This window comes from Thioalkalivibrio sp. ALJ3 (assembly GCF_000377205.1).
In the GTDB taxonomy this organism is placed as follows: Bacteria; Pseudomonadota; Gammaproteobacteria; order Ectothiorhodospirales; family Ectothiorhodospiraceae; genus Thioalkalivibrio.
The window spans coordinates 244,586-299,538 of sequence record NZ_KB897905.1; the positions used below are offsets into that span (position 1 = coordinate 244,586).

General features: G+C 66.5%; 59 protein-coding genes and 1 pseudogene (2 of these 60 running past the window's edge). 20 read left to right on the forward strand and 40 right to left on the reverse strand.

Annotation, left to right across the window (positions count from 1 at the left end; genetic code table 11):
• Positions 1-167, reverse strand: partial view of a tyrosine--tRNA ligase gene (gene tyrS / locus C935_RS0101200; protein ID WP_026278571.1) — the 5' portion only. The gene continues 1,042 nt to the left of window position 1, outside the view; 167 of the gene's 1,209 nt are visible here — the first part of the coding sequence; the start codon lies at positions 165-167; its stop codon lies beyond the left edge, outside the window.
• A 178-nt stretch (positions 168-345) separates the two neighbouring features.
• On the opposite strand from tyrS, the gene C935_RS0101205 reads away from it, so the two are divergent.
• Entirely contained in the window at positions 346-1,476 is a 1,131-nt protein-coding gene (locus C935_RS0101205) for an anhydro-N-acetylmuramic acid kinase (RefSeq protein WP_026278572.1), read from the forward strand.
• A gap of 66 nt (positions 1,477-1,542) precedes the next feature.
• On the opposite strand, the gene erpA is transcribed toward C935_RS0101205, so the two are convergent.
• From erpA to argC, 4 genes are all read right to left on the reverse strand, one after another.
• Positions 1,543-1,923 (reverse strand): iron-sulfur cluster insertion protein ErpA, encoded by a 381-nt coding sequence (gene erpA / locus C935_RS0101210; RefSeq protein WP_018860691.1) that lies wholly within the window; start codon positions 1,921-1,923, stop codon positions 1,543-1,545.
• Between the two features lie 121 nt (positions 1,924-2,044).
• Positions 2,045-2,479, reverse strand: coding sequence for a polymer-forming cytoskeletal protein (locus C935_RS0101215; protein WP_018860692.1), 435 nt, complete (start codon positions 2,477-2,479; stop codon positions 2,045-2,047).
• Positions 2,476-3,237 (reverse strand): DUF6776 family protein, encoded by a 762-nt coding sequence (locus C935_RS0101220; protein WP_018860693.1) that lies wholly within the window; start codon positions 3,235-3,237, stop codon positions 2,476-2,478. Before C935_RS0101220 ends, C935_RS0101215 begins: the two co-directional genes overlap by 4 nt.
• 14 nt (positions 3,238-3,251) lie before the next feature.
• A complete protein-coding gene (argC, locus tag C935_RS0101225) occupies positions 3,252-4,307 on the reverse strand; it encodes an N-acetyl-gamma-glutamyl-phosphate reductase (RefSeq protein ID WP_018860694.1) in 1,056 nt (351 codons plus the stop codon).
• A gap of 98 nt (positions 4,308-4,405) precedes the next feature.
• On the opposite strand from argC, the gene C935_RS0101230 reads away from it, so the two are divergent.
• Complete coding sequence (locus tag C935_RS0101230) at positions 4,406-4,921, forward strand: peroxiredoxin (protein WP_018860695.1); 516 nt, start codon at positions 4,406-4,408, stop codon at positions 4,919-4,921.
• Between the two features lie 35 nt (positions 4,922-4,956).
• Positions 4,957-5,475: a CopD family protein gene (locus C935_RS0101235; protein WP_018860696.1), complete on the forward strand. Its 519-nt coding sequence runs from the start codon at positions 4,957-4,959 to the stop codon at positions 5,473-5,475.
• Positions 5,476-5,486: 11 nt separating this feature from the next.
• On the opposite strand, the gene ptsP is transcribed toward C935_RS0101235, so the two are convergent.
• Positions 5,487-7,754: a phosphoenolpyruvate--protein phosphotransferase gene (gene ptsP, locus C935_RS0101240; protein WP_018860697.1), complete on the reverse strand. Its 2,268-nt coding sequence runs from the start codon at positions 7,752-7,754 to the stop codon at positions 5,487-5,489.
• A 20-nt stretch (positions 7,755-7,774) separates the two neighbouring features.
• Complete coding sequence (locus tag C935_RS0101245; RefSeq protein WP_026278574.1) at positions 7,775-8,341, reverse strand: RNA pyrophosphohydrolase; 567 nt, start codon at positions 8,339-8,341, stop codon at positions 7,775-7,777.
• A 447-nt stretch (positions 8,342-8,788) separates the two neighbouring features.
• On the opposite strand from C935_RS0101245, the gene C935_RS0101250 reads away from it, so the two are divergent.
• The gene (locus tag C935_RS0101250; protein ID WP_018860699.1) at positions 8,789-9,475 is read left to right on the forward strand and encodes an HAD family phosphatase; all 687 of its coding nucleotides are present in this window, start codon (positions 8,789-8,791) and stop codon (positions 9,473-9,475) included.
• Here the strand turns inward: C935_RS0101250 and C935_RS0101255 are convergent.
• A complete protein-coding gene (locus tag C935_RS0101255; protein ID WP_018860700.1) occupies positions 9,468-9,914 on the reverse strand; it encodes a hypothetical protein in 447 nt (148 codons plus the stop codon). The two genes, C935_RS0101250 and C935_RS0101255, sit on opposite strands and share 8 nt — an antisense overlap.
• A gap of 83 nt (positions 9,915-9,997) precedes the next feature.
• On the opposite strand from C935_RS0101255, the gene thiD reads away from it, so the two are divergent.
• The 4 genes from thiD (at position 9,998) to C935_RS0101275 (ending at position 13,677) form a co-directional block, all read left to right on the forward strand.
• On the forward strand, positions 9,998-10,786 hold the full coding sequence (gene thiD / locus C935_RS0101260; protein ID WP_018860701.1) for a bifunctional hydroxymethylpyrimidine kinase/phosphomethylpyrimidine kinase: 789 nt from the start codon (positions 9,998-10,000) through the stop codon (positions 10,784-10,786).
• Positions 10,776-11,420 carry a thiamine phosphate synthase gene (gene thiE / locus C935_RS0101265; RefSeq protein ID WP_018860702.1) on the forward strand — a complete coding sequence of 215 codons (645 nt, stop codon included), beginning with the start codon at positions 10,776-10,778 and terminating at the stop codon, positions 11,418-11,420. The genes thiD and thiE overlap by 11 nt, the downstream gene beginning before the upstream one ends.
• 75 nt (positions 11,421-11,495) lie before the next feature.
• Positions 11,496-12,773, forward strand: a complete 1,278-nt coding sequence (gene hemL, locus C935_RS0101270) for a glutamate-1-semialdehyde 2,1-aminomutase (RefSeq protein WP_018860703.1) — start codon at positions 11,496-11,498, stop codon at positions 12,771-12,773.
• An 85-nt stretch (positions 12,774-12,858) separates the two neighbouring features.
• Positions 12,859-13,677: a sulfite exporter TauE/SafE family protein gene (locus C935_RS0101275; RefSeq protein WP_018860704.1), complete on the forward strand. Its 819-nt coding sequence runs from the start codon at positions 12,859-12,861 to the stop codon at positions 13,675-13,677.
• Positions 13,678-14,547: 870 nt separating this feature from the next.
• Here the strand turns inward: C935_RS0101275 and C935_RS0101280 are convergent.
• Together C935_RS0101280 and C935_RS0101285 are read right to left on the reverse strand one after the other, a co-directional pair.
• Positions 14,548-15,468, reverse strand: coding sequence for an NAD-dependent epimerase/dehydratase family protein (locus C935_RS0101280; protein WP_018860705.1), 921 nt, complete (start codon positions 15,466-15,468; stop codon positions 14,548-14,550).
• 6 nt (positions 15,469-15,474) lie between these two features.
• Positions 15,475-16,572 carry an LLM class flavin-dependent oxidoreductase gene (locus C935_RS0101285; protein ID WP_018860706.1) on the reverse strand — a complete coding sequence of 366 codons (1,098 nt, stop codon included), beginning with the start codon at positions 16,570-16,572 and terminating at the stop codon, positions 15,475-15,477.
• A gap of 75 nt (positions 16,573-16,647) precedes the next feature.
• Here C935_RS0101285 and C935_RS0101290 point away from each other — a divergent pair, with 75 nt between their 5' ends.
• From C935_RS0101290 to hisC, 11 genes are all read left to right on the forward strand, one after another.
• Positions 16,648-17,289, forward strand: coding sequence for a hypothetical protein (locus tag C935_RS0101290; protein WP_018860707.1), 642 nt, complete (start codon positions 16,648-16,650; stop codon positions 17,287-17,289).
• Between the two features lie 81 nt (positions 17,290-17,370).
• Positions 17,371-18,204 carry an ABC transporter ATP-binding protein gene (locus C935_RS0101295; RefSeq protein ID WP_018860708.1) on the forward strand — a complete coding sequence of 278 codons (834 nt, stop codon included), beginning with the start codon at positions 17,371-17,373 and terminating at the stop codon, positions 18,202-18,204.
• Complete coding sequence (gene mlaE, locus C935_RS0101300; protein ID WP_018860709.1) at positions 18,197-18,979, forward strand: lipid asymmetry maintenance ABC transporter permease subunit MlaE; 783 nt, start codon at positions 18,197-18,199, stop codon at positions 18,977-18,979. Before C935_RS0101295 ends, mlaE begins: the two co-directional genes overlap by 8 nt.
• A 32-nt stretch (positions 18,980-19,011) precedes the next feature.
• Entirely contained in the window at positions 19,012-19,470 is a 459-nt protein-coding gene (gene mlaD, locus C935_RS0101305) for an outer membrane lipid asymmetry maintenance protein MlaD (protein ID WP_018860710.1), read from the forward strand.
• A 22-nt stretch (positions 19,471-19,492) separates the two neighbouring features.
• Positions 19,493-20,161 (forward strand): phospholipid-binding protein MlaC, encoded by a 669-nt coding sequence (locus tag C935_RS0101310; RefSeq protein ID WP_018860711.1) that lies wholly within the window; start codon positions 19,493-19,495, stop codon positions 20,159-20,161.
• Positions 20,154-20,480 carry a lipid asymmetry maintenance protein MlaB gene (locus C935_RS0101315; protein WP_018860712.1) on the forward strand — a complete coding sequence of 109 codons (327 nt, stop codon included), beginning with the start codon at positions 20,154-20,156 and terminating at the stop codon, positions 20,478-20,480. Before C935_RS0101310 ends, C935_RS0101315 begins: the two co-directional genes overlap by 8 nt.
• 101 nt (positions 20,481-20,581) lie before the next feature.
• A complete protein-coding gene (gene murA / locus C935_RS0101320; protein WP_018860713.1) occupies positions 20,582-21,841 on the forward strand; it encodes a UDP-N-acetylglucosamine 1-carboxyvinyltransferase in 1,260 nt (419 codons plus the stop codon).
• A gap of 27 nt (positions 21,842-21,868) precedes the next feature.
• A complete protein-coding gene (gene hisG / locus C935_RS0101325; RefSeq protein ID WP_018860714.1) occupies positions 21,869-22,519 on the forward strand; it encodes an ATP phosphoribosyltransferase in 651 nt (216 codons plus the stop codon).
• A gap of 10 nt (positions 22,520-22,529) precedes the next feature.
• Entirely contained in the window at positions 22,530-23,597 is a 1,068-nt protein-coding gene (locus C935_RS0101330) for a 3-deoxy-7-phosphoheptulonate synthase (RefSeq protein WP_018860715.1), read from the forward strand.
• Positions 23,598-23,620: 23 nt separating this feature from the next.
• The gene (gene hisD / locus C935_RS0101335) at positions 23,621-24,925 is read left to right on the forward strand and encodes a histidinol dehydrogenase (protein ID WP_018860716.1); all 1,305 of its coding nucleotides are present in this window, start codon (positions 23,621-23,623) and stop codon (positions 24,923-24,925) included.
• Positions 24,922-26,019 carry a histidinol-phosphate transaminase gene (gene hisC, locus C935_RS0101340; protein WP_018860717.1) on the forward strand — a complete coding sequence of 366 codons (1,098 nt, stop codon included), beginning with the start codon at positions 24,922-24,924 and terminating at the stop codon, positions 26,017-26,019. Before hisD ends, hisC begins: the two co-directional genes overlap by 4 nt.
• Positions 26,020-26,193: 174 nt before the next feature.
• On the opposite strand, the gene C935_RS0101345 is transcribed toward hisC, so the two are convergent.
• The 26 genes and pseudogenes from C935_RS0101345 to aceE all read right to left on the reverse strand — a co-directional run bounded on the left by C935_RS0101345 (position 26,194) and on the right by aceE (position 51,161).
• The gene (locus tag C935_RS0101345; RefSeq protein WP_018860718.1) at positions 26,194-26,463 is read right to left on the reverse strand and encodes an HPr family phosphocarrier protein; all 270 of its coding nucleotides are present in this window, start codon (positions 26,461-26,463) and stop codon (positions 26,194-26,196) included.
• A pseudogene (locus C935_RS12665) lies at positions 26,435-26,861 on the reverse strand (PTS sugar transporter subunit IIA). The gene C935_RS0101345 and the pseudogene C935_RS12665 overlap by 29 nt, the downstream one beginning before the upstream one ends.
• A 4-nt stretch (positions 26,862-26,865) precedes the next feature.
• Positions 26,866-27,750: an RNase adapter RapZ gene (rapZ, locus tag C935_RS0101355; RefSeq protein ID WP_018860720.1), complete on the reverse strand. Its 885-nt coding sequence runs from the start codon at positions 27,748-27,750 to the stop codon at positions 26,866-26,868.
• Positions 27,751-28,782 carry an HPr(Ser) kinase/phosphatase gene (gene hprK / locus C935_RS0101360; protein ID WP_018860721.1) on the reverse strand — a complete coding sequence of 344 codons (1,032 nt, stop codon included), beginning with the start codon at positions 28,780-28,782 and terminating at the stop codon, positions 27,751-27,753.
• A 66-nt stretch (positions 28,783-28,848) separates the two neighbouring features.
• The gene (locus C935_RS0101365) at positions 28,849-29,319 is read right to left on the reverse strand and encodes a PTS sugar transporter subunit IIA (protein WP_018860722.1); all 471 of its coding nucleotides are present in this window, start codon (positions 29,317-29,319) and stop codon (positions 28,849-28,851) included.
• Between the two features lie 4 nt (positions 29,320-29,323).
• Positions 29,324-29,662: a ribosome hibernation-promoting factor, HPF/YfiA family gene (gene hpf / locus C935_RS0101370; protein ID WP_012981784.1), complete on the reverse strand. Its 339-nt coding sequence runs from the start codon at positions 29,660-29,662 to the stop codon at positions 29,324-29,326.
• Between the two features lie 2 nt (positions 29,663-29,664).
• Entirely contained in the window at positions 29,665-31,158 is a 1,494-nt protein-coding gene (locus tag C935_RS0101375) for an RNA polymerase factor sigma-54 (RefSeq protein ID WP_018860723.1), read from the reverse strand.
• 69 nt (positions 31,159-31,227) lie between these two features.
• On the reverse strand, positions 31,228-32,010 hold the full coding sequence (lptB, locus tag C935_RS0101380; protein WP_018860724.1) for an LPS export ABC transporter ATP-binding protein: 783 nt from the start codon (positions 32,008-32,010) through the stop codon (positions 31,228-31,230).
• Positions 32,007-32,531, reverse strand: a complete 525-nt coding sequence (gene lptA, locus C935_RS0101385) for a lipopolysaccharide transport periplasmic protein LptA (RefSeq protein ID WP_018868066.1) — start codon at positions 32,529-32,531, stop codon at positions 32,007-32,009. The genes lptB and lptA overlap by 4 nt, the downstream gene beginning before the upstream one ends.
• Positions 32,524-33,045: an LPS export ABC transporter periplasmic protein LptC gene (gene lptC, locus C935_RS0101390; RefSeq protein ID WP_369771386.1), complete on the reverse strand. Its 522-nt coding sequence runs from the start codon at positions 33,043-33,045 to the stop codon at positions 32,524-32,526. Before lptC ends, lptA begins: the two co-directional genes overlap by 8 nt.
• A gap of 38 nt (positions 33,046-33,083) precedes the next feature.
• The gene (gene kdsC, locus C935_RS0101395; RefSeq protein WP_018860727.1) at positions 33,084-33,623 is read right to left on the reverse strand and encodes a 3-deoxy-manno-octulosonate-8-phosphatase KdsC; all 540 of its coding nucleotides are present in this window, start codon (positions 33,621-33,623) and stop codon (positions 33,084-33,086) included.
• The gene (locus C935_RS0101400) at positions 33,623-34,600 is read right to left on the reverse strand and encodes a KpsF/GutQ family sugar-phosphate isomerase (RefSeq protein WP_018860728.1); all 978 of its coding nucleotides are present in this window, start codon (positions 34,598-34,600) and stop codon (positions 33,623-33,625) included. The genes kdsC and C935_RS0101400 overlap by 1 nt, the downstream gene beginning before the upstream one ends.
• Entirely contained in the window at positions 34,597-35,574 is a 978-nt protein-coding gene (locus C935_RS0101405; protein ID WP_018860729.1) for a calcium/sodium antiporter, read from the reverse strand. Before C935_RS0101405 ends, C935_RS0101400 begins: the two co-directional genes overlap by 4 nt.
• Before the next feature lie 103 nt (positions 35,575-35,677).
• On the reverse strand, positions 35,678-36,625 hold the full coding sequence (locus tag C935_RS0101410) for an AEC family transporter (protein ID WP_018860730.1): 948 nt from the start codon (positions 36,623-36,625) through the stop codon (positions 35,678-35,680).
• Positions 36,626-36,668: 43 nt separating this feature from the next.
• Positions 36,669-37,052: a thioredoxin gene (trxA, locus tag C935_RS0101415; RefSeq protein ID WP_018860731.1), complete on the reverse strand. Its 384-nt coding sequence runs from the start codon at positions 37,050-37,052 to the stop codon at positions 36,669-36,671.
• Positions 37,053-37,107: 55 nt separating this feature from the next.
• Positions 37,108-37,716: an LON peptidase substrate-binding domain-containing protein gene (locus tag C935_RS0101420; protein WP_018860732.1), complete on the reverse strand. Its 609-nt coding sequence runs from the start codon at positions 37,714-37,716 to the stop codon at positions 37,108-37,110.
• The gene (locus tag C935_RS0101425; protein WP_018860733.1) at positions 37,713-38,351 is read right to left on the reverse strand and encodes a flavin prenyltransferase UbiX; all 639 of its coding nucleotides are present in this window, start codon (positions 38,349-38,351) and stop codon (positions 37,713-37,715) included. The genes C935_RS0101420 and C935_RS0101425 overlap by 4 nt, the downstream gene beginning before the upstream one ends.
• Positions 38,348-39,751 carry a UDP-N-acetylmuramate:L-alanyl-gamma-D-glutamyl-meso-diaminopimelate ligase gene (mpl, locus tag C935_RS0101430; protein WP_018860734.1) on the reverse strand — a complete coding sequence of 468 codons (1,404 nt, stop codon included), beginning with the start codon at positions 39,749-39,751 and terminating at the stop codon, positions 38,348-38,350. The genes C935_RS0101425 and mpl overlap by 4 nt, the downstream gene beginning before the upstream one ends.
• Entirely contained in the window at positions 39,751-40,260 is a 510-nt protein-coding gene (locus C935_RS0101435) for a hypothetical protein (protein WP_026278575.1), read from the reverse strand. Before C935_RS0101435 ends, mpl begins: the two co-directional genes overlap by 1 nt.
• Positions 40,257-41,042 carry a VacJ family lipoprotein gene (locus C935_RS0101440; protein ID WP_038040143.1) on the reverse strand — a complete coding sequence of 262 codons (786 nt, stop codon included), beginning with the start codon at positions 41,040-41,042 and terminating at the stop codon, positions 40,257-40,259. Before C935_RS0101440 ends, C935_RS0101435 begins: the two co-directional genes overlap by 4 nt.
• Positions 41,043-41,077: 35 nt before the next feature.
• Positions 41,078-43,084, reverse strand: a complete 2,007-nt coding sequence (locus C935_RS0101445) for a diguanylate cyclase (protein WP_026278576.1) — start codon at positions 43,082-43,084, stop codon at positions 41,078-41,080.
• Between the two features lies 1 nt (position 43,085).
• On the reverse strand, positions 43,086-44,309 hold the full coding sequence (locus C935_RS0101450; RefSeq protein ID WP_018860738.1) for an argininosuccinate synthase: 1,224 nt from the start codon (positions 44,307-44,309) through the stop codon (positions 43,086-43,088).
• Positions 44,310-44,367: 58 nt separating this feature from the next.
• Positions 44,368-45,333: an OmpA family protein gene (locus C935_RS0101455; protein ID WP_018860739.1), complete on the reverse strand. Its 966-nt coding sequence runs from the start codon at positions 45,331-45,333 to the stop codon at positions 44,368-44,370.
• A gap of 12 nt (positions 45,334-45,345) precedes the next feature.
• Complete coding sequence (gene lpdA, locus C935_RS0101460) at positions 45,346-47,127, reverse strand: dihydrolipoyl dehydrogenase (protein WP_018860740.1); 1,782 nt, start codon at positions 47,125-47,127, stop codon at positions 45,346-45,348.
• 19 nt (positions 47,128-47,146) lie between these two features.
• A complete protein-coding gene (gene aceF / locus C935_RS0101465; protein WP_081616559.1) occupies positions 47,147-48,553 on the reverse strand; it encodes a dihydrolipoyllysine-residue acetyltransferase in 1,407 nt (468 codons plus the stop codon).
• Positions 48,498-51,161 carry a pyruvate dehydrogenase (acetyl-transferring), homodimeric type gene (gene aceE, locus C935_RS0101470; RefSeq protein ID WP_018860742.1) on the reverse strand — a complete coding sequence of 888 codons (2,664 nt, stop codon included), beginning with the start codon at positions 51,159-51,161 and terminating at the stop codon, positions 48,498-48,500. Before aceE ends, aceF begins: the two co-directional genes overlap by 56 nt.
• Before the next feature lie 274 nt (positions 51,162-51,435).
• On the opposite strand from aceE, the gene rnt reads away from it, so the two are divergent.
• Positions 51,436-52,122: a ribonuclease T gene (gene rnt / locus C935_RS0101475; protein WP_018860743.1), complete on the forward strand. Its 687-nt coding sequence runs from the start codon at positions 51,436-51,438 to the stop codon at positions 52,120-52,122.
• 106 nt (positions 52,123-52,228) lie between these two features.
• Here rnt and grxD read toward each other — a convergent pair whose 3' ends face one another.
• The 4 genes from grxD to C935_RS0101495 form a co-directional block, all read right to left on the reverse strand.
• A complete protein-coding gene (grxD, locus tag C935_RS0101480) occupies positions 52,229-52,558 on the reverse strand; it encodes a Grx4 family monothiol glutaredoxin (protein WP_018860744.1) in 330 nt (109 codons plus the stop codon).
• An 82-nt stretch (positions 52,559-52,640) separates the two neighbouring features.
• Complete coding sequence (gene ychF / locus C935_RS0101485; protein ID WP_018860745.1) at positions 52,641-53,735, reverse strand: redox-regulated ATPase YchF; 1,095 nt, start codon at positions 53,733-53,735, stop codon at positions 52,641-52,643.
• Complete coding sequence (gene pth, locus C935_RS0101490; RefSeq protein WP_018860746.1) at positions 53,732-54,352, reverse strand: aminoacyl-tRNA hydrolase; 621 nt, start codon at positions 54,350-54,352, stop codon at positions 53,732-53,734. The genes ychF and pth overlap by 4 nt, the downstream gene beginning before the upstream one ends.
• 32 nt (positions 54,353-54,384) lie before the next feature.
• Positions 54,385-54,953: the 3' portion of a 50S ribosomal protein L25/general stress protein Ctc gene (locus C935_RS0101495; RefSeq protein WP_026278577.1), read on the reverse strand. 133 nt of this gene lie beyond the right edge of the window; the window shows 569 of its 702 coding nt (coding positions 134-702); its start codon lies beyond the right edge, outside the window; it ends in the stop codon at positions 54,385-54,387.

Sequence of the window (54,953 nt, forward strand, 5' to 3'; positions counted from 1 at the left end):
TTGATGAGTACGGTGTGCCCGAGATGCAGGTCCGGTGCAGTCGGGTCAAAGCCCGCCTTGATCCGCAATGGACGCCCCTCTTTCAAGCGCTCGCGCAGATCCTCCTCCACCAGGATCTCGTCCGCCCCGCGGCGGAACACCTCCAGCTGCTCTTCCAGTTCCATCATCTCTCGTGCCCTTGGCGGATCGTGTGCTGGAGGCCGGGCCTGCGACCGACACCGTTCCGCTCTAGAATGCTTGCGTTCGTGACAATCAAGCGCCGACGGGGCGCACAAAGGGCGCAAGGATACCTTGCGCCCCGCAACGAAGCGAGATGACTCCGCCACCGGAAAAGGGAATGCAGACGTGACCCAGCGGTTGATTGGATTGATGTCCGGCACGAGCCGGGACGGCGTGGATGCAGTCCTGGTCGAGATCGACGACGGGCGAACGCTGCGCACCAGGGGACATTGTCACCTGCCATACCCGGACGCGCTGGAGGAGGACCTCGCCGCCGCCGCGACTACCGAGGCGCTGCGCTTCGAGGACCTGGGCACCCTGGATGCCCGGGTCGGGCTCTTCCTCGCCCGCGCAGTCGACCGACTCCTCGAAGCCACCGGGCTACAGGCCACGGACATCGAGGCCATCGGATCGCACGGGCAGACGGTACACCACGCGCCTGGTGCCGAACCCGCTTTCACCTGGCAGATTGGAGACCCGTTCCGGATCGCTGAAGCCACCGGCATCGATGTGATCGCGCACTTTCGCCAGCGCGACCTCGCGGCGGGAGGCGAGGGGGCGCCGCTGGCCTGCGCGTTCCACGCAGACTGGCTGGGGCACCCGACCGAGACGCGCGCGATCCTGAACCTCGGCGGGATCGCCAACCTGACCTGGCTGGAACCGGGCCAGCCAGTGCGTGGATGCGACAGCGGCCCCGCCAACACCCTCCTGGACGGCTGGGCGCGCCGGCATCTTGGCCAGCCCTATGATGCCGGTGGCGCGTGGGCGCGCACGGGGCACACCGACCCGTCACTGCTGGCACAACTCCTCGAGGACCCGTACTTCCTGCGTCCCGCTCCCAAAAGCACCGGGCCCGAGCACTTCTCACCCCACTGGCTTCGCCAGGTCGGGGGCGAACAGCTCGACCGGATGAACGCAGAGGACGTTCAGGCCACCCTGGTCGAACTCACCGTGGACGGGGTACGCCTGACGCTCGAATCCCTGCGAGCAGCAGCGCCCGACCGCGTCATTGTCTGCGGCGGCGGCGCCCACAACGGCTACCTGATGGAACGGCTGCAAAGCCGGCTGGCCGGCAGCAAGGTCGAGAGTTCCGAACGCCACGGGATACCACCCCAGCAGGTGGAGGGGGCCGCCTTTGCCTGGCTGGCGTATCGGCATCTGCGCGGCGAGGCGGGCAACCTGCCGGAGGTCACGGGTGCGCGAGGGCCGCGCATCCTCGGCTGCCGGATCCCCGGCCGCGCGCCCGAATCGACATAGAAATACGCACAAAAAAGGCCCGACCGATACGGCCGGGCCCTGACAGTAGTGTAACGACTCTGTACGTCAGACCGAGAAGCTGGACCCGCAACCGCAGGTGGTCGAGGCATTCGGATTGCGAATCACGAACTGCGCACCTTCCAGACCTTCGGTGTAGTCAATTTCGGCACCGACGAGATACTGAAAACTCATCGGGTCGATCAGCAGGGTAACCCCGCCGTTCTCGACCACGGTATCGCCCTCGCCAATGGTTTCGTCAAAGGTAAAACCGTACTGGAAGCCGGAGCAGCCGCCACCGCTAACGAACACCCTCAGCTTGAGGTTGTCGTTGTTCTCCTCCTCGATCAGCCCCTTCACCTTGCTCGCGGCGGCATCAGAGAAGATCAGCGGGCTCGGGATCTCCATGTCCATATCCGCCTCGGTATTGGATGTCATGGCTTCGGACATTGGGTGCCTCCTGTAAGAATCATTTTCATTTACGCTACGGAATACTGACCGTCAGCGTCAAGAATACCCCACGAATGATGCTGGGCCACGTTCGGCAAAGTGCCGGTTGAATGGGTCTCCCTCAGGAAACCGCAGTCTGCGGCTCGGCCTCCTGCACAGGAGGCTCCTCCAGTTCGCCCTGCAGGGGCTCTTCCATGCGTTCGAGCTGGCCGTCGATACTCGCGCCCTCGGTGATCTGCAGACTCTTGTAATACAGGTGGCCATGCAAACGCGCGGTCGCACCGAGTTCGACGTACTCGCTCATGTGCATATCACCCCGCACTTCGCCATTCACAACCAGGTGCGGCACCATCACCTGCCCCTCGACAACCCCCTGAGGCGCCACCATCAGTACGGCTGAAGGATCGCTCGGCGCACGAATACTGCCCACCACGCGGCCCTCGACATAAAGCCCCCCGCTGAACTCCACTTCGCCACGCACCACGGCGTTCTCTCCAATCATGGTGTCGACCCGACGTGCCCGCTTGCTACCACGCCCCCGCTTGCGTCCGATCATGCCCCTTCTCCCGTCATTCGATCCCATTCCCCGCGCTTCATCGTCGGCTCGGGGCCATCCTCTTCGTCGGGCTCCACCCTAACGGTTACACCCTCCGGCGTGAAATCCTCCGGCAACACGACCCGCGCACGCACGTTACGCAACAGTCGGAAGCCCTCAATGCTGCGCGATTGCTCCACGCCCAACTCGTCCTGATCGAGAGTCGTGTCCTCGTCGTCCCCCTCGAAACGCCCGGTTATCTCCAGCGACCAGCTCACATCCAGCGACCGGTTCAGGCCAGCCCGGTATATCTGGAACACCACATCCCACACCCCGGACTGTCCCGTCGCCTGCAGCGCCAGGTCTCGCAACCCCAGACTCGAGTCATTATTGTTCTCTGCCAGCCGCTCGTAGAACGCCACCTCATCCCGCAACCGTGCCAGTTCAGCCTCCTGGCGCTCGACATCCTCGCGATAGGCGTCTTTTTCGGCCTCCAGGAGTGACAGCTGCCGCCTCGCGCGTTGCTGCTCGGCCTCCGCCTGCTGTCGCGCTGCAACCTCGCGCTGCAGCTCGCCCGTCAGGGCATCGATACGCACCTGGGGATCGATCACGCCCTCGTCCGGCCAGTGCATCCACAGCCAGCCGCCGATTCCGGCCACCAACAAGAAAGGAGCCAGCAACAATACACCCAGGCCCCAGCGCCGCCGACGCTGTCGCACCGGCCGTGGCGGCGGGATCCGGGGGCGGCGCCGCGGCACCGGTGTCGGGAGCTTGGACATTAACCAGTGTTCCCCTATGGGAAGACCGCCAAGTCGCGCAACCCCTCGTCCTCCGGGTAGCCGAACATGAGGTTCATGTTCTGCACGGCCTGCCCGGCCGCCCCCTTGACCAGGTTGTCAATCACCGACAGGACCACCAGACGATCGGAGTGCGGCGGCCGTGCCACCGCGATCCGGCAGTGATTGGTCCCCCGCACGCTGGCCGTCTCGGGATGCGACCCCGGGGGCAGGACATCGACGAACGGCTCATTGGCGTAACGCTGCTCGAAACAAACCTGCCAGTCGGTCTCGGCTTGTCGCGACCGCAGATAGAGGGTCGCATGGATACCGCGCGTCATTGGCACCAGATGCGGCTGAAAGATCAGCCCGACCTCGCCACCGACCACATCGCTCAGGGTCTGGTGAATCTCCGGCCAGTGGCGATGCCCGCCGGCCGCGTAGGCGCGGAAGTTCTCCTGCACCTCGGCGAACAGGCCACCAATCTGCGCCTTGCGCCCCGCCCCGCTGACCCCGCTCTTGGCATCCGCGATCACGTCGGCCGGGTCGATCAGGCCCTGTTCCAGCAGCGGCAGGACACCGAGCGTCACGGCCGTCGGGTAACAGCCCGGGACGGCGATCAGCCGCGCAGGACGGATCCGGTCACGGTGAATCTCCGGCAGACCGTATACCGCCTCGCCCAGATACTCCGGGGCCCCGTGCGCCTGGCCATACCAGCGCTCCCACAACGCCGGATCGCGTATGCGAAAGTCGGCCGACAGGTCAATCACCCGCGTCCCGCGCTCCAGCAGCGCGCCGGCCATCGCGTGGGCCACTCCATGCGGCGTGGCAAAGAAAACCGCATCGCACTCACCCAGCACGCCGGCATCCGGCTCGCGAAAGACCGCGTCCACGGCCCCGCGCAGACTGGGAAACAAATCGGCGACCGCCGTACCCGCCTCGCCGCGCGAGGTGACCACTGCCAGGTCTGCCGAAGGGTGTCGGGCCAGCAGGCGCAGCAGTTCCACGCCGGCGTACCCGGTCGCACCGACAACCCCGATGCGGATAGGTTTGCTATTGGTTGTTGCCATCATGCTGCGGCATGATACCGCCTTACCACAAAGCACGGAACGAAGTCGCACTCGCGCCAGTCGAAACCGGCGATTTACAACCAACGGGAACCCCTGAACCCATGAGCAGCTTTCGCATCGACCGCAAGACCATCATTGGCGGCATCTTCATCCTGACCCTGATCGGGGTTGCCCTGGCGATCTGGCTGGCCGATGACGGCATGCGCCCGGCGCCGGAATTCACCGCCACGACGCTCGATGGCGAAGAGGTAGCACTGTCGGACTACGAGGGGCGCCCGGTGATGATCTCCTTCTGGGCCACCAACTGCCCGTCCTGCGTGCGCGAAATCCCGAAGCTGATCTACCTGCACGAGACCTATGCCGAGAAGGGCTTCGAACTGCTCGCGGTCGCCGTGTCCTACGACCCGATCAACCGGGTGGAGGCGATGCGCGAGGACCGCGAGATGCCGTACAGGGTGATCCACGACACCGAAGACGGCATGTCGCAAGCCTTCGGCGGCGTGCGTCTGACCCCGACCACATTCGTGATCTCGCCGAGCGGGCGCATCGTCTACCAGAAGCTGGGCGACCCGGACTTCGAACAGATCGAACGCCACCTGCAACGCTGGCTGTCCTGAACGCACCACCCCCGCCCCGCTGGGAGACCTGAAGCATGGAAGCCTATAACTGGCTGGTAAGCCTGCACGTGATCTTCATGGTCACCTGGTTCGCCGGGCTGTTCTATCTGCCACGGCTGTTCGTCTATCATGCGATGACCGACGACGCCCTGGGCCACGAGCGCTTCAAGACCATGGAACGCAAGCTGTTCTACGGGATCATGACACCCGGCGGGCTGCTGACGATCGCCTTTGGCGGAGTCATGCTGGCCCTGATCCCGGGGTATCTGAACGAGCCCTGGATGCACTTCAAGCTCACGCTGGTGGCCCTGCTGGTGATCTACCACATCTGGTGCGGCTGGATCGTGCGTGACTTCCGGGATGACCTGAACCGCCGCGAACACACCTGGTTTCGCTGGTTCAACGAGTTTCCGGTGCCAATCCTGGTCGGCGTGGTGGTGCTGGTGATCAACCGCTCCATCGCGGATGCCCTGATCGCGATCGGGGTCGTGCTGGCGATCTTTGTGCTGGCCGCGCTGATCGGCTGGTGGAGACGCCGGCGCGAGGCCGCCTGACGCCGGCCGAATCAGTTCTTGCCCGCGCGCACCAGGCCGCCGAGCCCGGCCTGTACCAGGGCATTGTTCAGCAGCGAGCGGATCTGTTCCGCGTTCTCCAGCATGCGGCACTGGGCCAGTAGCGCCTCGGCACGATCCGTGGAGAAGCTTCGGATCACCCATTTCACCCGCGGAATTGCGGAGACGCTGACACTGAGGCTGTCGATCCCCATACCCAGCAGCAGGATCACCGCGGCCGGATCGGCCGCCATCTCGCCGCACACACTGACCGGCTTGCCCGCCCGGTGCGCCCCGTCGGTGATGATCTCCAATGCGCGAATGCAGGCCGGGTGCAGGGTGTCATAAAGGTTGGCCACCCGCGCGTTGTTGCGGTCCACCGCCAGCAGGTACTGAACGAGATCATTGGTCCCCACCGACAGGAAGTCCACGCGCCGGGCCAGCGTCTCCGACAGATACACCGCTGCCGGGACCTCGACCATCACCCCGACCTTGGGCATCGGGATCATGAACCCCTCGTCCAGCAGCTCCTCGCGCGCCCGGTTGAGCAGCGTCATCGCCCCCTTGAGCTCGTCCAGAGCCGAGATCATCGGGAACAGGATCTGCAGGTTGTCATGCGCGCAGCTGGCCTTGAGCATCGCGCGCAGCTGCGTCAGGAAAATCTCCGGGTGATCCAGCGAGATGCGGATGCCACGCCAGCCCAGGAACGGGTTGTCCTCCTTGACCGGAAAATACGGCAGCGCTTTGTCGCCGCCGATATCCAGCGTGCGCAACGTGACCGGCATCGGGTCAAAAGACGCCAGCACCTGCTCGTAGAGCTGGACCTGCTCCTCCTCCCCGGGGAAGCGGTCGCGGATCATGAACGGGACCTCGGTGCGATAAAGCCCCACACCCTCGGCCCCGGATTCCAGCGACGGCTTGATATCGGCCAGCAGCCCGGAATTCGCCAGTACCGGGACCGCCACACCATCGCGGGTGGCCGCCGGATCCTTGGCCAGGGAGCGCAGATCCTCGGCCAGCTCGCGCTCCTCGCGTACCAGGCGCTCGAACTCCGCGCGCAGTTCCGCGTTCGGGTTCACGAACAGGCGGCCGCGATAACCGTCGACCAGGATCTCGCGGTTTTCCAGACGGCCTACCGGCAGCTCCGAGACCCCCATCACCGCCGGGATATTGAGCGCCCGCGCCAGGATCGCGATGTGCGAGGACCCGGTGCCCTTGGCCGAAACCATCGCACCCAGGCGCTCGATCGGCACCTCGGCCAGGTGTGACGCGGTCAGGTCGTCACCGACCAGGATGCCCCCGTCCGGGAATTCCTCCTGGCTGCGCTCGGCCGGCAGCAGATGAGACAACACCCGCCGACCCAGGTCCCGCACATCGGCCGCGCGCTCGCGCAGATATGGATCTTCCATGTCCTCGAACACGCGAACGCTCTCGCGCACGGTGTCGCGCAGGGCAGCCGGAGCCCATTGACCGTTGCGAATGCGCGCCTCGGTCTTGTGCACCAGAGAGTCCGAGCCCAGCAACATCAGATAAGCGTCGAACAGGACCTGCTCGTCCGCGCCGAGCGCCTCGCCCATGCGCTGCTTGAGATCCTCGATCTCGGTGCGCGTCTCGGCCACCGCCTGTCCGAAACGCTCGAGCTCCTCGTCGACCCCTATGCCCTCGCGATCCGGGATGGAGTCGAGATCCGCCAGCCGGTAGGCCACCACGGCCCGGCCGATCGCGACCCCGGGGGAACCGGCGATCCCGGTCGCCTCGACATTGACGTGCCCGATCAGCGGGGTCTCGGAGGAGATCTCGTCGTTGAATTCCGCGTAGGCGATCGCACCGGCCAGCTGCGCAGCCAGGGTAATCAGGAAGGAGACGTGCTCGTCATCGAACTTGCGCGCCTGATGCTGCTGCACGACCAACACCCCCAGCAGGCTGCGTTGGTGGATAATCGGCACACCGAGAAAGGCCAGGAAGTGTTCCTCGCCGGTCTCGGGGAAATAACGAAAGCGCGGGTGGTCCTGGGCACTGTCCAGGTTGACCGGCTCGGCGCGCGAGGCGACCAGCCCCACTAGACCCTCGGAAGGGTCCATCTCCACATGCCCGATGGATTCCTCGCGCAGACCCTCCGACGCCATCAGCACCAGACGGCCCGACTGCGGTGACTTCAGGTAAATGGAGCAGACATCGATATCCAACGCGGCCTTCACGCGGGTCACGATGATATGCAGCGCCTCGAAAAAGTCGGCGGCGCCATTGACCTCCTGCACCACGCGGCGCAGGACCTCCAGCATCGACGGGGGGTTCGGACTCGTCAACGTGGCGACACCGTCGAAGCGTGCGACGGGACCTGATCGCTGGCGTCACGCCCCGGCGCAGGACGCGAACGCTGGCCTTCCAGCTCCGGGAACATCAGCGGCACCAGCTCGCACAGCGCGCGGCGATAGACCTGGCGCTTGAAATGCACGACCTCGCGTGCCGGGCGCCAATAGTCGATCCAGCGCCAGTCGTCGAATTCGGGGGTACCCATCGCATCCAGGATCACGTCGTTCTCGTTGCCCATCATCCGTAACAGGAACCAGCGCTGTTTCTGGCCGATGCAGACCGGGCGGCGGTGACGCCGCACCATGCGCTCCGGCAGGCGGTAGCGCAGCCAGTGCTGGGTATTGCCGAGCACCTCGACATGCTCGGGCAACAGGCCCGTTTCCTCCCGCAACTCGCGGTACATCGCCTGCTCCGGCGTCTCTTCCACGCGGATACCGCCCTGGGGAAACTGCCAGGCGTCCTGGCCCACGCGCTTGCCCCAGAAAAGCTGGCGCTCCCGATTGCACAGGATGATGCCTACGTTGGCTCTATACCCCTCACAATCAATCACTTGCATCAACCAGACGCTTTCTTCACTGATTGCATTGTTCCACAGCCCGAGGCCCCGCGGCAAAGACCTTGGGAAACGCTGATGAATGTACACGCTCGCGTTGGTACCCCAGGTTTTCCGAGGCAAGGCGCGCCGCGCAGCGGGTAGTGGTTCTACCCGCAAGTGGCACAACGCAGGATCGGGGAACCTGGGGTACCAACCCCAAGGGGCTCGGCCGCCCGTTGTTATCGAAAACGGGCGTCGGAACGGCGTTGCGGCTCCCTTGTGCAGAATGACTGCACGGCAGTCACCGCGCCTTGTTCGCACGCAAAAGCGACTCGAGCGCGAGCGTGTACATCCATCAGCGTTTCCCACGCATCCCCCGTGGCAGGACAGGCAAAGCTGCGTGCGAAGTCATGCCCCGGTAAACTCCCGCCGTCTTCCCAGCGCGACCCCTAATCCGCGGAGCGATCCATGAACCTGGCCCTGTTCGACCTCGACAATACCCTGCTCGCCGGCGACAGCGATCACGCCTGGAACCAGTTCCTGGCCGAGGTCGGTGCCGTACACCCGACCTGTCACGCCGAGACCAATGACCGCTTCTATCAGGAGTATGTCGCGGGGACCCTCGACATCCACGAGTTCTGCCGCTTCGCGTTCAGCCCGCTGGCCGAGCACCCGCGCGCGCAGCTGGAACAGTGGCGGGAGCAGTTCATCGAGACGCTGATACGCCCGATGATCGCCCCCGGCGCCCAGCGTCTGCTGGCCCGGCACCGGGAAGCCGGCGACGAGCTGGTAATCATCACCGCGACCAACCAGTTCGTGACCCAGCCGATCGCCGATATCCTCGGCGTGGATCACCTGATCGCCACCCTGGCGGAGGAGCGCGAGGACGGGGAGTTTACGGGCGAGCTAACGGGCGTACCCTGCTTTCAGGAGGGCAAGATCGAGCGCCTGCGCCAGCACCTCGCGGATCACCCGGACCCCGACAGCACGATCACGCGGGCCAGCTTCTACAGCGACTCGCGGAACGACATCCCACTACTGGAACAGGTCGGTCGCCCGGTGGCCGTGGATCCCGACCCGGCCTTGGCCGCACATGCCCGCGAACGGGGCTGGCCGGTGATTTCGCTGCGCGAGCCGGAAGGTTCGATCAGCTAAACAGCCCGGCCATCTGGTTCAGACGCTGGCCGGCCTGGGTATCGCCCTTGCCGGCGGCCACGACCGCATCGCGGTAGCCCGTCACGAGCTCCGGCACCACGGCCGTCACCTGCTTGCGGCGCAGACGGCCGGCGCCGGTGACCGGCCAGGTCGCGCGGAAGTCGCAGTTATCGAGCGCATCGCAAACCCACAGGCTCCATTCGTGCCGCGTCACGTCGATCTCGTGCTGGCGGATGACCAGGCGATAGACATGCTCGGCATTCATGTCCGCCATACCCACCCCGGGGCCCACGTGCTCCACCTGCAGCTCGGCGGCGATCCGGTTGATCTCCTGTTCCAGTGCGGCCAGGGCCTGGTCGACCTCCGCATTCAGCGTACCGCCGGCCTTCGCGGCGGCGACCAGGGGACGGATGGACTCGACTTCGAACTCGTGGCTCATGCTGCGTACACTCCCGGGATTCGGAACAAGAACGCCCCGGGGGTGCCGGGGCGCGCGCAACCTTAGCACGGGAGCCCCCATTCATGAATCATCCCCCGATCGCGCTGACCATTGCCGGCTCCGACCCCGGCGGCGGTGCGGGTCTGCAGGCCGACCTGACCACCTTCACCCGCCTCGGCGTACACGGGGCCACGGCCGTGACCGCGATCACCGTCCAGGACACCCGCAATGTGGTGGACTTCACCGTGCTCCCGCCGGAGCAGCTGCGCGCCCAGATCGAGGTCACCCTCGCGGATCTCGAGGTCGCAGCGATCAAGATCGGCATGCTCGGCTCCGTGGAGAATGTCACCGTCGTCTCCGCGCTGCTGAGCGCTCACCCGCACATCCCGGTGGTGCTAGACCCGGTAATGGTCGCCGGCGGCGGCGGGGCACTGGCTACCGAGGCGGTGGTCGACGCCACGCGCGAGGCCCTGCTGCCGCGAGCCACGCTGATCACCCCGAACGGGCCCGAGGCCGCCCGTCTGGCCCGCAGCGAAGACCCCGCGCAGTGGGGCCACCAGCTTCGCCAGCTGGGCGCGCGCAACGTGCTGGTCACCGGCGGGCACGAGGGCACCGAGAAGGACCCGATCATCAATCGTCTCTACCGCGAGGACGACCACGTGCGCCCGTTCGAGCTGCCACGCCATCCGGCCGGCTTCCACGGCTCCGGCTGCACCCTGGCCGCAGCGATCGCCGCCTTCCTCGCCCGTGGCCGCGACATCGAACCGGCCGTGATCGAGGCCCAGGCCTTCATGAACGATGCCATCGCCCGCGGCTATGCGCCCGGCCACGGCCAGCACATCCCCAACCGCCTGTGCCCGCATGACGACTGACAGCCGAGCGCCCCTGCGCGGGCTCTACTTCATCACCCCCGCGGTGCCGGAGGGCGCGGACCCGCGCGCCACCCACCTCGCCCATACCACCGCCGCACTGCGTGGCGGCGCCAGCCTGATCCAGTTCCGCGACAAGGAGCTTCAAGGAGACGCTCGCGAGGCGATCGCCCGCGAGCTGGTCACCCTCGCCCATACGCACGGTGCGCGCTGCATCATCAACGACGACACCGAGCTGGCCGCACGCGTCCAGGCCGATGGCCTGCATCTGGGCCGCGACGACCCGGACCCGGCCGCGGCCCGTGCGCTCCTGGGGCCCGACGCGGTCATCGGGGTCTCCTGCTACAACGAGCTGGCGCGCGCCGAGGCCGCCGCCCGGGCCGGCGCCAGCTATGTCGCCTTCGGCACCATGTTCGCCTCACCGACCAAGCCGCAGGCCGCCTATGCCGGGCCGGAACTGATCCGCCAGGCGCGCGCGGCCCTGGACCTGCCGATCTGCGGCATCGGCGGCATCACCCCGGACAACGCGGCGGAGGTGGTCGCGGCTGGGGCGGATCTGGTCGCCGTGATCCAGGGCATCAGCTCCGCGCCCGCCCCGGAGGCCGCCGCCCGGCGCATCAGCACACTGTTCGACTGACCACTTTGCACCGCCCGGCGGCCGCCGCTATGGTTGCCGGGCCTACCGATTCCATTGAACTACAGGGACACCGTCATGCAGGAAACCGAGCGTCTGTTCGAGGCCGCCAAGCAGCACATCCCCGGGGGCGTGAACTCCCCAGTCCGCGCGTTCAAGGGCGTGGGCGGCACCCCGATCTTCATGGACCGCGCCAACGGCGCCTACATGTGGGACGCCGACGGCCAGCGCTACATCGACTACATCGGCTCCTGGGGCCCGATGGTCGCCGGCCACGCCCACCCCGAGGTGATCGAGGCGGTGCGCGAGGCCTGCAACAACGGCCTGTCCTTCGGCTGCCCGACCCGGCTGGAGAACGACATGGCCGCGAAGGTCTGCGAACTGGTGCCATCGATGGACCTGGTGCGCATGACCAACTCGGGCTCCGAGGCCACCATGAGCGCGATCCGGCTCGCGCGCGGCTACACCGGCCGCGACCGCATCGTGAAGTTCGAGGGCAACTACCACGGCCATGGCGACTCTCTGCTGGTGAAGGCCGGCTCCGGTGCCCTGACCCTCGGCCAGCCGAGCTCCCCCGGCGTGCCGAAGGAGCTGGCCGCCCTGACCAGCACCCTCACCTACAACGATCCGGACGGCGTGCGCGCCTTCTTCGCCGAAAAGGGCGACGAGGTCGCCTGCATCATCGTCGAGCCGATCGCCGGCAACATGAACTGCATCCCGCCGGAACCGGGCTTCCTGGAGACCCTGCGCGAGGTCTGTGACCAGCACGGCGCGGTACTGATCTTCGACGAGGTGATGACCGGCTTCCGCGTCTCGAAAAACTGCGCCCAGGGCTATCTCGGCGTCACCCCGGACCTGACCACGCTGGGCAAGATCATCGGCGGCGGCATGCCGGTGGGGGCCTTCGGCGGCAAGCGCGCGATCATGGAACACCTCTCGCCGCTGGGCCCGGTCTACCAGGCCGGCACCCTGTCCGGAAACCCGATCGCGATGACCGCCGGGCTCAAGACCCTGGAGATCCTGTCCCGCCCGGGCTTCCACGACGAACTGGAGCAGCGCACGCAGAAAGTCGTCGCGGGCTTCGAGGACGCCGCGCGCGAGGCCGGGGTCGCCCTGACCACCAACCAGGTGCCGGGCATGTTCGGCCTGTTCTTCTCGGACCAGAAGGTCACCGACTTCGCCGGCGCCACCGCCTGCGACACCGCCGCTTTCGGCCGCTTCTTCCACGCGATGCTGGGCGAGGGCATCTACCTGGCCCCCAGCGCCTTCGAGGCCGGCTTCATGTCCAACGCCCACTCGGAGGCGGACCTCGACGCCACCATCGAGGCCGCCCGCAAGTGCTTCAAGGCGCTCTGAGCGCCTGCCCCGTCTCTCCGGACCCGGCCGGCTCCATGCTTGCTGGCCGGGCCCTACCTGACGACCTCACCCTTACGCCCCGAACATGCTTGAGGCCCTGACCCAGTCACCGCTGGCGCTGGGGCTGCTATTTGTGCTTCTGGGCCTGGTCGCCGGCATCCCGGCCGGGATGTTCGGCATCGGCGGCGGGCTGATCCTGGTGCCGGTGTTCGTCGCGATCTTCGGCCTGCTGGCCTTCGACTCGGCCAGCCTGGTGCAGCTCGCGGTCGGCTCCTCGCTGGGCGCGATCATCCCCACCGCGATCCTGTCCGCCCGCGCCCATCATCGCCGCGGCGGGGTGAACGGCACGGCCGTGCGCCGCCTGCTGCCGGGGATCATCGTCGGGGCCCTGCTCGGGGCCTGGCTGGCCACGCGCATCGACTCCGACCACCTGGGGCGCATCTTCGGCGCCTTCGAGGTCGCAATCGGAATCTGGATGCTGTTGAACGTTCAGCCCCCAAAGGCGCCCGTACCCCGACGCAGCGTATGGCTGGGCGGCGGCACCGTGATCGGGGCCGTCTCCTCGCTGATCGGCATCGGCGGCGGCACGCTGACCACCCCGTTCCTGGTCAGCCAGGGGCTGGAACTACGCCGGGCGATCGGCTCGGGCGCGGCCCTCGGCGTGCCGATCTCCATCGGCGCGAGCCTGGTGTTCGCCCTGCCGCAGTGGACCGATCCGACCTATCAGGCGCCCGAGTGGGCACTGGGGTATCTCTACCTGCCCGCCATCCTCGGCGTGGTCATCGGCACGGCCATCAGCGTACGTGCGGGTGTCTGGCTGGCGCACTATCTGCCCGTGGGCGTCCTCCGACGCGGCTTCGCCGGCGTGCTAATCCTCGCCGGCATCCTGATGCTCCTGCGCTAGTCCAGCGCATCGCAGCGCCCCCATGCGCGACCACGCGGCCCTGTGCCTCCGCCTTGCCGGTTGGTGGCTAGGCCTGGTTCGTCATCCGGTGTTTACGGTGCCTTCGTCCGGCCGCCTGCCTGCGCTGTCTCGGCAGCGCGCCCCGAGGTACTTTCTTGCTTGCCCAAGAAAGTACCCAAAGAAGGGCACCCGGATTCCGCCCGAGGACCTTGCTCCAGGGCCCTCGGGCCGGCGGCGCTGAAACTCGCTGCGCCTTTGGCTTCGCTCAGACAGTCAGCGCCTCTTTTCCGTCCCGAGGCCCCTTCCGCAAGGGGCTTCATACGGGGGGATAAGGTCAAGACAACGGCCGCTCTGACGTTTGTGCCAATGGTTGGAGGCAAGGTATTCGGACATCTTGGCACGCGCGGCCTTCGGCCATGGCGTGCCGCGCCCGCCAGCGGGCGCCAGACCCCATGTAGGATGCGGATGAGCGCAGCGAATCGCATCAGCGATTAGCCCCGGCACCGGGATGGTGCGTTTCGCTGCGCTCAACGCACCCTACAGCTCAGGGCTTACCTCTGATGCTGGAATGCCGCCTGTCTTGACCTACCCTCCCGATATGAGCCCCTTGTGGAGGGCGTGACAGGCCGGGAGAAGGCGCTGACTGTCTGAGCGAAGCGAGTTTCAGCGCCGCCGGCCTGGCGCGTCCGGAGCAAGGTTCCCGGGCGAATCCCGGGCGTGTTTCTTGGTTCCTTCTTTGCACGAGCAAAGAAGCCCGTTTTTGATTAACAACTGGCGGGGCGCGCTGCCGAAACAGCGCTTGGCAGGCGGCGGACCAAAGCCACCGTAAACACCGGATGACGAACCAGGCCCAGCCTGAAAACGACGGAGCTAGCGGCGCAGGCGCTCCAGGCACTCGGGGGTGGAGACCCGGGGTGTCCAGCCGAGCTGCTCGCGGGCGCTCGAGCAGTCCATGTGAAGGGCGCCGTCGAGGCCCTGGACCCAGCCGGGATCGCCGGCATGGCGGGTGAGTCGCCAGGCCAGCGGGTGCAGCGCACGGATCAGGCCCGGGGGCACCGGGATGCCCCAGCGGCGCCGGTGGAGCGCCATCCGGCGCATGGACCAGACAGGCTCGGCCCCGAGGTTGAAGATGCCCTCCGCCTGGCGCGTGACCGCTCGCACCACGGCGTCCGCGGCGTCGTCCTCCCACAGGATCTGCACCGGCACCTCGACGCCACCTGGATACACGCGACTGCGCGCGACCCGGCGCAGCAGCGGGTGGGCATGCGGCCCGACGATTGCCGGGGGGCGGAAGATGCAGGTGGTCAAATCGGGATACTGCTCGGCGACCGCCAGCAGGGCCTGCTCGGTGGCGACCTTGTCCTCGGCGTATGGAAAGCGCGGCCGCGCCGGGCTGCGCTCGGTCAGTGGGCGCGGCGAATCCGGCCATGGACCGTAGACCGCGGCGCTGGAGAGGAAGACGATCTGGCTCACACCGGCCGCGGCGGCTGCCTGAAAGACGTGGCGGCTCAGCTCGACATTCTGCGCACGCACCCAGTCGCGGTCGCGGCGCCGGCTCCCGCCCTGCCCGCCCATCAGCTGGAAGGCGAGGTGGATCAGGCTGTCATGCCCGGCCAGGTGTTCCGCACCGAGATCCGCGAGGTCGGATTGCAACGGGATTGTGCGCGCGGCGGCGGCAGCAACCGGGCGGCGGTCGATCGCGGTGACAGACTGGATATCCTCGGCGGCGGCCAGGGCCGGAACAAGCACCTGGCCCAGACGCCCGGCAGCGCCGGTCACGGCGACCCGCATGGACAGCTATCCAGCCGTGCCGGTGGCGCCCGGGGCGCGTTCGGCAAAGGCCGGCATGACCTCCTCTGCAAAGCAGTCCATGGACTCCAGCGCGAGTTCGTGGGGTACGGCCCCGGCCCCGAAGGCCAGCAGGACCTGGTCGACCCCGGCCGCGCGCAGCCCCTCGATGCGCTCGCGACACTCGGCGGGCGTGCCAACCAGCGTCATGCCCAGCATGTCGAGGATCTTCAGATTGATCCCGGCCTTGACCAGGTGGCGGAAGCGGCCGAGCGAACGATAGTAGTCGTAGCCCTCGATCAGCCGCTCCAGCACCGGCAGGGTCTGCTGGAACATGTGGCGATAGAACCACTCGAACGCGGGCTTGGCCTCGCGCCGGGCGCGCTTGCCATCCGGCAGGCACAGCACCCCGAGGGTCATCCCGACGCGCGGCGGATGGGCGATATCGGTGCGCGATGCGTCCCAGGCCTCGCGGTACAGGCGGATGTCTTCGCGGATCATCTGCCACGGCTTGAACGGACCTGCCAGCGCCCCGATGCCCTGCTCGGCGGCCCAGGTGAACGATTCCGGGCTGACCGCAGCGGTCCAGATCGGCGGGTGCGGGTCCTGCACCGGGCGCGGCATCACGGGCACGTCGTCCAGATGATGGAACGGGCCGTGCTGGGTGATCCGGCCGGTGGCGAAGGCCTGGCGCAGCGCATCCAGTCCGGCATCGACCCGCGCGCGGGACTCGCTCATCTCGGCGCCGAATGTGGCATATTCGCGCGGCGAAAAGCCGCGCCCGATGCCCAGATCCAGGCGCCCGCCGGAGAGCTGGTCGAGCATGCCGACCCGCTGCGCGACCCGCAGGGGGTGGTGGTAGGGCAGCGGGACCACGCCGAGGCCCAGACGCAGGCGTTCGGTGCGCTGGCTGGCCGCGGCCAGTACCAGGTCCGGCGCGGTGCTGTGGGAGAATTCCGGCATCAGGTGGTGCTCCACCAGCCAGGCGGTGCCGTAGCCAAGACGATCGGCCTGCTCCCACAGGGCCAGGGTCCGGTCGATCACCTCGGTCTCGGAGGTCTGCAGAAACTCCGGCACCGAGAGTTCATGAAAGAGGTCGAAGCGCATGGCGCCAACTGTGCCGCGCGCGCGGTGGCGATACAAGCAAGCCCGCCAGGCTGCGGTTGAACGAGGGAGACGCGGATGTCGAAGGATCAACAAGCGCTGGAACTGCAGGCTGCCGGGGTCACGGGCCCCGGTGAGCCCTGGTGGGAGAGCTTTTTCCCGGATGACCTCCCGACCGACTGGCAGCTGGAGTACTACACCCACTATCACAGCCGTCTACTGCTGCCGGCCTCTGTCTGGTCGGCACAGGATGAAGGCCCGTTCGGGCCATGGGCCGAGGCGGTCCCCGCCAAGCTGCAGCTGACACTGGAGTGGCCACGGGATCTTCCGCCGGAGGCGGGTGCGGCCGCTCTGGCCCGAATCGAGAACGAACTGGGCGACACGCTGCACGGTGTGGCCCTCGGCGTCATGGGTGCCGAGGATGCCGCCGCCGTGGAGGCGGCACTCAAGGGCGGCAACGTGAAAACCGCCTTGCTGGCCGGACCCGCCGAGGCTCACAAACTGCCGGGCACCCGCGAGGCCCTGTGGTATCCGGGCCAAGACGGCGCCGGCCTGTGGCAGATCGAACCGGAGACGGGTCTGGACCCGATGGGGTGGCGGGCCCTGGTGGAGGCCCTGATCGCGGCCGGCGGCCAGGGCCCGACGCCCGTGTTCCTGAGAGCGCGACCGGATCGACTTTCCGAGTTTCGCACCATCGCCCAGTTGCTGGGGGTGGGATGAACTCCACCCAAACCGGTTTGACCAGGCACCCGTCCCGCGCCAGACTCCCGAATCCCATTGGCCGTACGGCAAGAGGTGCCTGTGGCTGAGCCGGTCGCCGAAGACAGCCCACATATCGTTATCGAGAACCTGCGCTTCCGGCGCGGGCGCAAGGTGGTCTTCGAGGACCTGTCCATGCGCATCCCGCGCGGTCAGGTAACCACGGTCATGGGCCCCAGTGGCAGCGGCAAGACGACCCTGCTGCGCCTGATCGGCGGCCAGCTGCGCCCGGACGGAGGCCGCATCTGGGTCGACGGCCAGGAGGTCGCACGACTCTCGACCCGGCGCCTGTACGCCCTGCGCAAACGCATGGGCATGCTGTTCCAGAGCGGGGCCCTGCTGACCGATCTCTCGGTGTTCGAGAATGTCGCCTTTCCGCTGCGAGAGCACACGGACCTGCCCGAGGACGTGCTGCGCACCCTGGTCCTGCTGAAGCTCGAGGCGGTGGGCCTGCGTTCCGCGCGGGACCTTGACCCGGCCTCGCTGTCCGGCGGCATGGCACGGCGCGTGGCGCTGGCGCGGGCGATCGCACTGGACCCGGACCTGATCATGTACGACGAACCCTTTACCGGGCTGGACCCGATCACCATGGGTCAGATCGTGACCCTGATCCGGCGCACCAACCAGAGCCTGGGCCTGACCAGCGTACTGGTGTCGCACGACGTAACCGAGGCCATGGCCATCTCCGATCACGTGGTGCTGATCGCCGATGGCCGGGCGGTGGATGCCGGGGCGCCGGACGACCTGCGTGCCCGCGCCTCGGACTGGAGTGCGCAGTTCCTCGAGGGCCGCCCCGATGGCCCGGTGCCGTTTCATTACCCCGGCGACGGCTACCGCGAGGACCTGCTCGGGGTGCGGGAACGACGCGATGATTGACGCGATTGCCTCGCTGGGCCGCAGCTCGCTGAATGCACTGGTGGTATTTGGCCGCGCATTCCTGTTTCTGCTCCAGGTGCTGGCCAGCCTCGATATCGTGATCCGGCGGTTCGGGCTGACGGTGGTGCAGATCTACTCAGTGGGCGTGCGCTCGCTGCTGATCATCATCGTCTCCGGGCTGTTCGTCGGCATGGTGCTGGGCTACCAGGGGTATATCACCCTGGTGAACTTCGGTGCCGCAGAGGCCCTGGGCGGCGTGGTTGCCCTGTCGCTGGTGCGCGAACTGGGCCCGGTGGTGACCGCACTGTTGTTCGCCGGTCGCGCGGGCTCCGCTCTAACGGCCGAGCTGGGCCTGATGAAGACCACCGAGCAGCTCTCGGCGATGGAGATGATGGCGGTAAACCCCTATCGCCGTATCTTCGCCCCGCGCTTCGTCGCCGGGTTCCTCTCCATGCCGCTGCTGGCCGCGATCTTCAGCGCAGTGGGCGTAATGGGCGGTTATATCGTCGGTGTGGGCATGCTGGGCGTGGACAGCGGCGCGTACTTCTCGCAGATGCAGTCGGTGACCGACTGGAACGAGGATGTGCTCTCCGGGGTCATCAAGAGCATTGTGTTCGGGTTCGTGGTGACCTGGATCGCGGTATTCCAGGGCTTCAACGCGATGCCGACTTCCGAGGGCATCTCGCGCGCGACGACCCAGACGGTGGTGGTCTCCTCGCTGGCGATACTGGGCCTCGATTTCATCCTGACCGGGCTGATGTTCGGCGCGGGCTGACCAACCAGTGATTTCCTAGGCAGGTGGTTACAATGAAGGTACGTTTCTTCGAACTGGCGGTCGGCGTGTTTGTGCTGCTGGGTGTGGCGGCCCTGTTCTACCTGGCGGTCCAGGTGAGCAACGTGACCGACTACCACGACCGGGACACCTACACGGTGACGGCCTACTTCGACAACATTGGCGGGCTCAAGACGCGCGCGCCGGTCACAGTGTCGGGTGTGCGCATCGGGCGCGTCTCCGAGATTCGCTATGATCCGGAACAGTTCCGCGCCGAGGTCAAACTGGCGATCCGCTCCGAGCATGACTACCTGCCTATGGACACGCAGGCCGCGATCCATACGGCGGGGCTCCTGGGCGAGCAGTACATCGCCCTGGAGCCCGGTGGCGACTATGACACCCTGCAGGATGGTGACGAGGTGATGTTCACCCAATCCGCGCTGGTCCTGGAGAACCTGATTGGTCGTTTCTTGACCAATATGGGTAGCGACTGACACCCACACCGGGGACGACACGATGAAGACATTGCGATTTCTGGCGCTGCCGGCGCCGCTCTGGCTGCTTCTGCTGCTGGCCCTCCCGGGCGCCGCGCAGGCGGACAACCCCACCGAGATCATCAAGCAGTCCATCGACGAGGTCTACGAGAAGCTCCGGGCGAACGAGGACCGCGCCCAGGAGGACCCGGATTTCGTGATCGGTGTGATCGAAGACAAAATCCTGCCCGGCGTGGATGTCGAAGGCATGTCCCGGCTGGTGCTGGCGCGGCACTGGCGCGACGCCTCCAGCGAACAGCGTAAGCGCTTTACCGAGGCCTTCAAGAACACGCTTCTGCAGGCCTACGGGGTGCAGCTGGCCGATCATCTGGACAAGGAAATCCGCGTGATCGAGCGCCGTTCGCGCCAGGACGACCGCATGGCCGTGGTGGCCACCGAAATCGTGATGGGTTCCGGCCAGTCGAACCTCCAGGTCAACTATCGCCTGCGCCCGGTGAACGGGGAGTGGAAGGTCTTCGACGTCGAAGCCGAAGGGCTCAGCTTTGTCGGCAACTTCCGCAACCGCTTCAACGAAGAGATCAACCGCAACGGCCTCGACGCCCTGATCGAGCGTCTCGAGGACGGCGACCGCGACCTCGTCGATGACGCGATGGACGGCATTGCCGACGAGGTCAACAACGGTAATGGCTGAGGCCCGCCTGCACGCCACTCCGGAGGGGATCGCCATCTCCGGCACGCTCACGCTTGCCACCGTTCCGGGCCTCGAATCCCGTATTCGCACGCTGCTCCCGGGACTGCCCGCTCGCGCACGGGCGGACCTCGGCGAAGTGACCCGCATCGACTCGGCCGGCGTGGCGCTGCTGGTTACCCTCTGGCGTCGGGTACACGAACAGGGCGGGGAACTGGACTTCCATTCCATCCCGCAGGGCCTGGCACCCCTCGTTGAGCTTTACGACCTGCAATCGGTGATCGCCGATTCGGGTCCCGCGACACAGACCGGCACGGCCTGAGGGCCGCCCCACAGCCGGAAACGCGCGCTCCGCGGGCAGATTCGTTATCATGGCGTGTTTCGCTGGGCCATGCTGGTCCCCGCGACCGACCCGGGCTTTCCATGGACAAGCTGATCATCACCGGAGGCCGCCGCCTGGAGGGGCAGGTCTGGATCTCCGGGGCCAAGAACGCGGTTCTGCCGATCCTGTCCGCCACCTTGCTGGCGGACGGGCCGATGACCATTGGCAACGTCCCACACCTGCAGGATGTGACCACCACCATGGAACTCCTCGGCCGCATGGGTGTAAGCCTCACGGTCAACGAGCGCATGCGCATCGAGGTCGACCCGACCACCCTGACCCAGTGTGTCGCCCCGTATGACCTGGTCAAGACCATGCGCGCCTCCATCCTGGTACTGGGCCCCCTCCTCGCGCGCTTCGGCGAGGCCGAGGTCTCGCTGCCGGGCGGCTGCGCGATCGGTTCGCGCCCGGTGAACCTGCACCTGCGCGGGCTGGAGGCGCTGGGCGCCGAGATCGACGTCGACGGTGGCTATATCCACGCCCGCGCCAAGCGCCTGAAGGGAGCGCGCGTCGTGTTCGACCAGGTCACGGTCACCGGCACCGAGAACCTGCTGATGGCTGCCACCCTGGCCGAGGGCGAGACCCTGATCGAGAACGCCGCGCGCGAGCCGGAGGTGGTCGACCTGGCGGACTGCCTGACTGCGATGGGGGCCAAGATCCAGGGTGCCGGGACCGACACCATACGCGTGCAGGGCGTCGAAAACCTGCACGCCTGCGAATACGACGTGATGCCGGACCGCATCGAGACCGGCACCTTCCTGGTCGCGGCGGCCGTCACTCGCGGGCGCGTGCGCTGCCGCAACACCCGCCCGGAGCTACTGGATGCGGTCCTGGCCAAGCTGGTCGAGGCCGGTGCGCGCATCGAGACGGGCCCGGACTGGATCGAACTGGACATGGAAGGGCGCCGGCCAAAAGCCGTAAACCTGAGGACCGCACCCTTCCCGGCCTTCCCCACCGACATGCAGGCCCAGATGATGACATTGAACACGGTGGCCGAAGGCACCGGGTCGGTGGTGGAAACGGTGTTCGAGAACCGCTTCATGCATGCACTGGAGTTGCAGCGCATGGGAGCGGATATCACCATCGAGGGCAACACCGCCATCGTCAAGGGCGTGGAGCAACTAGTGGGTGCCCCGGTGATGGCGACCGACCTGCGCGCCTCGGCCAGCCTGATCATTGCCGGCCTGGTGGCCGAGGGCGAAACCGCAGTCGACCGCATCTACCACATCGACCGCGGCTACGAATGCATCGAGGAAAAACTGAGCCAGATCGGCGCGGGCATCCGCCGCGAGCCGGTCTGACCCGACACAGACGGACCGACACCCGACATGATGGACCCCAACGCCCTGACCATCGCCCTTTCCAAGGGCCGCATCCTCAAGGACACCCTGCCGCTGCTCGCCAGCGCCGGGATCGAGCTCCTGGAAGACCCGGACAAGACGCGCAAGTTGATCCTCGACACCAACCGCGAGGACGTGAAGATCGTGGTGGTGCGGGCAACCGACGTCCCCACCTACGTGCAGCATGGCGCGGCAGCAATCGGTGTCGCCGGCAAGGACGTGCTGATAGAGCACGGCGCGGCAGGACTCTACGAACCGCTGGACCTGCGCATCGCCGCATGCCGGCTGATGCTGGCCGGACGCCCGGGGCAGCAGCCGGACCCGCAGCAGCGCCTGCGCATCGCCACGAAGTTCGTGAACATCACCCAGAACTACTTCGCCGAGCAGGGCCGCCAGGTGGAGATCATCAAGCTCTACGGCTCGATGGAACTGGCGCCGCTGGTCAACCTGGCCGACTACATCGTGGACCTGGTCGACACCGGCAACACCCTGAAGGCCAATGGCCTGGAACCACTGGAACTGATTACCCCCATCAGTTCCCGGTTGATCGTGAACCAGGCAGCCATGAAGATGCGACATAGAACCATTCAAAATCTCATCGAGGGCCTGCGCGAGGCCGTCACGCCCGCGACGACGTAACGAGAGCATCATGACCGCCGATACCGACGACCTGAGAATCCGCGATATCCAGGAGGTGTCCGCCCCGGACACCCTGCGCGAGGAACTGCCCATCACGGACGCGGCCTCCGAGACCGTATTCGAGGCACGCCAGGCCTGCCATCGCATCCTGCATAGCGAGGACGACCGCATGCAGATCATCGTGGGCCCCTGCTCGATCCACGATGTCGACGCAGCGCTGGATTACGCGGATCACCTGAAATCTCTGCGCGAGGAGCTGTCCGATGCTCTGCACATTGTGATGCGCGTGTATTTCGAGAAACCGCGCACCACGGTCGGCTGGAAAGGGTTGATCAACGATCCCGACCTCGACGGCAGCTTCCACATCAACAAGGGCCTGCGCGTCGCACGCGGGCTGCTGCGTGATCTGGCGATCAAGGGCATGCCGGCCGCCACCGAATACCTTGACCTGATCAGCCCGCAGTACATCGCGGACCTGGTCGCCTGGGGGGCCATCGGCGCACGCACCACCGAGAGCCAGGTGCACCGCGAACTGGCCTCGGGCCTGTCGTGCCCGGTGGGCTTCAAGAACTCCACCGATGGCAGTTTGCGCGTGGCGATCGACGCGATCCGTTCCGCGTCGCGCCCGCACCACTTCCTGTCGGTGACCAAGGCCGGGCGCTCGGCAATCTTCTCCACCTCCGGCAACGACGACTGCCACATCATCCTGCGCGGCGGCAAGCAGCCGAACTACGATGCCGAGAGCATCGAACAGGCCTGCAAGGAGCTGCGCATGGCCGAGCTCCCGGAGCTGGTGATGGTCGACTGCAGTCATGCCAACAGCCGCAAGGATCCAAAGCGCCAGGTGGACGTGGCCCGCTCGCTGGCCGAGCAGGTCAGCGGCGGCGATCGCCGGATCATGGGCGCGATGCTGGAAAGCCACCTGGTCGGAGGCCGACAGGACATCCAGCCCGGCAAGCCGCTGACCTACGGGCAGAGCATCACGGATGCCTGCATGGGGTGGGACGAGACCGAAACCAGCCTGCGCCTGCTGGCGGACGCCGTGCGCGCGCGCCGGAAAGTCGCCGTACCGGCCTAGGGAAACACGAGAGGAAGCCAACCATGCCCTCCATTGCCCGACTCGATACCCAGCAGCCCGACTTCGATCAGGCCCTGGAGCACCTGCTGTCCTGGGAGTCCGTTGCCGACACCGGCGTACGCGATGCGGTGGACGAGATCCTCGCCGCAGTGCGCACGGAGGGCGACGCCGCCGTGCTCCGCTACACCGCCAAGTTCGATCGCCTCGATCGCAGCGCGGTTGCCGACCTGGAGATCCCGCGGGAGCGCCTGCAGGCCGCGCTGGAGTCCATTCCAGCGGAACAGCGCAAGGCGCTGGAGACCGCCGCCGCACGCATCCGCCAGTACGCCGAACACCAGAAGATGCAGGACTGGGACTTCACCGATGCCGACGGCACGCTGCTCGGCCAGCGCGTGACCGCGCTGGATTCCGTCGGCCTGTACGTCCCCGGCGGTAAGGCCGCCTACCCGTCCTCGGTGCTGATGAATGCGGTGCCGGCGAAGGTCGCGGGCGTGGAACTGCTGGTCATGGTTGTGCCCGCCCCGGGCGGCGAACTGAACGATCTGGTGCTGGCCGCCGCCGCGGTGGCGGGTGTCGATCGCGTCTACACCATCGGGGGCGCCCAGGCGGTGGCCGCGCTGGCCTACGGCACCCAGACCATCCCGGCGGTGGACAAGATCGTCGGCCCGGGCAATATCTTTGTGGCCGCGGCCAAGCGCGAGGTATTTGGCACGGTCGGCATCGACATGATCGCCGGCCCCTCGGAGATCCTGGTGGTCTGCGACGGCGAGACCGACCCGGACTGGATCGCGGCCGATTTGTTCTCGCAGGCCGAGCACGACGAACAGGCCCAGTCCATCCTGCTGTCCTGGGACGAGGCCTTCCTCGACCGCGTGGCCGAAGCCATGGACCGCCTGCTGATCGAAATGCCGCGCGCCGAGATCATCCGCACCAGCCTCGACAAGCGCGGCGCGCTGGTGAAGGTACGCGACTCCGCCGAGGCCGTTGTCGTCGCCAATCGCATCGCCCCGGAACACCTCGAGCTGTCGGTGGCCGACCCGCAGGCGATGCTGGACGCCGGGCTGCGCCACGCCGGCGCGATCTTTATGGGCCGCTACACCTCCGAGGCCCTGGGCGACTACTGCGCCGGGCCCAACCACGTGCTGCCGACCTCGCGCACCGCGCGCTTCTCCTCGCCGCTGGGGGTCTACGACTTCCAGAAACGCTCGAGCATCATCCACTGCTCGGCCGAGGGGGCGGCGAAGCTCGGCAAGACCGCCGCTGCCCTCGCGCACGGCGAGGGGCTGACCGCCCACGCCCGCTCCGCCGAACTGCGCGGCGGGCAATGAGCCTGCCGCACGAAAGCCGCAGCCCGGATGCCCTGATGCGTCCGGAGGTCCTGGCGCAGCCGGCCTATCAGGTGGCCGATGCGACCGGCCTGATCAAGCTGGACGCAATGGAAAACCCGCACCCCTGGCCCGGCGCGCTGGAAGACGCCTGGCTGGAGGCCCTGCGTGACCCGCAACTGAATCGCTACCCGGATGCTCAGGCCCGCGACCTGGCCGAGCAGGTGCGCGCCGCCCATGGCGTGCCCGAGGCGGCCGGGTTGATATTCGGCAACGGCTCCGACGAACTGATTCAGATCCTGATCATGGCGGTCGCCGCCTCCGGCCGCCCGATCCTGGCGCCAGAGCCGACCTTCGTAATGTACGGTGTCCTGGCCCGCGCAATGGGCGTGCCCTTCATCGGCGTCCCGCTGAACAACGATTTCACCCTGGACCTCGACGCGATGCATGCCGCCCTGGCCGAGCACGTGCCGGCGGTCGTCTTCCTGGCCTACCCGAACAATCCGACCGGAACACTGGACGACCCGGTCGCCGTGCAGGCGATCATCGAGGCCAACCCCGGCGTCACGGTGGTCGACGAGGCCTATGCCCCGTTCGCCTCCCACAGCTTCCTGCCGGAGGTCGGCCAATACGACGGGCTGATGGTGATGCGTACGGTCTCGAAGCTGGGGCTGGCCGGTGCTCGCCTGGGCTATCTGGCCGCCTCCGCGGGCTGGATCGATGCCCTCGACCGGCTGCGCCTGCCCTACAACATCAATACCCTGACCCAGCGCTCGGTCGCCTTCGCCCTGGATCACCGTGAGGCCCTGGATGAGCAGGCGCACGGCATCATCGAAGAGCGCGGCCGGCTGTCCGACGCGCTTGCGGCGATCGACGGCGTCGACCACGTGTTCCCGAGTCAGGCGAACTTCATCCTCTTTCGGGTGCGCGAGGGGCAGGGGCATGCGAGCTTCGCGGCCCTGCGCGACGCCGGCATCCTCGTCAAGGATGTTGGCCGCGCGCACCCGCTACTGGCTGACTGCCTGCGCGTCACCGTCGGCCGCCCCGACGAGAACGACGCGTTTCTTGCGGCCCTGCGCAACGCCCTCGCCGGCTGAACCCTGATTTCTGAGGCTGGGCCTGGTTCGCCATCCGGTGTTTACGGTGCTTTCGTCCGGCCGCCTACCTGCGCTGGCGAGACAGCGCTTGGCAGTATGTGGACCGAAGGCACGTGAACACCGGATGGCGAACCAGGCCCAGCCTCGAGAAGGCATGGAGGCAGAAGGGGAGGGTTAGGCGTCCTCGCCGAAGCGGTTGGCGACGAGTTCGGTGAGGGCGTCGAGGGCCTCTTCGGCGTCATCGCCGTCAGTGGTGATGGTGACCTCGGAGCCCTGCGCCGCCGCCAGCATCATCACCCCCATGATGCTCTTGCCGTTCACTTCCTGGGAATTCCGGGATACGGTCACATCGGACGCGTACTGGCTGGCCAGGCTCACAAACTTGGCCGCCGCACGCGCATGCATCCCCAGGCGATTAACGATGGGGACTGCGCGCTGCGGCATCCGAACACTCCTGGTCACAAAGAAGGATGCCATCGTGCCCGCCCGACAGGGCCTTGTTGACCAGCTCCGTCAGCGGCAGATGGCGGTAGTTCAGCACACGGATCAGCATCGGCAGGTTGATCCCGGCAATGACGCGGGCATTCGCCCCCCGCGCCACGCGCGCTGGCCACATTGGAGGGGGTAGAACCGAACATGTCGGTCAGGATCAGCACGCCGGAACCGGAATCCAGCTCGCCCAGACGCGCCCTCGCGCGGGCCAGCACCTCGTCGGGGTCGTCATTCTGCGACATCGCCATGGACTCGCAATCCTCTGGCAGGTCGCCCAGCATGCTGCGGGCCGTCTGCAGCAGGGTGTCGCCGAGGTTTTGATGCGTGATCAGGATCAGACCAACGCCCATGGACTCACTCCGATTCGAGGGGCAGGGATAGCTCGCGGTGACGGGTGCTAACAGTAACATGTTCGCGCCCCCGCCACGCAGCCGCCAGCCGCTCCACGAGATAGACCGAACGGTGGCGCCCGCCGGTGCACCCGATCGATACGGTCACATAGCTGCGGTGATCCTGCCGGATACGCGGCACCCACTGTTCCAGAAAGCCCTGTATCCCGTCATACATCTCCTCGACCTCGCCATGACGCGCAAGAAACTCGCAAACGGCGGCGTCGCGCCCGGTCAGTGGGGCCAGGTCGCGTTCGTAGTGCGGGTTGGGCAGGCAGCGGACGTCGAACACGAAGTCGGAGTCCAGCGGCGCCCCGTGCTTGAACCCGAATGACTGAAAGAGCAGGGACAGACGCTCTTCGCCCAGCAACCCAACGCGGTCGCGCAGGGTGCGTGCGAGATCATGCATCGACAACCGGGAGGTGTCCACGGTCAGATCGGCCTCGGCCGCGACATGCCCGAGCCAGTCGCGTTCACGCTCGATAGCGTCGACCAGCGGGACGCCGTCGCGCGCCAGCGGATGCCGGCGCCGCGTCAAGTGGTAACGCCGCAGCAGGACCTCGCTGGAGGCCTGCAGGAACATCACCTCGACCTGCAGCCCCTTGCCTCGAAGCTCGCGCAGCAGGTCGGCAAAACCCTCCAGCGCAGTCAGCCCGCTACGGACATCCACCCCGACCGCCAGATGACGGTCTTCGTCGGCATCGTAGTCGCCGCTGCGGACCTGATCGATGAGCCCGGGAAGCAGCGGCAACGGCAGGTTGTCGACGCAAAAATATCCGGCGTCCTCCAGCGTGTGCAGGGCGACCGTCTTGCCGGAGCCCGAAAGGCCACTAACCAGCAGAAGTCGCACTCAGCCCTCCGGATCCGGGTTGGGAACGGTGGTCGCCGGGATCGCACGGTGGTAAGGCGGCTCCTCGGGCTCGCCGCTCATCTGCCGGCGCTGACGTGCGCGCAGGTCGTCACCGGCGACATAGCCCTGCATGTGCAGCATGTGGCTGCGCACCGCCGCCTCGATCATGACCGCGATGTTGCGCCCCGGAGCGACCGGCAGGCTGATCAGCGGGATGCGCAGCCCGAGGATATCGATCTCCCCACGGCGCCCGTTCAGGCGATCGTCCGGCACCGGCGAAGGCTCGCTGTGGTCGCGCAGGTCAATGATCAGCCGCAGATACTTGCCACCCTTGATTGCCGAATCCCCGTACATGGCGCGGACGTTCAGCACCCCCAGCCCGCGGACCTCGAGCAGGTCCTGCAGCAGGGCCGGGCAATGTCCGCGCACGATATCCGGGGCGATGCGGGCGAACTCCGGCGCATCGTCGGCAATCAACCGGTGCCCGCGCGAGATGAGCTCCAGCGCCACCTCGCTCTTGCCCACGCTGGAGGCCCCGCTGATCAGCACGCCGATTCCGAGGATCTCCATGAACACGCCATGGCGCACCTCGAAATGGGCCAGCCGCTGCTGCAGGAAGTAGCGCAGCAGCGAGATGATCTCGTGGCTGCTGGTGGAGGAGCACAGGATCAGTGGCAGCTGCTCCTCGGGGACGTCCGGCATCTCCGAGAACGGGCAGGTGTCCTCGGCAAAGATCACCGCGGTCGTGCCGGTGCGGGCCATCTCCAGGATCAGCTGCTCGCGCTGCTCATCGCTCAGCCGCGCGATATAGCGCGCCTCGAAATCGCCGATCACCTGAATGCGATTTGGCCGGATCAGGTTGAGGTGCCCGGCCAGGGGCAGGTCGTCTCCGTCCCCGCCTACCAGATTGCGGTCGGGTGCGACCTGCTCGCCATGGACGTAGCGCAGGTCCAGGCGGTTGCCCATCGCCTGGATCAGGGCCTCGACGGTGATGTCGCGTGCGATGCCACCCTCCCCCAGTGCCTCGTTCATCCACGCATCTCCGGAAGAGTCAGCGTTGAGTGTCGGAACATGGTGAACACTGCTGGGGCCCCATGATCAGGCGTCGCCGAAGGCCCTGGTCAGTGCACGCTCCAGGGCGTCCGCGTCACCGGCACGACGCAGCGAGGCGATATTGTCGGGCTGAGAAAGGCCACGAGCCAGCTGCGCCAGGAGATCCAGGTGTTCACTGGTAGCCGCCTCGGGGACCAGCAGCGCGATCAGGATATCCACCGGCTCGTGATCCATGGCGTCGAAGTCGACGCCCTGGTCCAGCCGCAGGACCGCGACCCGGGGGGCGTCGATCTCGGCCAGGCGCCCGTGCGGGATGGCCACACCATGACCGAGACCGGTGGAGCCAAGCTTCTCGCGGGCAGAGAGGGCCTCGAAGATGGCCCCGCTGGCCGGACCGGCGGACTCCTCGCCGCCGACGGCCAGCAATTCGGCCAGGGTCTCGAGCGACCGCTTCTGGCTGGAACACTCGGGTTCCAGTCGAATACGGTCGCGGGTGATCAGCTCGGCAATGGTCATTGCGTTACAGGGCCTGTTCGCGGTTGCGCTGGGCACCCTCGGCGCGGTGATGGTCCTTGACCTTTTCCTTGTGCTTGATGAGCTGGCGATCCACCTTGTCGATCAGGCCATCGATCGCCGCATACATGTCCTCGTGACTGGCTTCTGCGTGGATGTGATTACCGCTGACCTGGAGATTGGCCTCTGCCTTGTTGTTCAGGTTCTGATTTTTCTCGTGGGTCAGCACCACATGCACGTCGATCACCTTGTCGAAGTGGCGCTCCAGCTTCGCGAACTTTTCGTTTACGTAGTCGCGCAGGGCGTCGGTGATATCGACGTGATGGCCGGTCAGGTTGATCTGCATGGTCAGGCTCCTTTTTGCTTGGTTCCGCTTGGCATGCTCGCCATCTGCCGGCGTTCACTGGAAGACGGTATGTGCATGGCCTCGCGGTACTTGGCCACGGTACGTCGGGCCACATTGATGCCCCGATCCGACAGGATCTGGGCCAGTTTGGCATCGCTCAGTGGCTTGTTCGCGGTCTCGCCACCAATCAGTTCTCGAATCATGGCACGGATCGCGGTCGCCGAGCATTCGCCACCGTCGGCCGTCCCGACATGACTGGAAAAGAAATACTTGAACTCGAATACCCCACGCGGGGTGTGCATGTATTTCTGTGTGGTCACTCGCGAGATGGTCGACTCGTGCATCTCCAGGGCCTCGGCGATGTCACGCAGGATCAGTGGCTGCATGGCGACTTCGCCATGCTCGAGAAACCCCTGCTGGCGCAGGACGATGGCCTGGGCGACCCGCAACAGGGTATCGTTGCGGCTGTGCAGGCTCTTCAGGAACCAGCGCGCCTCCTGCAGCTGATCGCGCATGAACGCGCTGTCACGCGCATCGGAGACCTGCCGCACCATGCCTGCATAGAGATCATTGATGCGAATGCGCGGAGCAATCTCCGGGTTCAGGTCCACACGCCAGCCATCGCGGTCATGGCGGACATAGACATCCGGCACGACGTATTCCGAAGTGGACTCGCTGATCTGGGCACCCGGACGCGGGTTCAGAGTACGGATCAGGTCCAGCGCCCGCGCCAGTTCGTCTGGATCGCGCACGCCTGACTGCCGCTGCAGGGCCCGGTAGTCCCGCTTGGCCAGGCTCTCCATGCCGTTTTCCAGGATGGCTCGAGCCGCGTCGCGCGCCGGGGCATCCGGCGCCAGATGGCGCAGCTGGATCTCCAGACACTCGCGCAGGTCCCGCGCACCGACGCCCAGCGGGTCGCACTGCTGAATCCAGTGCAGCACCGCCTCGACCTCGTCGACCCCCACGGGCTCGTCCTCGCCCTGGCTGATCATCTCCGCCAGCGCCTCGAGATCACCGTCCAGGTAGCCATCCGGGCTGATCGCGTCGATCAGCGCCGCGCCGATCCGCTGGTCGCGCGGGGTCAGGTGGCTCAGATGCAGCTGCCAGAGCAGATGGTCCTGCAGGCCCTCGTCGTCGCCGTCGGAGGTATTCTCCAGCGGATCGCGATCATCCAGGCCGCGCGGGCTCGGAGCGGGCTCGTAGATGTCGTCCCAGCGGCTGTCGGTGCTCAGCTCCTCGGGGATCACGTCATCGCCGGCCGTATCGGCCTGCATGCGATCCCCGTCGACCCGCTCGCCCCCTTCCTCCGGGCGCTCGCCCAGAGCCTCCTCGCCCTCGTCCTCCACCTGCTCGAGCATGGGATTGCTTTCCAGCGCCTGCTGGATCTCCGCCTGCAACTCCAGCGTGGAAAGCTGCAACAGGCGAATGGCCTGTTGCAGCTGCGGGGTCATCGTCAGCGTCTGCCCCAGCTGCAGATTGAGCCCGGGTTTCAGCATCGCGGTTTCAGGTCCATCGTGACCATTAAGACCCTCTCAAGAAGACATTGATCCATCTGCACCGAGAGCTCACAGCCGAAAGTTTTCACCGAGGTACACCCGGCGTACCTGCGGGTCGTCCAGCAGTTCCTGCGGAGTCCCCGCGCTCAGGATGCGGCCCTCGCTAAGAATATAGGCCCTGTCGCAGATTCCGAGTGTCTCGCGCACATTGTGGTCGGAAATCAGTACCCCGATCCCGCGCTGGGCCAGGTGTCCAATCACGGCCTGGATATCACCCACGGAAATCGGATCCACGCCGGCGAACGGCTCGTCCAGGCAGATAAAGCGTGGATCACCAGCCAGCGCTCGCGCAATCTCCGCGCGACGGCGCTCGCCTCCGGACAAGGCAATCCCCGGACTGTGCCGCACCGTCTCCAACTGAAATTCCTCGATCAGGGCATCGCCGATCCGACGACGTTCGTGGCGATCGAGCTCCGGCCGGAGCTCCAGCACGGCCTGGAGATTGTCCCAAACACTCAGTCGCCGGAATATCGAGGCCTCCTGCGGCAGGTAGCCCAGCCCGGCGCGGGCCCGCGCATGAATTGGGGCATGGGTTATATCCCGGTCGCCCAGCGTGATACGGCCGCGATTGGGCCGTATCAGGCCGACCAGGCTGTAGAAACAGGTGGTCTTGCCCGCCCCGTTCGGGCCCAGCAGCCCCACCACCTCGCCGGGCGCCAGGTCGACATCGACGCGATCCAGTACCGTACGCTTGCCATAGCGCTTGGTCAGCTCGCGTCCGGCCAGATAGCCGGCCACCGGAGGGGCTTCGCCATCCGTCCCTGCTGGTATGCTGGGGTCCACCTCGGTCATTCGCCGTCTTCGCGGGGCTGGATCCTGATGCGTACACGCTCGTCATCGGTCTCGCCACGCTCGGCTTCGATGATGTCGGTTTCCAGGTCGTAGACAATACGCTTGCCACGCGCCTCCTCGGCCGCCGTGACCACGTGTGCCTGGTCCGTCAGGATCACCCGGTCTTCGTTCAGCAGGTAGTCGATGCGCAGTGCGGTGGCGATGCGCATCTCCCCCGTCTCCGGATCCGGCGACTCCAGCCGCGCGGGCTCGCCGTGGGCCTCCATCTCGTAGGGACGCCGATCGCGGCTGCGCACATAGACCTTGTCCGCCTCCAGCGTCATATCCCCGCGGACCACAATCACATCACCGGTATAGGTACTCACGCCCCGGCGGTCGTCCATCTCCGCATGATCCGCGGTAATCTCCACCGGCAGCGCCTGCTGCTGGGCCACAAGCGGCGAGGCCAGCAGCAGCAAGACGCCCCCCACCAGCACAGACCACCCGGCCCGGGCGAGCGACGACCCACCACGTTCAGTCATTAGCGGCTTCCTCCTCGCCCGACTCGCTGTATAACGTGTACACATCATGGAACAGTTCTATGGTATCCCCTCGCGAGTCCACGCGCAGACCCACACCCCGCTGAAAGAGGCCAGGCTGATCCAGCGTCGACAGGGCCTCGGAGGTGGCGATCATGGTGTCGGTGGCCACCGTCACGTCGGAGGACTCGATCACCGTGCGTACGCGCTCGCCACGCTCGGGCTGCACACCTCGCGTAGGGCCGATCAGGTCGAGGGTCTCATCCATCGGACGGTGCAGCGCCTCGGGCGCGGTCCAGTGCCACTCGATACCGCCGGCATCGAAGATATCCAGGTCGGGGTCGTCGATCAGCTGGGGGCCGTCGCGGCCAAATTCGCGCAGCCGCGTTCCGCGCAGGCGGTGGCTCAGCTCGCCATCGTCGCCGGTCGCATGCAGCGTGAAGCCCTCGATCTCCAGCGTCACCTCGCCCTCCGGCTCATGCTCGCTGGCCACAGCGCCGGCCACCAGCGCCGCCATTGGCACCAGGAGCAGCGCCGTCAGTCCGACCCCCCACCTCATCCGTCGACGTACTCCGCGAACAGGGCCTCCAGGCGCCCCTGGGCCGCCAGCAGGCCCTCGCAGACCTCGCGCACCGCGCCACGCCCTCCGGGGGCCTGTGTGACCCAGTCGGCATGCTGCAATACCAGCGGATGGGAATCCGCCACCGCGATGCCGAGGCCCACACGACGCATCGCCGGCAGATCGACGATGTCGTCGCCCACAAAGGCGGCCTCCTCGGGCGCATGCCCGGTCTGTTCCAGCAGCTCGTGTAGTGCGGCCCCCTTGTCGCGCCGCCCCTGCAACAGATGCTGCACACCCAGATCCCGCATACGGTGCTCGACCACTCCGGAGGTGCGCCCGGTCAGAATCGCGATTTCCAGCCCGCCATCCAGCGCCAGGCGGATACCGTGCCCGTCGCGCGAGTGAAAGGCCTTGTACTGCTCGCCGGCATCCCCCATGAACAGGCTGCCATCGGTCAGCACGCCATCGACATCCAGGATCAGCAGACGCACCGCCTCCTGGCGGCTGTGCAGGTATTCGTCGCGCCGGTCCATCAGGCCACTCCCGCGCGCAACAGGTCGTGCATGTTCAAGACACCAACCAGTCGCTGATCGTCATCCATCACCGGCAGGGCGTTGATGCGCTTGCTCTCCATGGTCTCCAGCGCCTCCACCGCCAGCCACTGCGGACGGGCGGCATGCCCACCCCGCGTCATCACTTGGCCGATGGTCAGCGCCTCCAGGCTTTCACCACGATCCAGCGTGCGCCGGAGGTCGCCATCGGTAAATACACCAAGCAGATGCGCATTGGGATCGGCCACGATCACCAGCCCCAATCCCTTGCGCGTAATCTCGAACAGCGCATCCTTCAGAGGGGCCTCAGGACCCACGCGCGGAATCGCGTCACCCGTGTGCATGATGTCCGCGACATGGACCAACAACCGCCGTCCCAACCGGCCACCGGGATGCGAACGGGCAAAATCGTCCGCGGTAAAGCCGCGTGCATCCAGCACCGCAATCGCCAGGGCATCGCTCATCGCCAGCGCGGCCGTGGTACTGGAGGTCGGGGCCAGGCCCAGCGGACAGGCCTCGCGCTCGACCGAGACATCCAAGTGCACGGTGGCATCCTGCCCCAGACGCGACCCCGAATTGCCGGTCAGCGCGATCAGCGGTACATCCAGCCGCCGGATCAGCGGCAGGATGGTCAGCAGCTCGTCGGTCTCGCCGGAATTGGACAGGGCGATCACTACGTCATCGCGGGTGATCATGCCGAGATCGCCGTGGCTGGCCTCGCCGGGGTGGACGAAAAATGCTGGCGTTCCGGTGGAAGCCAGCGTGGCCGCCAGCTTGGAACCGATATGGCCGGACTTGCCCATACCGGTCACCACGACCCGGCCGCGGCACTCAAGGATGTGCCGACAGGCCTCCAGGAATGCATCGTCCACGCGGTCGGCCAGCCGACGCACGGCCTCGGCCTCGTTGTTGAGGACCGCTAGGGCCAGCTTGCGGGTGGTATCGGGATTGAAATTCATGCGGTTGCCGTCATTCCGAGATGGACAAGGTAGCCCGCGAACACCGCGAGCAGAAGCCCCCCCTGCCAGCGCCGCAGCTGGCTGCCACGCGCCAGGGCAAAAACGAACAGCGCGACGGTCATGCCGAGCATCACCGGGTAGTCGCGTACCAGCACCTCGGGCTCGATCGCCAGCGGCGCGATCAGCGCGGGGACCGCCAGCACGGCCAGCAGGTTGAACAGATTGGAACCGATCACGTTGCCGATCGCCAATCCCGCCTCGCGGCGAAAGGCCGCCACCAGGGAGGTCGCCAGTTCCGGCAGGCTGGTCCCGATCGCCACGATGGTCAGGCCGATCACCAGATCACTGATGCCCAGCTGCTCCGCAATCCCCACCGCACCCCAGACGACCAACTGGCTGCTGGCAATCAGCAGCGCCAGGCCAAGGCCCAGCCAGGCCAGGGCGCGACCGGTAGAAGTGGCCGCCGGGATGGCCTCGACCATGCCGCGCACCTCTTCAGGCGCATCGGCCGGGTCCAGCGCCTGCGCACGCCGCGCGATGTGAATCACCCAGGCGGTCACCAGCAGCAACCCTGAAATCAGAAGCCCGCCCTCCAGGCGGCCCAGCTCGCCATCCAGCAGCAGAAACAGGACCGCCAGACTCACCACCATCAGGATCGGCAATTCGCGGCGCACCAGGCCGTGCCCGATCACCAGCGGTGCCACCAGCGCCGCCATCGCCAGCACCAGTCCGATGTTCGCGATATTCGAGCCGATCGCGTTACCCACCGCGAGTCCCGGGTTCCCCTGAAGCGTCGCCAGGACGGAGACGACGATCTCCGGCGCCGAGGTCCCGAAGGCGACAATGGTCAACCCGACCAGCAGGGCACTCACACCCACGCTGCGCGCGAACGCCGAGGCACCAAACACGAAGCGGTCGGCACTCCAGGTCAGCAGTACCAGACCACCGATGACCGCAAGAACGGGCAGGACCATCAGCGGGTGCCGGGACCAAAGGTGGGTGGAGCGGGGTGTCTCTTCACCCGCCAATTGTAGCCGATCGCTGTAACCGATCGCCGGCGCCGGCCCGCCAACACGGTCACCCCCCAGGGACCAGATGTCCGGCGATGGCGAACCACAGCGGGAGGGTCAGCAGGGACAACGCCGTCGTCAGCGTGACCGCGACCGCATACAGGCCGGTATCGAGTCGGAAGCGATCGCAGAACACGAGCCCCAGGACCATCGCCGGCATCGCCGCCTCGAGCACCGAACCAACCCCGGGCACACCCTCCAGCCCGACCCACCAGACCAGACCCAGCGCGAACAACGGTGCAATCAGCAACTGGATGACGGAGACCATGACCAGGGGCCGCAGATCGCGGCCGCGGAAGCGGTCGAACACCAGCGCCAGCCCCAGCGAAAACAGCATCAGGGGCGCTACCGAATCGGCCAGAAACCCGAGCCAGGTATCCAGCCAGGTGACCAGTGGCAGACCGGCCAGATTCAGGGCGACACCCAAAACCGCCGCCCAGATCGACGGGACGGCCGCCAGCCCGCGAATGGCCCCGCCCCCGCCATACAGCCGAACCGCTTCCGGATCCCCATAGTGCCTGGCCAGCAGGATCCCCAGTGTGAGCAACAGCGGTAGGCAGGCGAACAGGTCGTACTGGATCGCCACCGCGCGGCCGGCATCGCCGAACAGGCTGTCGAGGACAGGGAGTCCCAGGTAGGTGGCATTCGGCCAGGCCGCGGCCAGCAGCATCGCCCCGACCGCCCCGCGCTCGGCCAGACAAGCCCGGCAGGCAAGCAGGGTCACGCCCACCATCGCCAGCACGGTCGTACCGGCCACCAGCGCAATGCGCAGCGAGTCGAGCCCCAGGGGCGCGGTCCACAGCACCTGCAGTACCAGCGCGGGCAGCAGCAGATAGTAAACCAGGGTGGTAAGCACCCGGCGGGCGGTGTCGGCGTCCAGCCCGCCAGGGCGCAGCAGGCGCCAGACGACACCCGCAACGATCAGCGCCCCCATCTGGGTCATGACCGTCAGCATGGGGGCGCTCGTTTAGGGCGACAGGTTTCGCGTCAGAGGGTAATCAGGCCTGGCCGGCCTGCTGCTCCTGCTGCTGGCGTTCGACGTCGGCGCGCACCTGGTCCATATCCAGCTCGCGTACCTTGCCCAGCACCTCGTCCAGCTGCCCGGCGGACAGCACACCCGGCTGGGAGAAGACGATGATCTGTTCGCGGAAGATCATCAGCGTCGGGATGGAACGGATCTGGAACGCCCCGGCGATCCCCTGCTCCTCGTCGGTGTTCACCTTGGCGAAGACCACATCGGGATGCTGATCGGAGGCCGCCTCGAAGGTCGGGGCGAACTGCTGGCAAGGCCCGCACCAGGGGGCCCAGAAATCCAGGATCACGATGTTGTTGCCGGTGATCGTGGATTCGAAAGTATCCTGCGTGAGTTCCTGAACGGCCATTGGGCGGCTCCGGTTAAGAATGAACCGTCGACCTTACCAGCCCCGCCCGTCAGTGTCAGGATTTCGATGCCGCGAGCATGGCTGCGCGCAGGCGTTCCAGGCGCTCGATCGGGTCGTCCGCCTCCAGCAGCTGCTGCTTGACCTCGAGATCAATCGGAAGGAGCTCTGCCAACCGTCCAACGATCCAGGACGAGTCATCGAAGCGCCGCTCCAGATGCGACCAGGGCGTACCGAGCTGGTCCAGAAGCCGTTCGAGCAGATCCGCCAGCGAGGCATAATCCACCGGCAAGCTCACATCGGGGCGCTCCTGCAGCGGCTCGACCTCCGCCAGCCAGAGACCGTCATCGGCCCGGCGCGGATTGTGTATGCGGTGGCGCCGCTCGCCCTTGACCAGGATACCGAGCAGGCCGTCCGGCCGCTGGTCCCAGTCGACGATCGCGACCTCGGTTCCGATCGGGTGGAAGCCGACCGACGGGTCCGTCTCGGCCTCCGGGCGGGGCGCACCGGACTCGGTATCCGGCTCGATCGCGACGATCACGAAGCGGCCATCCTCGCGCAGGCAGCGGCGCACCATGTCGAGATAGCGCGTCTCGAAGATCCGCAGCGGCAGCAGCCCCTCCGGAAACAGCACGGTATTCAGCGGGAACAGCGGAAGCGTCGTCATGCCGGATCCTCCGGCGGCAACGACGCCTCGCCCCAGCGCGGACCCAGGGCATGCTCGACTTCCAGATGGTCCAGCACTCGCGCCACCATGAAATCAACCAGCTCGTCGATGGATTGCGGCCGATGATAAAAGGCCGGGTTGGCCGGCATCACCACCGCACCCATGCGCGCCAGACGCAGCATGTTCTCCAGGTGGATCTCGGAGAACGGCGTCTCGCGCACCACCAGCACCAGCCTGCGCCGTTCCTTGAGCACCACATCCGCCGCACGTTCGATCAGCCCGCGCGATGCGCCGGTCGCGATCGCCGAGACAGTCGCCGTGGTGCAGGGGCAGACCACCATCGCCTCCGGCACGGCCGAGCCGCTGGCCACCGGTGCCGTCCACTGCTCCGGGCCATAGCAGCGGATCTGTCCATCGGCGGCCCCATGTCGCTCGGCGAAAAAGCGTGCAATCTCGGCCGGACGCCCGGGCACGTCGAGATCGGTCTCCAGCCCCAGTACTACCTGTGCCGGTTTCGACAGCATCAGATGCACCTGAACCCCCGCCTGCACCAGGCACTCCAGCAAGCGCAGCCCGTAGGGTGCGCCGGAGGCACCGGTCAGGGCCAGGGCGATCGAGCGTGGCTGTCCACTCATGCAGGAGTCCCCGCGGATTCACGTAACTGTAACGCGGCAATCAGGCGCTGGTGCAGGCCATCGAAGCCACCATTGCTCATGATGACCAGCGTATCGCCAGCACGCACGTTTGACAGAATACCGCCCATCAGGGCCTCGATCTCGCGCGTGACCGACAGGCGCTCGCCGAGGCGGCGCTCGAGGTCCGTGGTGGACCAGTCGATCTCCGGGGCATGATAAAGATGCACCACATCCGCGCACTCCAGGGCAGCGCCCAGAGCCTCGGCATGAACCCCCATGCGCATGGTGTTGGAGCGCGGCTCCAGCACCGCGATCAACCGCCCCCCGGGGGCGACGCGGCCCCGCAGGCCTTCCAGGGTCAGGCGGATCGCAGTCGGGTGATGGGCGAAGTCGTCGATCACCCGGATCCCGTCGATGTCGGCACGCAGTTCCTGACGACGCCGCACACCACGGAAGCCCGGCAAGGCCGCGATCCCCGCGGCCAGTGGCACCCCGGCATGGCGTGCCGCTCCGAGCGCGGCCAGGGCATTGGAAAGATTGTGCTGCCCCGTCATTTCCCAGGCCACGCGGCCCTGGACCACCCCGTTGGCCAGCACCTCGAACTCCGACGCATCGGCATTCAAAGGCCGCGCCCCCAAGGCCACGGTATCCCCGGTATCCGGGTCGGTCGTGATGCGTTCCACCGGCGTCCAGCAGCCCATTTCCAGCACGCGCTCCAGCGCGGCATCGCCCGAGGGCAGCAGGATCAGGCCCTGCCCGGGAATAGTCCGGACCAGGTGATGGAACTGGCGTTCGATCGCGGCCAGGTCCGGGTAGATGTCCGCGTGGTCGAATTCGAGATTGTTCAGCACCAGGGTACGCGGCCGGTAGTGGACGAACTTCGCGCGCTTGTCGAAGAAGGCGGAGTCGTATTCGTCCGCCTCGATCACGAAGAATGGAGCCTCGCCCAGGCGGGCGCTGACACCGAAGTTGCCGGGCACGCCCCCGATCAGGAATCCCGGGCTCAGCCCGGCATGTTCCAGAATCCACGCCAGCAGGCTCGCGGTCGTGGTCTTGCCATGGGTCCCAGCCACTGCCAGCACCCAGCGGTCATGCAGCACATGCTCGGCCAGCCACTGTGGACCGGAAGTGTAGGACAGGCCGCGATCCAGCAGGGCCTCGATGACCGGCATGCCCCGGGTCATCACGTTGCCGACCACGACCGGCCCGGCATCCGGCAGGGTGGCCGGGTCATGGCCCTCGTGATACGGAATACCGGCCTGCTCCAGTTGCTCGCTCATTGGCGGGTACAGCTTCTGGTCGGAACCGGTGACCTCGTAGCCGCGCGCCCGGGCAAGCTGGGCCAGCCCGCCCATGAAGGTTCCGCCGATGCCAAGTATGTGCAGCTGACCCGTGCTCACTACAACGCTCCCAGGGCCACCTGGGTGATCACGCTGGAGACCACCACATACCCCAGCGCGATGAGCATGCCGACAAAGCGGCTGCCCAATTCCAGGGCCTGCTGCAGGATGTGCCCGAAGACCAGCAGCAACCAGCCCACCAGCGTCAACAAAGCCAGAAGGGCCCCGGTGGAGACCTCTTCCGGATCGGTCGGGGCATCGATCAGCATCAACAGGGCCATCAGCAGGCCCAGCAGGGCCCCGGTGCCGGCCATTGCGGTAAAGGTCTGCAACCAGCGGTCCGGCACACCCCCCATGCGCAGCACCACGACGATAAACATGTACAGCACGACCAGGTCGAGCACATTCAGGACCAGGGCCTGGCCCGTGCCGTACATCGGAATGCCGACGGCCATACCCGTGACCAGGGCAATCCCGAGCCAGAAGATCAGCGTAGCGCTGTCGGGCGGCAGATCCTGCGGTCCACTGCGCAGGCGCAGGATGTCCAGCATCGTCCAGAGGCTGTTCAATCCATGCCCTCCTCGGCTTCCATCGCCTCCAGGGCCTCGAGTTCGTCCAACTCGTCCAGCATCTCGGTCGCGCGCTCGTCCGAGGCCCCGCGCACCATGAAGTCACGGCGCTGCAGGTAGGCCTCGCGCATGGCGATGTAGCGATCGTCGGAGATCTGCTCCAGCATGCGCTCGGTCGGGATCAGCCCGGCGCGCATGTCGACCACGTCCAGCGCGATCAGACCCACCCACCAGCCGGTGTGATCGGTGCGCAGGTCCGTGTGATACATGGGGCTAGTGTAGCCGTCGACCAGGCGCGCCGGCGCGTCACGCGCGGTGCTCGGGCCCAGCAGCGGCAGCTGCAGGTACGGTCCCCGCGCCACACCCCAGGCACCCAACGTCTGGCCAAAGTCCTCGTTGTTCTTCTCGAGTCCCATCGGCGAGGCCACGTCGATCAGGCCGAGCAGCCCGAAGGTCGTATTGAACATGATGCGACCGGTATCCGAGGCGGCGTTCTCCAGGTTGCCCTGCAGCAGATTGTTGAACAGGACCGTAAAGTCATTGAGGTTGGAGAAGAAATTGCCCACCCCGGTCTGGACCGGCTGCGGCAGGCGGCGGTACTGGACCGCTGCCGGGCGCAGGAGCGCCTGGTCGAAGTCGTCGTTGATTTCGAATACCACCCGGTTGTATGACTCCCAGGGGTCGTCCGGATGACGATCCTCGCTGGGAACGGTCGCGCAGCCGGAGAGTGCCAGCACCATCAGGGCCGCCAGCCCCATGCGTATACGGGAAACAACCGACATAACGATTCCTTTTTCGCCGCGCCCGACGCTGGGCGTCAGGAACCGGTAATGGGGTGAACATCCGCCGGGCGGGCCACACCGACCTGGCCGCGCCCCTCGCTCTTGGCGGAATAGCAGGCCCGGTCAGCGGCCACGAAAGCCGCGTCCACGCCCGGCAGCCCCTCGATCAACTGCACCACACCGACCGAAGCACCAATGGTGACGTCCCGAGCCTCGACCTGCAACGGCCGATCCCCCAGGGCACTGCAGATTCGCTGGCCGAGGACCTGGGCCTGTTCGGCGTCGGTGTCGTACGCGATCACCGCGAACTCGTCGCCACCGATGCGGGCCACGGCATCGCGCGAGCGCGTCAGTTGGCGCAGGATGGTCGCCACCCGCCGCAGCAGTTCATCACCTACCTGATGGCCGTGGCGATCATTGACCGCCTTGAAGTAGTCCAGATCCACCAGCAGCAGGCTCGCCGCCACCGACGAGTATTCCCCTGCACTGTCCATTGCGCGCTGCATCTCGCGTTCGAATGCGCGCCGGTTCAACAACCCGGTGAGCGGATCGTGACTCGCTTCATGAACCAGGCGGTCGACCAGCTCGCGCTCCTCGGAAATATCGGTCAGCACCAGCAGGGTCCGCACCGAACTGCCCGCCACCGGGTCCAGCGCTGTGCGGTCGATCCGCACGATTCGCTCCTGACCGTCCGGGGTCACCAGCCTGGCCTCGGTATGCTCGCCCAGTTGGGGGGCGAGCGGCCCTGGATGGTCCGCGCCCAGCGGCCGATCTGTCCCCATCTCGCGCAGATCCAGGACCTGCTCCAGGGCGCAACCCAACGCCTGCAAACGAACCAGTCCCGCCATCTGCTCGGCGGCGGGATTCATGTACGAGACCCCGCCACGGTGGTCCAGGGTAATCACCGCATTCGGGATCGCGCCCATCGCCCTGCGCAAGTTGTCCCCGGCCGTGCGCATGCGGGCATGCACCTGCAGTACATACAGAAGGACCAGCGCAATACCGGCCGCGAGCACGGCAAACAATACCCCCAGGTTGTCGCGAGCCCATCGCATCACGGCGAACGGCTCCGGCGCATAGAGCCCGACGCCCAGTTCGTGCATCAGACCGTGCACGTCCTCGTAGGAGCGCGGCGCGGCCCAGCCCGCTATCCCGGCCGCCTCGCTCACCGGGTGCTCGGCGTCCAGCTCCAGGATGGCGCGGAGCACGGTTTGCGCGATATCGACATCGAGATCGCCGCGCATGGCCAGAGGCCACTCCGGATACAGACGGGTGGACGTCCGATACGAGAAACCGGGAATAGCCCGTTCGCCGACCAGGCGCAACTGGTCCACGCGTGGGTCGCCCTGCTCGCGCAGGTCCTCGAGAATTCCCGTGCGAAAGGTCGCGGCATCCACCTCGCCCGACAGCACTAGGTCCAGCCCACTGGAGACCGGAAAACCCGTGAAGACCACGTCTTCCAGGTCACCCTCGATATCCAGCCCTGCCGCCTGCAATTCGCGCCAGGCCATCCACCAGCCACCAAAGGCATCCGGATGAACCGCAGAAACTCGCTGCCCGGCCAGATCCCGCAGCTCGACCAGATCCGAACGATCCGCACGGGCAACGATCACGGCCCCAAAGCGGTCTTCCTCGCGCCCGACCTCGGCCGGGAGCATGGTCGCGATACGGGAGATACCATGGCGATGCTCAAGCATCACGTAGGAGCCGGAATTGGTCAGCACCAGGTCGAAGCGGTCCTCGGCGGCACCCGCCTGCAGGGTATCGTTATCGACCGGCACCAGACGCACATGAATGCCGCCCAGCGCCTGCTCCAGATACTCGGCGAACGGTGTCCACTGCTCGCGCGCCACGTCCTCGCCGCGGTGCGCGAGCACCCCGAGCACCAGTTCGTGCTCGGCCGATTCGACCTCCGCCCCGGCCGGGCCCGCCACAAGCGCACCAGGCACCAGGCACCACACCAGAAGCGCACCCCCGAGGCTGGTCCTGCTCACCTGCGACAGCCAGCCAAGTGATCGGCGGACAACCGCACACCAGTTCATCTCATGTGGGTTTCCGATGGCGGCTGGCGGCGATACGCAGACGCAGCGCGTTCAGACGGATGAAGCCTTCGGCGTCTTTCTGATCGTAGGCACCGGCATCGTCCTCGAAAGTGGCAATGGCATCGTCGAACAGAGTGTCCTCCGAACGGCGGCCAGCGACGATCACGTTGCCCTTGTACAGGCGCAGGCGCACCTCGCCGTTGACCACGCCCTGGGTGTCGTCGATCGCGGCCTGCAGCATGCGCCGCTCCGGGCTCCACCAGTAGCCGTTGTAGATCAGACTGGCGTAGCGCGGCATCAGCTCGTCCTTCAGGTGCGCGGCCTCGCGGTCCAGGGTGATCGACTCCAGCGCGCGGTGCGCCTTGAGCAGGATGGTGCCGCCCGGGGTCTCGTAGCAGCCGCGCGACTTCATGCCGACATAGCGGTTCTCGACGATATCGAGACGGCCGACGCCGTGGGCCCCGCCGCGCTCGTTCAGCTTCGCGAGCAGTTCCGCGGCGCTCAGGCGCTTGCCGTTGATCGAGACCGGGTCGCCCTTCTCGAAACCGATGGTCAGCGTCTCCGACTCGTCCGGTGCGGCCTCCGGGGAGACCGACCAGCGCCACATGTCTTCCTCGGCCTCGGTCCACGGGTCTTCCAGCGGGCCGCCCTCGTAGGAGATGTGCAGCAGGTTGGCATCCATCGAGTACGGCGACTTGGTGCCCTGCTTCTTGTAGTCCACCGGGATGTTGTGCTGCTCGGCGTAGGCCATCAGGCGCTCGCGCGAGTTCAGGTCCCACTCGCGCCAGGGGGCGATCACCTGGATCCCCGGCTTCAGCGCATAGGCCCCGAGCTCGAAGCGCACCTGGTCGTTGCCCTTGCCGGTGGCGCCATGGGCGATGGCATCGGCGCCGGTCTCCTCGGCGATCTCCACCATCCGGCGCGCGATCAGCGGCCGCGCGATCGAGGTGCCCAGCAGGTACTCGCCCTCGTAGATCGTGTTCGCGCGGAACATCGGGAACACATAGTCGCGCACGAAGGTCTCGCGCAGGTCCTCGATGTAGATCTGCTTCACGCCCAGGGCCTCGGCCTTGGCGCGGGCCGGTTCGACCTCCTCGCCCTGGCCCAGGTCGGCGGTGAAGGTGATCACCTCGCAGCCGTACTGATCCTCGAGCCACTTGAGGATCACGGAGGTATCCAGGCCCCCTGAATAGGCCAGCACGACACGGGAAATCTTCGAACTCATGGGAATACCAATCCTTCTTTCATCTTGAGAGTTATAGTCGGTTTTGTGACGGGCTTCACTACCAGCCCGCGGAGTCCGGCACGCCAGGCGCCGACTCCGGCTCCGCCAGTGGCTCGGCCGGAGGCAACTCGTGGCGCGTCTCGGTAGCGGCTTCAGAACCGGAGGACGGCTCGGCGGCGGCATCCGCCCCACCCAGCCACCAGATATCCACCCGGCGCGATCCCTCGCGCTCGCCTTCCGCCTCCGGATCGACGCCACCGGCCTCCACCGCCAACCCGTCGGCCGGCACACCGGCCTCGATCAGCGCTGCACGCACCGCCTCCGCGCGCTGTCGGCTCAGGCGCTCGTTCAGTTCGCGCGGGCCCTCAGCGTCGGTCAGCCCGACCAGACGCACCTGCGGGCGTTCCACCGTACGTAGAGTCTCGGCCGCGCGAGCGACCGTCTCGCGCCCTCTGGAATCCAGATCCCGGCTGCCGGTTGCGAAGTACACCGACCAGCGATCCAGCGCCCCGACATCCGGGCCCTCGGCCCCTGTGTAGCAGGCCTTGAAACCCTCGGCGCGCTGGGCAAAACGAATGCCGCGAAAATGCACCGCGTCCTCGGCACCGGGGAAATCGATACGCACGTCATGGCCCACTAGAAGGCGGGCCTTGAGTGCCTGAACCTGCGCGTCCGGCACCCGGAAGCGATCCGGCCGTTCGGCACGCAAGTCGAGATCCAGGGGCGATTTCGGACTCGCCCCAAGCCATTCCGGGGCCCCGGTGCGCAGTCGCGCCGTGGCGCCCTCGGGCATTGCGTAAGGGGCGAGCCAGAAAGCGCGAAGGGCCAGACCTGGCTGGGTCTCGAAGCGCAGCGTACCGCCGTGGCGAACGCCTTGTTCGATGCGGCAGGCGTCGTCCAGCTCGATCACCTGCCAGTCGCTGCGCTCCAGCGATTCGCGGTGGGGGACCACCCCCGCCTGGGCAACGTGCGCCAGCCACAGCCCGCCGAAAAACAGGATCAAAAGTGGGCGCAGCTCAGGCATGCAACCCGTGTGCTAGCGCTTCTTGGGTGGCAGGATATCGGTGATGGAGCCGTGCGCGACCTCGGCGGCAAAAGCCACCGTCTCGCTAAGGGTCGGGTGCGGATGCACGGTCAGACCAATGTCTTCCATCTCCGCACCCATCTCCAGCGCCAGCATCGCCTCGCCAATCAGATCACCGGCGGAGGGCCCAACAAGACCCGCGCCGATCACCCGACCATCGGCGTCGAACAGCAGCTTGGTCATGCCGTCCTCGGCACCCAGCGCGATCGCGCGGCCGGAGGCAGCCCAGGGAAACACACCCTTGGTGTACTCGATGCCGTCGGCCTTGGCCTGCTCCTCGGTCACGCCCATCCAGGCGACCTCGGGATGGGTATAGGCCACCGACGGGATCGCGCGGGCGTCGAAGTGCACCTTGTGCCCGGCGATCACCTCGGCCGCGACCTTGCCCTCGTGGGTGGCCTTGTGTGCCAGCATCGGCTGGCCGACCACGTCGCCGATGGCGAAGATGTGCTCGACATTGGTGCGCTGCTGGCTGTCGACCTCGATGAAGCCACGCTCGGTGACCTGCACGCCCGCCGCCTCGGCCTTGATCTTCGCGCCGTTCGGGCTACGTCCCACCGCGACCAGCACGCGGTCGAAGGTGTCCTCTTCCGGCAGGCCCTTGGCCTCGCCGTCGAACTGGCAGACGATGCCGGCCTTGGTGGCCTTGGCCTCGGCGACCTTGCTCTTGAGGAAGATATTCTCGAAGCGCTTCTTCGCGCGCTTCTCGAACGGGCGCACGATGTCGCGATCCGCACCCGGCATCAGGGTATCGGACAACTCGACCACCGTGACCTTCGTGCCCAGCGACTCGTACACGCAGGCCATTTCCAGGCCGATGATGCCGCCGCCGACCACCAGCATGCGCTTGGGGATCTCCGCGAGATCGAGGGCGTCGGTCGAGTCCATCACCCGCTCGTCGTCCCAGGGGAAGCCGGGCAGCTTGATCGCCTGCGAACCGACCGCGATGATCGCATGCTCGAAGCCGATCACTTCGCGGCCGTCATCGCCCTCCACTGCGATGCTGTTGGCGCCGACGAACTCGCCCGTGCCCTGCACCACGCGCACGTTGCGCTGCTTGCACAGCTGCTTGAGCCCGCCGGTCAGCTTCTTGACCGCATTGCCCTTATAGCCACGCAGGCCGTCGAGATCGATCTCCGGCTCGCCGAACTTGATGCCCAAGGCGGCAAAGCGCTCGGCCTCGTGCAGAACCTCGCCGGCGTGCAGCAGCGCCTTGGACGGGATACAGCCGACGTTCAGGCAGACCCCGCCGATCTGCGGGTAGCGCTCGACCATCACCACATCCAGCCCCAGGTCCGCCGCGCGGAAGGCGGCGGTGTAACCGCCGGGGCCGGAGCCCAGCACCAGCACCTGGCACTGGCTGTCTGTGTTCGGGTCGGCGGCCGCTTTGGGCGCGGCCTTCTGCGACTCACTCCCGGCCGAGGATTCCGCTTTGTCGGACTCGGTCTTGTCACCGCCGGACGCGGGGGCGTCATCGCTGCCCGCGGCCTCGCCGCTGGCCTCGAGGTCCAGGAGCTTGCTGCCCTGGGAGACCTTGTCGCCGACCTTCACATGCAGCTTCTTCACCGTACCGGCCTCAGGGGCGGGCACGTCGATGGTCGCCTTGTCGGACTCCAGCGTGATCAGCGGGTCTTCCGGCGCAATCTCGCTGCCCGGCTGTACCAGGACCTCGATGATCTCGACGTCCTTGAAATCCCCGATGTCCGGGACTTCGATGGTCTTCGTCTGGCTCATCCAGTCACTCCGGTTGCAATTACAGAAGCATGCGGCGCATGTCGGACAGCAGCGCGCTCAGCGTGGTGGCGAAGCGGGCGCCCAGGGCGCCGTCGATCACCCGGTGATCGTACGACAGTGCCAGCGGCAGGATCAGGCGCGGCTCGAACTCTTCACCGTTCCAGACCGGCTTCATGCTGGAGCGCGACACACCCAGGATCGCCACCTCGGGGGCATTCACGATCGGGGTGAACTGCGTACCACCGATCCCGCCGAGGCTGGAGATGGTCATGCAGCCGCCCTGCATGTCCGCGGGCTTGAGCTTCTTGTCGCGGGCGCGCTGGGAGATGTCCATCAGCTCGGCGGCGATATCAACCAGGCTCTTGCGATCCACATCGCGCACCACCGGGACGACCAGGCCGTCCGGCGTGTCCACCGCGATGCCGAGGTTGTAGTACTGCTTCAGGATCAGGTTCTCGCCGGTCGCATCCAGCGAGGCGTTGAAGCGCGGGTACTGCTTGAGCGCGGAGACCACCGCCTTCATCAGGAACGGCAGGAAGGTGACCTTCACGCCCTTCTTCTCGTACTCCGCCTTCAGCGACTTGCGGAAGTCCTCGAGCTCGGTGATATCGGCCTCGTCGAACTGGGTCACATGCGGGACGGTGACCCAGTTGCGATGCAGGTTCTTGCCGGTGAGCTTGTTGATCTTCGACAGCGGTTGGGTCTCGATCGGGCCGAACTCGGAGAAGTCGATCTCCGGCATCGGCTCGACCCCCAGACCGCCACCGGCGCCCTGGCTCAGCGCGCGCTTGACGAATCCCTGGACGTCCTCGCGCAGGATGCGCCCCTTGCGCCCGGAACCATCGACCTTGCTCAGGTCCACGCCCAGCTCGCGTGCGAACTTGCGCACCACCGGCGAGGCGTGGGCCTTGCGGAAGGCCGATTCGTCGCGGATGTGCTCGGTCGGCGACGGGCGCGGATCGGCCCGGTCAGCCGCTTTTGGCGCCTCGGACGGCGGCGGCTGCTCGGCCTGCGCGTCCGAGGAAGGCGGTGCTTCCTCCTTCGGCGCTTCTTCCTTCGGCACCTCGTCCTTGGCGGAGGTGTCCTCGGCCGCGCCCTCGTCGGAGGGCTCCAGTTCCAGGATCGGGTCGCCCTCGTTGACGCGGTCGCCAGCCTTCACCTTCAGCGCCTTCACCGTCCCGCCCTGCGGGGCCGGAATCTCGATGGAGGCCTTGTCGGACTCCAGCGTGATCAGCGGATCCTCGGGAGCCACAGTGTCACCGGGGCTGACGATGACCTCGATGATCTCGACGTCCTTGAAGTCGCCGATATCCGGGACGTGCACAGTAGTCGTGTTGCTCATGTCTGCTCCTGCCTCGGGTCCGGCGGCCTCAGGCCTGCAAGGGGTTGGGCCGTTCGACGTCGATCTTGTACTTCTTGATCGCATCACTCACGGTCTTGACCTCGACGGTCCCGGCATCGGCCAGGGCCTTCAGGGCCGCGACCGCGATGTGGTAACGATCGACCTCGAAGTGCCGGCGCAGCGCGGCGCGGGTATCCGAACGACCAAAGCCGTCGGTGCCCAGCACGCGATAGTCGGCCGGCACGAAGGCACGGATCTGGTCGGCATAGGCCTGCACATAATCGGTCGCGGCGACCACCGGCGCATCCGAGCCACCCAGGCATTCCTCCACCCAGGATTTGCGCGGTTTGGCCTCCGGGTGCAGACGCGCGTGGCGCTCGACATCGCGACCGTCGCGGGCCAGCTCGTTGAAGCTGGTGGCACTCCAGACCTCGGCAGCCACGCCAAAGTCCTTGTCCAGCAGATCGGAGGCCGCGATGGCCTCGCGCAGGATGGTGCCGGAGCCCAGCAGGCGCACCTTCTTTTTCTTGCGCCCGCCCGCCTGCAGCCGGTACAGGCCGCGGCGGATGCCTTCCTCGGCGCCCTTCGGCATGGCCGGCTGCGGGTAGTTCTCGTTCATTACAGTGATGTAGTAGAAGATGCTCTCCTGCTCCGCGTACATGCGGCGCATGCCGTCCTGCACGATCACCGCCAGTTCAAAGGCGAAGGTCGGATCGTAGGCGATGCAGTTGGGCACGTTGGCGGCCATCATCAGGCTGTGGCCGTCGTCATGCTGCAGGCCCTCGCCGGCCAGCGTGGTGCGCCCGGCGGTCGCCCCCATCAGGAAGCCACGGGCACGCATGTCGCCGGCGGCCCAGATCAGGTCGCCGACGCGCTGGAAGCCGAACATCGAGTAGAAGATGTAGAACGGCACCATCGCCACGCCATGGGTGGAATAGGACGTCGCGGCGGCGATCCAGGAGGACATTGAGCCGGCCTCGTTGATGCCCTCTTCGAGGATCTGGCCCTTCTTGTCCTCCTTGTAATACATCACCTGTTCCTTGTCCTGCGGCTCGTAGAGCTGGCCGACCGAGGAGTAGATCCCCAGCTGGCGGAACAGCCCTTCCATGCCGAAGGTACGCGCCTCGTCGGGCACGATCGGGACGATGTTCTGGCCGATCTTCTTGTCACGCGCGAGCAGGGTCAGCATGCGCACGAAGGCCATGGTGGTGGACATCTCGCGCTCGCCGGAGGACTCCAGCAGACCATTGAAGGCGTCCAGCCCCGGCACCTCCAGCGGCGTGGCCAGCGGGCGGCGCACCGGCAGATACCCGCCGAGATCCTTGCGCCGCTCGTGCATGTACTTCATTTCGTCGGAGTCCGGATCCGGCTTGATGTATTCGGCCTTCTCCACCTGCTCGTCGGACAGCGGGATGTTGAAGCGGTCGCGGAACTGCTTCATGTCGTCCGCGTCCATCTTCTTCTGGCTGTGAGTGCGGTTCTGGGCCTCGCCCGCCGCACCCATGCCGTAACCCTTCACCGTATGCGCGAGGATCACGGTCGGCTGGCCCTTGTGCTCGGCCGCCGCCTTGTAGGCCGCATAGACCTTGACCGGGTCGTGGCCGCCACGATTCAGGCGCCAGATGTCCTCGTCGGACATGTTGGCCACCATGCGCTTGAGCTCGGGGTATTTGCCGAAGAAATGCTCGCGCACGTAGGCACCGTCGCGCGACTTGTAGTTCTGATAGTCGCCGTCGACCGCCTCCATCATGCGTTTCTGCAACAGGCCGTCCGTGTCCTTCGCCAGCAGCGGGTCCCAGTAACGGCCCCACAGCACCTTGACCACGTTCCAGCCGGCGCCACGGAAGATCGCCTCCAGCTCCTGAACGATCTTGCCGTTGCCGCGGACCGGGCCGTCCAGGCGCTGCAGGTTGCAGTTCACCACCCAGGTCAGGTTGTCCAGCTTCTCGCGCGAGGCCAGGGTAATCGCCCCCAGGGTCTCCGGCTCGTCCACCTCGCCGTCGCCGACAAAGCTCCAGACACGACGATTCTCGGTCTGCGCCAGGCCGCGATCCTGCAGATAGCGCATAAAACGCGCCTGGTAGATGCTCATGATCGGTCCCAGACCCATGGACACGGTCGGGAATTGCCAGAAGTCCGGCATCAGCCACGGGTGCGGGTAGGAGGACAGGCCCTTGCCGTCGACCTCGCGGCGGAAGTGGTCCAGCTGCTCCTCGGTCAGGCGGCCTTCCATGAACGCGCGGGCATAAATGCCCGGCGAGGAGTGCCCCTGGGCAAACAGCAAATCACCACCATGGTCATGCGACGGGGCGTGCCAGAAGTGGTTGAAGCCGACGTCATAGAGCGTCGCGGCGGAGGCGAAGGTCGCGATATGCCCGCCCAGCTCGGCCGAGACACGGTTGGCCTTGACCACCATGGCCATCGCGTTCCAGCGGACATAGGAACGAATGCGATGCTCCACCGCGCCGTCGCCCGGATACTCGGGCTCCAGGTGGGTGGGGATGGTATTCACATAGGCAGTGTTGGCCGAATACGGGAGGTAGGCCCCGCTGCGGCGCGCCTTGTCGACCAGACGTTCCAGCAGGGCGTGCGCCCGTTCGGGGCCGTCGGTCTCCAGCACGGAGGCCAGGGCGTCAATCCACTCCTGGGTCTCCTGCGGGTCGATATCGTGTTCGGTCGCGTTCGGGTCCATGCGTCTACCCCTGAAAACGGGTTGGGAATCAGGATGCCATCACGGCTCCAGGCCACCGGGCGGGCGGGCATTTGCTACCATGCGCCGGTGTTGGGCGGGCATAAAAGGCGCAAGTATCCCGACTGAGCCGCCAGCAGGTCAAGCGAAAGCCGCCTATGGCGCCGATCTTCGGGGAAATCTGCGGGAAAAGCCGCAAACATCACGAAAGCGCACGCTCTCGCCGCCAACACCCTCGAATAGCGCCCGCCGACCCCATTCAGGACCGAGTACACCGATGGCCGAACCCGTCCAGCTGGACCCGCAGCACCGCCCCATGGCAAACCGATTTCGCGGCTTTCTGCCCGTCGTCGTGGATGTCGAGACCGGAGGCTTCGACTGCCGCCGCCATGCCCTTTTGCAGGTCGCGGCGGTATTCCTGCGCCGCGACGAAAACGATCACCTGGTGCGCGACCGTACCGTGAGCCTGCACGTGCGCCCCTATGAAGGGTCGGAGATGGACCCGAAGTCGCTGGAGGTGAACGGGATCGACCCCTACCACCCGTTGCGTGCGGCCTACCCCGAGGATCAGGCCATGGGCCGGCTGTTCAGCGAGGTCCGGCGGGAGGTGAAGATCAATCACTGCAAACGGGCGATCCTGGTCGGACACAACGCCCACTTCGATCTCGGCTTCGTGCATACCGCCGCCGAACGCTGCGGGATCAAGCGCAACCCGTTCCACCCGTTTTCCAGTCTGGATACCGTGTCCCTGGCCGCACTGGCATTCGGCCAGACGGTACTGGCACGGGCAGCCGATGCCGCAGGGCTCGGCTGGGATACGGAGGCCGCCCACAGCGCGGCATTCGATGCGGAAAAGACGGCAGACATCTTCTGCCAGATCGCGAACCGCTGGCAGGACGGGGTCGGGGTCCCACAAAACGCGCTGCGCCTGCCCGACCCGGAAGAACTCCCGCCGGGGAACTGACCGCGACTCGGGACAACATCACGCAGATCGCCACGGCCCCGGACGGGGCCTCGTGACGACGGTTCCGGGGTATGCGGCAGCCCCACGGGCTGCCGCAGCACAAGTCTTAACTTGCGGCGCGCTTGGCGTGAGCCTCGTCGACCGCCTTCTTCAGTTCGCCGTTCTCGAACATCTCGAGGGTGATGTCGCAGCCACCGATCAACTCACCATCCACATAGACCTGCGGGAAGGTCGGCCAGTCGGCGAAGCGCGGCAGGTTCTGCATAACCTCCTGGTCGGCGATCACGTTGACGTAGGCAAACTCCTGCTCACAGCGCTTGAGCGCCTCGACCGCGCGACTGGAGAAGCCGCACATCGGGAACTGCGGGGTGCCCTTCATGAAGATCACCACCGGATTGTCTTCCACCTGCTGGCGGATGCGGTCCATTACGTCCATCGAAGTACTCCCAAAGATTCGGTGCAAAACAGGGCGAGGCACCCGCGGCGCCACGCCCGATAATCAATTCGCAGTGTAACGCTCAGACATTGAAGCGGAAATGTACCACGTCGCCTTCGTGCATTAGGTATTCCTTGCCCTCAAGGCGCCATTTCCCGGCGTCCTTCGCACCCTGCTCGCCATTGTTCGCGACGAAGTCGTCATAGCCCACTACTTCGGCACGGATGAAGCCGCGCTCGAAATCGGTGTGGATGACGCCCGCGGCCTGCGGCGCGGTGGAACCCCGACGCACAGTCCAGGCGCGGACCTCCTTTTCGCCGGCGGTAAAAAACGTCTGCAGGTCCAGCAGCCGATAGGCGGTACGAATCACCCGGTCCAGCCCCGGCTCCTCGAGCCCGAGATCGGCCAGGAACTCGGCCCGCTCCTCCGGGTCCAGCACGGCAATCTCGGCCTCGATCGCCGCACAGACGCTGACCACCTCGGCACCCTCCTCGGCCGCCCGGGCCTGCACGGCCTCGACCATTGCATTGCCACCGGCCAGCGAGGCCTCGTCGACGTTGGCGATGTACATCAGCGGCTTGATCGTCAACAGGTGCAGATCATAGAGCAGCCGGCGTTCGTCCTCGTCCAGGTCCTGGGCTCGCGCCGGGACCCCCTGATCCAGGCCGTCCGCGACCTTCTCGGCCGCCTTCAGCTGCGCAATCGCGGTCTTGTCCTGCGACTTCGCCGCGCGCGTCAGGCGGGTCAGCGCCTTGTTGGTGGTCTCGAGATCCGCCAGCATCAGCTCGGTGCTGATGGTCTCGATATCGGCCAGCGGGTCGACCTTGCCGGCCACGTGCACGATGTCGTCATCCTCGAAACAGCGCACGACCTGCGCGATCGCGTCGGTCTCGCGGATGTGGGCCAAGAACTGGTTGCCCAGCCCCTCACCTTGCGCGGCACCGGCCACCAGGCCCGCAATATCAACAAACTCCACCGTGGTGGCCAGCGTACGCTCGGGCTTCACGATCCCGGTCAGCCGCGCCAGGCGCGGATCCGGCACCTCCACCACGCCCACATTCGGGTCGATGGTGCAGAACGGATAGTTTTCCGCGGCGATTTCCGCGCGGGTCAGGGCATTGAACAGGGTGGACTTGCCGACGTTCGGCAGGCCCACGATCCCGCATTTCAGGCTCATCGGGCTTCCTCGTCCTCGGATTTCTTGCGACCGGGTGACTTCGACCCGCCGCCATGCAGATTACGTACGGCTTCATCCCAGCGCCCGGCAATCAGCGCCGGCACCTGGTCCAGCGCGGCATCGATGGCATCCTCGATCGCACGCGCATCGTCCCGGCCGGGACGGTCCAGCACGAACGGAACCACCTCGTCGCGGTGCCCGGGATGGCCGATACCCACGCGCAGACGCGCATAATTCGGCCCACCCATGTGGCGATGCAGATCGCGCAGCCCATTATGGCCGCCGTGCCCACCGCCCATCTTCAGACGCGCCACACCCGGGTCCAGGTCGAGCTCGTCATGCACCGCCAGGATTTCCTCCGGCGGTATACGGTAAAAATCCGCACACTTGCGCACCGGGAGACCGCTCTTGTTCATGAAACTCATGGGCTTGAGCAGCCAGCAGTCGCCCTCGGGCAAGGTCAGCCGCGCCGCCTCACCGTCGAAGCGACTCTCGCTGCGGAACTCGACGGAATGACGACGGGCCAGGGCATCCACAAACCAGAAGCCCGCGTTATGCCGGGTCTCGGCATAACGCGGGCCCGGATTGCCCAGCCCGACGATCAAACGAATCGCCATAGGTCAGAAGGGTACAGGAACGGCCGTAAGGCTTATTCCTTGCCCTCGGACTCGCCTTCGTCGCCGGAGGCGGCTTCTTCGCCACCCTCGTCTTCGGCGCCCTCGGCCTCGGCGGCTTCGACTTCCTCGCCCTCTTCGTCCTCGGCCTTCGCGGCGCGCGGGAGCAGGACACTGACCACGGCGTAGTCGTAATCCTCACCATGCATAAGGGCCACGCTCTCCACACCCTTCGGCAGGGTCAGCTCGGAGATGTGGATGGTGTCACCGACGTCCATCTCGGCCACATCGATGTCGATGGACTCGGGCAGATCGCCCGGCAGGCACTCGACTTCGATGTCGTTCAGACTGCGGCTGACCATGCCGCCACCCAGCTTCACGCCCTTGCACTCTTCCTCGTTGTGGAAGTGCAGTGGCACGTGCACGCGGATCGGCTGGTTCGCGGAGACTCGCAGCAGGTCGACGTGATAGATGGTCGGCTTGAACGGGTGGCGCTGCACATCGCGCAGGATCGCCTTCTCGGTCTTGCCGCCGAGCTTGACGCTCAGAATGTGCGAGTAGAAGGCATCATGCTTCAGGTTGTGCACCATCGCGTTGTGATCGA

What these genes read in the sequence shown, in the direction of transcription:
- erpA (WP_018860691.1), bottom strand. Translation starts at nt 1,923, where the DNA reads ATGTCCGAAGCCATGACATCCAATACCGAGGCGGATATGGACATGGAG.
- C935_RS0101215 (WP_018860692.1), bottom strand. Translation starts at nt 2,479, where the DNA reads ATGATCGGACGCAAGCGGGGGCGTGGTAGCAAGCGGGCACGTCGGGTC.
- C935_RS0101220 (WP_018860693.1), bottom strand. Translation starts at nt 3,237, where the DNA reads ATGTCCAAGCTCCCGACACCGGTGCCGCGGCGCCGCCCCCGGATCCCG.
- argC (WP_018860694.1), bottom strand. Translation starts at nt 4,307, where the DNA reads ATGATGGCAACAACCAATAGCAAACCTATCCGCATCGGGGTTGTCGGT.
- C935_RS0101230 (WP_018860695.1), top strand. Translation starts at nt 4,406, where the DNA reads ATGAGCAGCTTTCGCATCGACCGCAAGACCATCATTGGCGGCATCTTC.
- C935_RS0101235 (WP_018860696.1), top strand. Translation starts at nt 4,957, where the DNA reads ATGGAAGCCTATAACTGGCTGGTAAGCCTGCACGTGATCTTCATGGTC.
- ptsP (WP_018860697.1), bottom strand. Translation starts at nt 7,754, where the DNA reads ATGCTGGAGGTCCTGCGCCGCGTGGTGCAGGAGGTCAATGGCGCCGCC.
- C935_RS0101245 (WP_026278574.1), bottom strand. Translation starts at nt 8,341, where the DNA reads ATGCAAGTGATTGATTGTGAGGGGTATAGAGCCAACGTAGGCATCATC.
- C935_RS0101250 (WP_018860699.1), top strand. Translation starts at nt 8,789, where the DNA reads ATGAACCTGGCCCTGTTCGACCTCGACAATACCCTGCTCGCCGGCGAC.
- C935_RS0101255 (WP_018860700.1), bottom strand. Translation starts at nt 9,914, where the DNA reads ATGAGCCACGAGTTCGAAGTCGAGTCCATCCGTCCCCTGGTCGCCGCC.
- thiD (WP_018860701.1), top strand. Translation starts at nt 9,998, where the DNA reads ATGAATCATCCCCCGATCGCGCTGACCATTGCCGGCTCCGACCCCGGC.
- thiE (WP_018860702.1), top strand. Translation starts at nt 10,776, where the DNA reads ATGACGACTGACAGCCGAGCGCCCCTGCGCGGGCTCTACTTCATCACC.
- hemL (WP_018860703.1), top strand. Translation starts at nt 11,496, where the DNA reads ATGCAGGAAACCGAGCGTCTGTTCGAGGCCGCCAAGCAGCACATCCCC.
- C935_RS0101275 (WP_018860704.1), top strand. Translation starts at nt 12,859, where the DNA reads ATGCTTGAGGCCCTGACCCAGTCACCGCTGGCGCTGGGGCTGCTATTT.
- C935_RS0101280 (WP_018860705.1), bottom strand. Translation starts at nt 15,468, where the DNA reads ATGCGGGTCGCCGTGACCGGCGCTGCCGGGCGTCTGGGCCAGGTGCTT.
- C935_RS0101285 (WP_018860706.1), bottom strand. Translation starts at nt 16,572, where the DNA reads ATGCGCTTCGACCTCTTTCATGAACTCTCGGTGCCGGAGTTTCTGCAG.
- C935_RS0101290 (WP_018860707.1), top strand. Translation starts at nt 16,648, where the DNA reads ATGTCGAAGGATCAACAAGCGCTGGAACTGCAGGCTGCCGGGGTCACG.
- mlaE (WP_018860709.1), top strand. Translation starts at nt 18,197, where the DNA reads ATGATTGACGCGATTGCCTCGCTGGGCCGCAGCTCGCTGAATGCACTG.
- mlaD (WP_018860710.1), top strand. Translation starts at nt 19,012, where the DNA reads ATGAAGGTACGTTTCTTCGAACTGGCGGTCGGCGTGTTTGTGCTGCTG.
- C935_RS0101310 (WP_018860711.1), top strand. Translation starts at nt 19,493, where the DNA reads ATGAAGACATTGCGATTTCTGGCGCTGCCGGCGCCGCTCTGGCTGCTT.
- C935_RS0101315 (WP_018860712.1), top strand. Translation starts at nt 20,154, where the DNA reads ATGGCTGAGGCCCGCCTGCACGCCACTCCGGAGGGGATCGCCATCTCC.
- murA (WP_018860713.1), top strand. Translation starts at nt 20,582, where the DNA reads ATGGACAAGCTGATCATCACCGGAGGCCGCCGCCTGGAGGGGCAGGTC.
- hisG (WP_018860714.1), top strand. Translation starts at nt 21,869, where the DNA reads ATGATGGACCCCAACGCCCTGACCATCGCCCTTTCCAAGGGCCGCATC.
- C935_RS0101330 (WP_018860715.1), top strand. Translation starts at nt 22,530, where the DNA reads ATGACCGCCGATACCGACGACCTGAGAATCCGCGATATCCAGGAGGTG.
- hisD (WP_018860716.1), top strand. Translation starts at nt 23,621, where the DNA reads ATGCCCTCCATTGCCCGACTCGATACCCAGCAGCCCGACTTCGATCAG.
- hisC (WP_018860717.1), top strand. Translation starts at nt 24,922, where the DNA reads ATGAGCCTGCCGCACGAAAGCCGCAGCCCGGATGCCCTGATGCGTCCG.
- C935_RS0101345 (WP_018860718.1), bottom strand. Translation starts at nt 26,463, where the DNA reads ATGCCGCAGCGCGCAGTCCCCATCGTTAATCGCCTGGGGATGCATGCG.
- hprK (WP_018860721.1), bottom strand. Translation starts at nt 28,782, where the DNA reads ATGAACGAGGCACTGGGGGAGGGTGGCATCGCACGCGACATCACCGTC.
- C935_RS0101365 (WP_018860722.1), bottom strand. Translation starts at nt 29,319, where the DNA reads ATGACCATTGCCGAGCTGATCACCCGCGACCGTATTCGACTGGAACCC.
- hpf (WP_012981784.1), bottom strand. Translation starts at nt 29,662, where the DNA reads ATGCAGATCAACCTGACCGGCCATCACGTCGATATCACCGACGCCCTG.
- C935_RS0101375 (WP_018860723.1), bottom strand. Translation starts at nt 31,158, where the DNA reads ATGCTGAAACCCGGGCTCAATCTGCAGCTGGGGCAGACGCTGACGATG.
- lptB (WP_018860724.1), bottom strand. Translation starts at nt 32,010, where the DNA reads ATGACCGAGGTGGACCCCAGCATACCAGCAGGGACGGATGGCGAAGCC.
- lptA (WP_018868066.1), bottom strand. Translation starts at nt 32,531, where the DNA reads ATGACTGAACGTGGTGGGTCGTCGCTCGCCCGGGCCGGGTGGTCTGTG.
- lptC (WP_369771386.1), bottom strand. Translation starts at nt 33,045, where the DNA reads ATGGCGGCGCTGGTGGCCGGCGCTGTGGCCAGCGAGCATGAGCCGGAG.
- kdsC (WP_018860727.1), bottom strand. Translation starts at nt 33,623, where the DNA reads ATGGACCGGCGCGACGAATACCTGCACAGCCGCCAGGAGGCGGTGCGT.
- C935_RS0101400 (WP_018860728.1), bottom strand. Translation starts at nt 34,600, where the DNA reads ATGAATTTCAATCCCGATACCACCCGCAAGCTGGCCCTAGCGGTCCTC.
- C935_RS0101405 (WP_018860729.1), bottom strand. Translation starts at nt 35,574, where the DNA reads ATGGTCCTGCCCGTTCTTGCGGTCATCGGTGGTCTGGTACTGCTGACC.
- C935_RS0101410 (WP_018860730.1), bottom strand. Translation starts at nt 36,625, where the DNA reads ATGCTGACGGTCATGACCCAGATGGGGGCGCTGATCGTTGCGGGTGTC.
- trxA (WP_018860731.1), bottom strand. Translation starts at nt 37,052, where the DNA reads ATGGCCGTTCAGGAACTCACGCAGGATACTTTCGAATCCACGATCACC.
- C935_RS0101420 (WP_018860732.1), bottom strand. Translation starts at nt 37,716, where the DNA reads ATGACGACGCTTCCGCTGTTCCCGCTGAATACCGTGCTGTTTCCGGAG.
- C935_RS0101425 (WP_018860733.1), bottom strand. Translation starts at nt 38,351, where the DNA reads ATGAGTGGACAGCCACGCTCGATCGCCCTGGCCCTGACCGGTGCCTCC.
- C935_RS0101440 (WP_038040143.1), bottom strand. Translation starts at nt 41,042, where the DNA reads ATGTCGGTTGTTTCCCGTATACGCATGGGGCTGGCGGCCCTGATGGTG.
- C935_RS0101445 (WP_026278576.1), bottom strand. Translation starts at nt 43,084, where the DNA reads ATGAACTGGTGTGCGGTTGTCCGCCGATCACTTGGCTGGCTGTCGCAG.
- C935_RS0101450 (WP_018860738.1), bottom strand. Translation starts at nt 44,309, where the DNA reads ATGAGTTCGAAGATTTCCCGTGTCGTGCTGGCCTATTCAGGGGGCCTG.
- C935_RS0101455 (WP_018860739.1), bottom strand. Translation starts at nt 45,333, where the DNA reads ATGCCTGAGCTGCGCCCACTTTTGATCCTGTTTTTCGGCGGGCTGTGG.
- lpdA (WP_018860740.1), bottom strand. Translation starts at nt 47,127, where the DNA reads ATGAGCCAGACGAAGACCATCGAAGTCCCGGACATCGGGGATTTCAAG.
- aceF (WP_081616559.1), bottom strand. Translation starts at nt 48,553, where the DNA reads ATGCGATCAAGAAGTACAAGATCGACGTCGAACGGCCCAACCCCTTGC.
- aceE (WP_018860742.1), bottom strand. Translation starts at nt 51,161, where the DNA reads ATGGACCCGAACGCGACCGAACACGATATCGACCCGCAGGAGACCCAG.
- rnt (WP_018860743.1), top strand. Translation starts at nt 51,436, where the DNA reads ATGGCCGAACCCGTCCAGCTGGACCCGCAGCACCGCCCCATGGCAAAC.
- grxD (WP_018860744.1), bottom strand. Translation starts at nt 52,558, where the DNA reads ATGGACGTAATGGACCGCATCCGCCAGCAGGTGGAAGACAATCCGGTG.
- ychF (WP_018860745.1), bottom strand. Translation starts at nt 53,735, where the DNA reads ATGAGCCTGAAATGCGGGATCGTGGGCCTGCCGAACGTCGGCAAGTCC.
- pth (WP_018860746.1), bottom strand. Translation starts at nt 54,352, where the DNA reads ATGGCGATTCGTTTGATCGTCGGGCTGGGCAATCCGGGCCCGCGTTAT.